We start from the raw sequence: 56,902 nt of genomic DNA on the forward strand, positions 1-56,902 counted from the left end.
CAACCTTGTGCGCAATGACGCTTTGCCTCGCATCGAGGTGGATCCGAATACATTCGAGGTCCGGGCGGACGGGAAACTCCTGACCTGCGAGCCAACCTCGATCGTGCCGCTCAACCGGAGATATATGCTGCGATGAGTATCAGGGGCGCCGCGAGAGTCGGCATCGGCGGGCCGGTCGGCTCGGGCAAGACGGCGCTGCTGGAGCGCCTGGTTCCTACATTGCTCCGGCGTAGGCTCGAGGTGGCCGTGATCACGAACGATCTCGTCACCCAAGAGGATGCCGAGCGCTTGCGTCGCACGGGTATTTTGGCGCGGGAACGGATCCTGGCCGTGGAGGCCGGGGCTTGTCCGCATACCGTGATCCGCGAGGATCCGACGCTGAACATGGAAGCAGCCGATAGTCTCGATCATGCCTTTCCCGGTCTCGATCTCATTTTGATCGAAAGTGGCGGCGACAACCTCGCTTCCACATTTTCACTCGATCTCGTCGATTATTGGCTGTTTGTCATCGACGTCGCCGGGGGCGACGACATCCCGCGCAAACGCGGTCCGGGGGTGGTGCAATCCGACCTTCTGATCGTCAACAAGGTCGATCTCCACCCCTATGTCGGAGTCGATCTGCCGCGCATGATCGCACAGGCGAGCACTGTGCGTGGTAATCGCCCGGTCCTGTGCACCAACTGCCGCACCGGGGAAGGCATAGATGCTGTTGCCGATGCAATCAGCAACGCTGTGCTGAGCCGCGAGCCTTGAACATCTCCGAACCTCGACCGGTTCAACTCAATCTTGCCTTCGTCCGGGCGATCGACGGGCACACGGTCCTCGCATCCCGGGCTGTGTCCTATCCATATTGCGTCACAGCCCCGCTACGCGCCGCGACGACGAAGACGGCGGCTCGCCTCATCCTGCAGGCATCCTCCGGCGGTCTCTATGCCGGGGAGCGCCTAGCCCAGACGATAACAGCTGGCCCACAGGCCCGTGTCGTCATCGAATGCCCGGCCGCGACCGTCGTACATGGGATGAAACCGCCGACATTGGCCAAGCAGGTCCTAAGCATTGCCGTGAGCCGCGATGGTCAATTGCGCTACCTGTCCCGTCCGCTGATCTTTTTTCCCGATGCCGAGCTGGAGCAACGGGTGATGTTGCGTGCGTCAGCCGATGCGACGATCCTCTATCGTGAGGGCTTTTGCCTGCATGATGCCCGCGGGGGTGACCGGGCATTCCGCCAATTCCGAGGCTCTACACAGGTGCTGGATGAAAATGGCGCCTTGCTGGCGCTCGACCGGACCGTGGTTGAGGGAGCGCAGATTATCGCCGGCATTCCTGGTATGGGCGGAGCTTTTCGTGCCTTCGGATCGATATACCTCGTCCGGTCCGTGGACGAAGCCGAGGTTCTGCAATTCAAGGGCGCGCTCATGGCTCGTTTCGCCGGTTCGCCCTTGATCTATGCGTCGGCCGGTGGGCTACGTCGTGGGTGCGGGCTCCTGGTCCGTGTGGCGGCTCGTGACGGCGGTGCACTTGCCGATGCTCTGGAAGAGATCACGGATCGCCTGGCAAGTGTCTTCCTTGAGCAAGGTTGACCGGGCGAAGCCCAGCTTTCAGCTCTGAGCCATGAGTGCGGTGGGGCGATTCACTCAAAGCTCAAGCAGATCCAGAGCAGCCAGTCGCCCTGTATCGTGGCGATGCAAGCATGCGACGCGAGCATTCCTCCGCAACCAAATTGCAGCACGCCGACCACGTTAAATCTACGCTACTCTACGACGCGCTCTATCCTGTTGGATCGATAGGTTCAAATCAGGTTCGGATCGATCCTGACTGGCAACGGCCCATTGTGCCTCTCCAGGGATGCATTGGACAGCTTGGGGGGCAGTCGCAAATCATTCGTCAGGATGTTGGCTCTGGCCTACCATTGACGAGCAATCACCCTGGGCCATCCCGCGGGGGCAGGTCACTTGTTTCGGCGAGGACCTTGTTGGCGATCTGCGCCCAGACGGGGTTCGAGTCAGCGCTGTACTGGACGCATTCAATGATGGCCCACAGTGCGTACCGATAGCGATCCGAGATCTCCAATGCGTTGTTTAAATGTAGTTTCAACTTGTCGACAGTCGCGTCCCGGCGGGCGATGCCGTCTTCCCTCAATAATCGATTTTCCATTGGTGCAGCGACACGCGCAAACTCATGCTTTGTGACGTCGACATTGTATTCGTAGTCGATTTCGAGCCGAGCATGGCACCGTGCTATCTCCGCGTCCTGGGCACGCAGTGCATGGGCGGCTTCGATCATTGTATTGTTGGCGTCATCGATGTCGAACAGTTCCGTCTCGTTGTCGTCATGCATTCCGCAGGAGGGCACGCCTAGCTCAAGCCGTTCGATCAGGTCATCGTTCATCGTGTCCTCCGTCTGCTCGACGCAAACCGACCGGGTCCAAAAGCGTTGATCGCCTCGGCAAGAAGCTTGAAACGTATCTGGGCATAGCCATGCGAAGCATGCTCAACAATGATCCACCATGCGGATGCTTCCCTTGAGGCAGCGATCTCATCGAAATCAAATGGCATGACCAAAGCGCTTCGCAAACTCGGTTGTATCGAGCCTACCCTATTCATAGTCAAATAATATGGGAGTCCGGCATTGCGCGACACTGCCGGGCTGGCCTCGACAAAGGGCAATTGCGGGGGCGTAGCGGCTCAAATCGCCAATTCGCGAAGGCACCCAGTCCGGTGCATCCGCTTCGAGCCCGCATTGGTCGCGACCTATCGTTCCCGTTTCAGGGATATCTGAAAATAACCCTCACGCATGAGGGCCTTGCCGTCCGGCATTTCCATGTCGGCAGGAAATGCGCCCCTCAGTGAGGGGCGCATTTTGTCTTTCTGCGATGTCTTGAGCGCCGCCATCCGTTCGTTTCAAAGCCGGAGCCTAGAATCTCCAGACGAAATTGCCCCGGACGCTCTGGTCGGCGGCTTTGTTGCCGAATTGACCGTTGTAGGAGACACCGAGGCTGACCGCCTCGGAAAAGGCGACGCTGACGCCGGCATCGACGACCAGGGCATCGCGGGCGATCGGGATTCCGGCGGAAGTGAAGACCGTGCCGTTGGCCAATGCGAGGGCGGCTGTAGGCTTGACGTCGCCATAGGCATGGCGCCAGCCCAGGCTCGCCTGCAGGGTTGCGATGGTGCCCTCGGTCAGATCGAAGCTGGTGGCCACCTTGGTGCCCAGGGTGGTGAAGCCGAGATCGGTGCTGCTGCTACCACCGGCGAGGGCGGCATCGCCGCCGGTTTCCCGAAAGCCGTCGGTGTGCAGATTGAGATAGGCGGCATTGGCGAAGGGCTCGAGGCGGAAGGCTCCGGCATCGATGCGATAGCCGAGCTCGCCGAAGAGTTGGGCGGTGGCGGCATCGTAGGAGGTGGTGAGGCGGTTGACATAGCCGGGCACGGCCACGGTGCGGTCGCTGTCGATGTCATGCCAGGTGTAGGTGGCGCCGAGCCTCAGGGCGAGGGCGTTCCACTGGCGTCCGGCATAGAGGCCAATATGATAGTTGTCGGCCTTGCCGGAGGCGGAGCGGGCATCGACGTCGAAGGTGGAATGGCTGTAGCCGGCGAGCGCGCCCAGGCGCCAGTCCTGCAGGAACGAGCCCTGGACCAGGGTATCGAAGCCGATGAGGAAGCCGCCGGTATCATGGTCGATGCGGGCATTGCGCCCACCGCCGCCCAGATGGCCCCAGGAGCCGAAGCCCTGGGCCCAGAAGCCGGAAAGTGGAGCTGGCGCGGCAGCCGCGTCGAAGGGCGAGGGTCCCTTCATGGACGGGGTCTCGGCATAGGATGTCAGGCCGGCGACGGGAGGGGCAGGGGCGAGAGCCGGCGTATCGGCATTGGCGAGGCGGTTGAGCACGACATCGCGAATGAGGCCGCTATCCTGGATCAGGGCGCTCCTGGCTGAGGCATGCACATCGCCCGACAGGGTGGAAAAGGCCTGGCGTGCGCTGGTGTCGTCCGGCGACAGGGCGACGGCATCATAGAGCTTGTTGCCGAGCGCCAGCGCCTCCACGCTTTGAGCCACCGCACGCTGGTTGGTATCCAGGGCGGCGAGCGAAGCGAAGGAGGCACTGTTGCGCGCGACATTCACATAGATGTTGTTGACATTCTTGGACAGGCTGAAGTCGACGAAGGGGGCGTTGTCGGTAACCTTGTCGAACTGTCCGGTGATGCCGCCATTGGCGGTCAGGATCTTGTAGTGCCGGCCGATCTCGTAGGTGCCCTCGACGGGAACGACATAAACCGTGCCGCCATTGACGGTGGCAGTGCCGGTGGCATGGATGAAATCGCTGTGGCCGGCCGCATCGACATTGACCTGGACTGTGCCGCCATTGTTGACGAAAGTACCGACCGTCAGTGTCGACGGCGTGCCAGGCCGGAAGGCGATCCTGCCGGCATTCGTGACGGTGCCGGTGACGGTGGCCGCGCTACCGCCCGGTATCGCCCACAGGGCACCGGGATCGCTGAGCTGGATCGAAGTGGCATTGTTCGCCGTGCCGATCCAGCGCGATCTGTCCGCAAGGGTCACGCTGCCGAGCGATCCCTTCGCCACCGTCAGATTGCCGCGCCAGAGGGTCGTACCTTCGAGGCGGCCATCGAATTCGTTGGCGCCAGCCTTGCCCGGCGCGTCCACCTGCACGTCTCCGGACAGGGCGGAGTCCTGGGCTCTCAGGGTCAGTTTCCCTATATCGAAAGAATTCGTCGGTGCGAAGTCCACGGCTGCGATGCGTGCGAGCAGGCCGCCCTTGCTGCTGGCGACAGGTGTGATTGCCGACCCATGGGTCAAGGTGACGTTGGCAGAAGCACCCTCCACCAGTATGCCCGAACCGGCCGATTTCAGCGTGATCTGACTGTTGTCGAGCATGAAGGAGGAGGAGCCTCCATTGCCGGTGACGTGAATTCCGTTGATGGGGCCGCCCGTATTGGTTCCCTCGAAGGTGCTGTCGATGACGAAGAAGCGGCTGTTGTCCCAGACACTCGCCAGGAAGTCAGTCCCGTCAGAGTCGTGAGAGACATTCGTGTTGGCGCTGGCCGTCACGCCTCGCATCGAAATCAGGCCGCCGCCCGATGAGAACACCCTGTAAGTCGAACCCGTGGCGGTAACGGTGCCGCCGCCGTTGAAATAGATGTCACCGGCGTCGGCATGGGCGAAGTCGAGCCACACCCCGCTTGCTTTGATCGGACCATTCAGGGTGACCGTGCCCAGACGAGCTTCGATGCCATAGCCGCCACCGCCGCGGGCGGTCATGGTCGTCGTGCCGTCGAGCGTGATCGTACTGTTGTAGTTGACGCCGATTCCGAAGGCTCCGGCATCCATGTCGAATGTCAGGTCATGCCCCGTGATCGTGCCGGGCGTGACCTCCTTAAAGGGATGGCCAGCCCAAAGCCCCCAGGTATCCGTGCCAAGGTGGAAGGTTCCGCCGCCGTCGAGATGAATGGTCCCTCCATTCCAGGCCATGGCTCCGAAGTAAAATGGCCCTTCGGTCGGCCAACTGTTCGGGGTCGTCACGTCAATGGGCGTGCCCGCATTGTTATGCAGCAGCGAACCTGCATCAAAGGACTGGAAGCAGTCTTTGCCGCTGCAGGTTGCCTGCCCTGGCGCTATCTCGACCGTCTGGCCGCCGCTGGCGGTCGCCTGTGCCTGGGCGCCTTGGCAGATCAGAACGGCGCTCGATGCCAGGAGGAAACCCAGGAGCGGACCCCTCGGCAGAGTGGGGCGGGTGGAGGCCCTTCCAGTTGATGACGTCACGGACCTTCTCCTTTCGAATGCCAAGGGCGCCCCGAGTTCCGCGCGACCGGCTGAACCGGCGACGATGGGGGTAAGGCGGGTAGGCGTCCTCCAACACCTGCGGAATAGGAGCGAAGATCGATATTTCCGCAGAATATGGCCCGAAATTATCGAGTCATGACGGAACATTCAAGTTTGTAATTTCAAAAATATAAGGAATATTGATATATGAAATGCTATAGTTTGGAGTTGCGTGTCAATTTGAATTTACGGAACTAAAAATTATGTTAAATACACACACAGCGAAATCATTAAGTTAGAATGTTAAAGTTATATTTTTAAAAAATATTTCATCAATTTCACGATGGATCTTTATAATGCTGGCTCGCTTGTGCTCCAGCCAGTCCTTCGCGACTGTGAGCTTTCCGAGGACGGCAGACATCGGCGCTTTTGCGCTCATATAGGTCCCGGCCCGTGACGATCGAAGCGAGCTTCTTGTGAAACCCGCGTGCCCCGTCCCAGGACAGTTCCCGTGTCAGGGCTCATTGCTTTGGGGACCTGATCTCATGGGCGCGGCACTCGCGTACCGCCGCGCGGACTGAATCACCAGAAGATCCGCCTTTGCGGGAGCTGATGGCGAGTTGCGGATCCGATCACGTTTCCGGCCAGCGAATAGTCTTCGTTCCTCGGCGCTGTGCGCAGCGCCGCGAATCTCCGATTGACAGAGTTGCTCACTCGGGCGTAGGGCGAGTTCCGGTGTCGGGGGCCTGCACCGCCTTCAACCAACCAAGCCCTTCCTCGGTTACACCGGCGGGGCGATATTCGCACCCGACATAGCCCTGATAGCCGATGGCGTCGATCTCGATGAACACCAGCCGGTCATTGAGCTCGCCGGTTGTCGGCTCGTTGCGTGTCGGCACGGCGGCGATTTGGATATGTCCGATCTTCGGTGCCATTCGCCGTAGGGCCATGATGACGTCGCCGTGCAGGATCTGGCGATGGTAGACGTCGAACTGCAGGCGGACATTCGCGTGATCGAGGTCGTCGATGAACTCGAGTGCCCGATCGAAGTCGTTCAGGAAGTATGCCGGCATGTCGCGCGTGTTGATCGGCTCGATAACGAGGCCGATGCCTGCGTCAGCTGTCGCATCCGCGGCTCTGCGCAGATTGTCCTTGTAGGCCGCAATCGACGCAGGGGAATCCCAAGCAGCATTGCCCGCCATCATGTGCAGCAAAGGCGTTCCAATCGTCTTGGCGTAGGACACCGCCAGGCCCAGCCCTTTGAGGAACTCCGCGCGCCTGTCCGGCAGGCTGGCCAGGCCGCGATCGCCCGCTGCCCAATCGCCAGGCGGCATATTGAAGAGCGCCTGTTTCAGACCGGCCGTCGCCAGCGCGTCCGCGACGATTTCCGCGGGATGGTCATAGGGAAACAGATATTCGACGGCACCGAAGCCCGCGTCGGAAGCCGCCTGGAATCTCTCCAGGAAGGGACGCTCGTTGAACATCATCGATAGATTGGCGGCAAATTTGGGCATCTCGATCAAACCTCTTCCGACATGCCGGGCAGGCGAAGGCCGGCGATCTTGGCGAGCAGCCGGGCGACGGAGCTGTCGTCATCCCGGCCCATGCCCGCCGCTTCCGTCATGATGAACAGCTGCAATGCTGCAGCTGTGATCGGGAGCGGAAACTTCACCTTCCTCCCGATGTCGGAAACAATGCCAAGGTCCTTGGTGAAAATGGAAACCGCACTATGGGGGGTGTAGTCTCCGGAAAGGACATGTGGAATACGGTTCTCGAACATCCAGCTATTGCCGGCGGATTTGGTGATCACCTCGAAGACACGCGAAATATCGAGGTCGAGGCTCTTGGCGAATGCAATTGCTTCGCAAGCCGCGGCGATATGGACGCCCGCGAGCAACTGGTTGACGACCTTGAAGGACGAGCCGATGCCCGCTTGATCGCCCAGCTCGTAGACCGTTCCGGCCATCGCATCCAGTGCCGGCCGGGCTGCAGCAAAGGCCTGGGCGGAGCCTGATGCCATGAAGGTCAAATCGCCGGAAGTTGCTTTCTTGGCGCCACCGCTAATCGGGCCGTCGAGATAGAGCAGGCCTGCGGCTTCGGCGCGTGATGCAAATCCCTTCGCCTCCGAAGGGGAGATGGTGGCGCACGAGACGATGACCGCTCCAGGCCGCAAGGCAGACACGACGCCGCCCTCGGCGAAAAGCACAGCTTCTGTCTGGGCTGCGTTCACGACGACGATGACGGCAATGTCGGCGTCGGCAGCCGCCTCCTGCAGGCTGGCGGAGGCTAGACCGCCATCCTGGCTGAACGCCTTCAATGCATCTGCGTTGACGTCATATCCTCTTACAGTCCGTCCGGCCCGGAGCGCCGAGCGCGCCATCCCCAATCCCATCGAGCCCAGACCGATTACGGCAATCGTCGATTGGTCGCTCATCCTGGACGGCGCCTCCCACTTTCCAAATCAAATCAGATTCGCCTATCTCAGCGCTAACACTTGCTAATCACATCCTATTGCAAGGATCAAGCGAATGATGTTAGCGCTTACACATAACGCCCTGACCTTCGCCGTCGGGCGCAGATCCTGCGGTGAGGTCGTCCTTTGACAGCGCTTGAAACGCCAACCCTCGCCCATGTGGCGAGACTGGCCAACGTCAGCGAGAACACAGTCTCAAGGGTCATCCGAGACAAGGGGGCGATTGCACCGGAGACGCGCCGGCGGGTCATCGAAGCCATCGACGCGCTCGGCTATGTGCCAAACCGAGCAGCCGGCTCGCTCGCATCTTCCTCCTCGATGATCGTCGGGGTGATCTTGCCCTCGCTCTCGAACATCGTCTTTCCGGAATTGCTTCGTGGCATTCATGCCGGCCTGGCGGGAACATCGTATCAGCCAATGATTGGTGTGACCGACTATGACCTCGAGAAGGAACAGCAACTGATCTCGTCGCTGCTGGCGTGGCAGCCGGCGGCGATCATCACCACGGGCTTCGATCATACCGATGCAGCGAGGCGGATGTTGGAGGCAAGCAAGGTTCGTGTCGGCGAATTGATGGATATCGACCGCAGGCCGATCGACCTTGCCGTCGGCCTCTCCCACCGCGGGGCGGGGCGTGCCATGGCTCGCCATCTCATGCGCCGCGGATACTCGAAGATCGCCTATGTCGGGCATGATTGGGACGCGGATCGCCGGGCCCATGCGCGCTATCTCGGGCTTTGTGAAGGCTTGGGGGACGTCGGGCTGGCATTGGTCGCGGAGCATAGAGTCGACGGACCAAGCTCGACCTTGAGCGGCCGGCAGGCCCTGGCGGCAATTCTCGCCGATGGGGCCGAGATCGAGGCCGTCGCATTTTCCAACGATGACATGGCCGTTGGCGGATACCTGCACTGTTTGGCCGCTGCCGTTCCAGTGCCCGACAGGCTCGCCCTCATGGGATTCAACGGGTTGGAGATTGGCCAGGCGCTTCCGAAGCCGCTCGCGACGGTGCTTTCCAATCGTTTTGCCATCGGCAAGACGGCGGTGGAGACTCTCCTGAAATCCCCCGACCGCGCGTTCGAGCCGGCAATTATCGACACAGGGTTTTCCATCATTGACGGCGCGACCGCGTAGTCGGGCCGCCTTTTCGCAACAGGAGTAGGGGATGTTACTCGGCGCTATCGCTGACGATCTTACCGGAGCAAGCGACCTTGCCCTCATGCTTTCCCGAGAGGGAATGCGAACCATTCAAACGATTGGCGTCCCGTCGGGAAACGTCGATCTCACTCATATCGACGCAGTCGTGGTTGCTCTCAAATCCAGGACCAACCCGGCCACAGAAGCCGTCGCAATGTCGCTTGAGGCCTTGGCGTGGCTTCGCGCGGCAGGCGCTCGGCAAATCATCTTCAAATATTGCTCGACCTTTGATTCAACGGCAAAGGGCAATATCGGGCCGGTGACCGATGCGCTCCTTGCTGCGCTCGACGTGGATCTCACCATTGTTTGCCCGGCTTTTCCGGCAAATGGCCGAACCGTCTACAAAGGCCATCTCTTCCTTGCCGAGAAGCTCCTCTCAGAGAGCCCGATGCGGAATCATCCGCTGACCCCCATGACGGATTCCTCCCTGGTACGGCTCATGGCCGCGCAGTCGTCCCTCAAGGTAGGGCTCGTTGGACAGGAGATCGTGGCACGGGGCGCAGAGGCCCTGCGTGAGGCCTTTAGGGCGGCGCGCGCGCTTGGCGATCGAGTGCTGGTCGTCGATGCGATATCCGACCAAGACTTGCGGACGATCGGGGAGGCCGTTGCCGATTTTCCGTTGATCACCGGAGGGTCCGGCATCGCGATCGGCTTGCCGGAGAACTTTCGCCGTGCCGGATTGTTATCGGGCAATTCCGAACCCGGCTCCTTTACCGCGCCATGCGGCGGCGCTGCAATCTTGGCTGGCTCATGCTCGGAGGCAACGAGGGGCCAAATACAGGCTGCCATTGCCGCCGGCATGCCCTCCATGCGGATCGATCCGATCGACATAGCGCAGGGGCGCGTCACCGTGGGCGGCGCAGCGGATTGGGCATTGGAGCAGGGGGAGAACACCCCCCTCATTTACTCCAGCGCCGACCCCACCGAAGTTCGTGCCGCGCAGGATGCCCTCGGACGGCAGAAGGCCGGTGAAATCATCGAGCACTTCCTGGCAGAAACCGCGATCATGCTGCGTGCGAATGGTGTTCGACGCCTTATCGTCGCCGGTGGCGAAACGTCCGGGGCGGTGGTTGGCGCCCTTGCACCCGCCGCCCTCTATATCGGACCGGAAATCGACCCCGGAGTTCCCTGGACGCTGACGATGGGGGAGGCGGAGCCGATGGCTCTGGCGCTGAAATCGGGAAACTTCGGTACGGCTGACTTTTTCCTGAAGGCCTGGGAGCTGCTGCAATGACAGCCATCATTTCCGAGACAACCCGCGTTCGAGATGAGATCGTGGCGGTCGGCAAGTCCTTGTTCGAGCGAGGCTTCACTTTTGGGTCGACCGGAAACATCAGCGCAAGGCTCTCGAATGGCGATCTTCTGATGACGCCGACCAACGCCTCCCTTGGAGCGCTTGATCCGGGGCGGCTTTCCAGATTCAGCGCGGAAGGTGTCTTCGTCGATGGCGACAAACCCACGAAAGAAGCGTTTCTGCATCAATGCATGTACTGCGCGCGTCAGGGGGTAGGAGCGGTCGTCCACCTCCATTCGACGCACGCGGTGGCCGTCAGCGTGATCGACGGCCTGGATCCGGAAGATCTCCTGCCCCCACTCACCGCATATTATGTCATGCGAGTTGGGAAGCTGCCGCTGGCGCCCTATTTCGCTCCGGGAGATGTCGCTTTGGCAGAGGCGGTTCGCGAGAGGGCACGCACGAGCCATGCGGTGCTGCTCGCCAATCACGGTCCGGTCGTCGCAGGAAAGTCGCTTCGCGAGGCCCAATACGCAAGTGAGGAACTGGAGGAGACCGCGAGGCTGTTTTTGATGCTGAGAGGAGAAAGGATCAGACCGCTTACCACGGATCAACGCAATGAACTCACGAAGCCTTCAGAATAGAAACTGCTTGGATCGTACCAAGCATTGGGCTCACCGCAGTCGATCGGTGCACTGTCGCGGAAATGCTCAGGTTGGTGGCGTGAAGGCCGCGGCAGTTCGGAATCGCCCGCCGCCGGCGAGCGATCCAAGGGTAGCACCCCTCCGGTATGTGCGTTTTAACACGCCGCCCGAACACCATCTGGCCTATTCAAGCATCGTCGTGGTCAAGCTCAACGGCTCTGTCATATCCGACAAGACTGCCCGGCGTGTAGCGTATCGCTGGGCTTTTCTTTGCCTGCTTGCTTTTTTGCATTGAAACTTTAGGTGCGTTCGTTGCAATGCAATCCTTTTTGACGCTCGCAATCCAGCCTCCGGAACATATGATGATGCGGTGATCCTGGCGCGATATGGGGCTACGCCAGAGGATCTGACGCAGAACAATGTCCACTGTGACGCACTACATCATTTTCCCCTTCGTCCGAGACAGCGAGGGCAACCTTGTCGCCGGACAGGGGCAAAGGGCCTATTCGAATACGATGGCGCGTTTCCGTGCTGCTTTCTGTGTGGGAATCAGGCAAGGCGACGAAACGATCGTCGGGGCCGTTGCGTTCATGCGAACCGGCGATAGTCGGCCGGTGATCCTGGCAAAATATGGCGAAACGCCGAAAGGCCTTGCGGAGATGGAATGATCCGGTTTCTGCCGCCCTTGCGCGCCATAGAGGGGATCCGGCGGGATGCACGATGGCGTATGGTAACTGCCTGCATCCAACAGCGAGGAAGTCTGCTTGGCCGGCCCGTCTTCGGTCGATCGCGGCCATGAAACGCAACCGAAGTGCGGTGCTCGAAACGGCGAGTCCATCGATGATGCCCGTGGCGGCTCGACCTTTCCCTTGATGTTCTCCCTGTCGATCCGTTGGTATGGCTGTGTCCTGCCCGGTCGGGGGCAGGCTCTTTCTGCCAGATCTTCACAGAGGTTTTTAAGGTCCCGTTACATATTGCAGGGTAAATTGCACCCGACCTAACGATTATCAGCGCAGGATAATCAGTTGATTGAGGAAGGGTCTGTCATGGCGAAGTCAATTAGCATCGTAGGAATCATTGCATTTGTTCTTGGTTGTATAATGATCCCAACGGCATCGGGGCTTCTACAGGAATTGGAAGGCGCCGTTGCACTGGGGTTTGGTCTGCTGACCTTTGCGTTGGGCCGAATCCTCGACTCCCTCGTCGAGATCAGAAAGGCGCTCGACAAGAATCCGTCTTCCTGATCGAGCGCAGGACCTTGTCCCGCGTGACCTGGTTTGCGCCATCGTTCACCTGACCTGGAATTCGCGCCGCGCTTCCGGTGACGAACGTGGATCATCGGCAAATCAGGCGTGTCGTTTGCGCATCCCATGAACCAATTCGATGCCGGAGAGCATGATCTCGGCCCTTGCCATGACATGGCGCCTTGTGCAGCCTTGCATGGGATGTTGGCACCGCGCTTTGCCGCCTGATCCGGCACTCAGTGAGGCTGGGCGCGTTTTTCGAGTTGCATGGCCGCAAGATCTTCCTCCAGCCGGTTCAACCGATCATGGATGTCCACGGACCGGTAAGCGTGCTCCTCCAGGATAGAATTGATCAGCACGTTCATCGACATGCCTTTGAAACTTGCCTGGCCTTCGAGAAGTTTCCGCAGTTCGGGGGCCAGGCGGATGACCAGCGGCTTGAAGGATCGGGTAAGACCCCTAGTTGCATTCATGATTGGTAACTACCTCTGTTGGGCATATTGTAGACACCTGCGCTATCCTGCCTATCTATTGTTTCGTGTGACATGGATGTGACTCGGAGAGGCAAACAAAAACACCTGCTTGTTCATCGAAGCTTTTGGCTCCGATGTGCTGGATCAAGATTTGGCCAGGGCTGGCCGTCCATGATCTTGGCGGGGGGACTAGCCTGGGTTGCGGACGCGTTTCTCCAGTTCGAGCGTACGCTTGGCGATATCGTCCAGCTCGAAGCTTTGTGAGATCATGAAGGCGCCGGAGCCGGTGTCGGGATCGCTCGCAAGGCGCCTAGTCTCGCCGAGGTGATGGACAAGCCAGGCTTTTTGTTCTGCCTGCAGCTTTGTCCGTTTGCTGCCGTCTTCTCTGTGCAGCAGGGCTCGGTAGGCGATGTTCAGCCTGGCATCCCACTTGGCAATTTCTGTCTTTCCACATTCAAGCATGTTGGTCGAAACACCATCCGCGCGATCGACGCAGGCGGTCATCTCGTCGGTCGATTGTGCGTTCACGGACTGGGCGGCGAGAAACAACACGCCGGCAAGGGCATATTTCGAGATCATGGGTGGCACCTCCTGCTTTGCACGGGTCATTGCACCGAGACGACGAAGTGGCCTTGGTGAAGGGCGAGCTTGCCTTCCAAAGAGATCATGTCGGCTGAGAAATCGCCTTCGATCTTGCCGGCTTCCATCTTCGTGACGGTCAGTGCGGCCTCTGCATTCGGGCTTTCATCGGTCTTGTAGTGGCTGTCATTGGTGCTGAGTTCGATGCAGGGGGCATTCTTCTGGCAGTTGCGGGTGAGCTTCTGGGTGCCGGTGGCGCTTGCGTCGAACTGCAGTCGCAGTGTCGTCGCATCGATCGTCCTGTCCGGCTTGATGATGGGGGCCGTGTTGACGAGAACGGTGCTGCCCAACTTCACGACGATGAGCGAGGAGCCGCCTGCCGACCAGGTCCTATCCCCGATCTCAGCCGAAACCCGATCGCCCTCCTGCGTGCTGGCGACGATCTTGGGCGGTTGATTTTGAGAGGGCGGGCTCGTTGCGGGTTGCGGCCGAGCCGCGTTTTGTTGAGCGATGCCGGGCATCTGGAGGGTAAAATTGAAGACTTGCCACGCGCCTGCAGCGTTCTTGGTCAATTCTACCCTGGCAGGCAGAGACACGTCCCCGTCCAGCAACAGCGTCCCCGATACGCTGCCCCGGCCGTTCTCGATTTCTCGTTCGGGCCATGACGCGCTCTTGAACCGTCTCAGACCCGCTCGGTTGGCGAGTGCGGCGAAACTGCTTTCGCTCATGGCCTGCTGGAATGCCGGGGAGGCGCTGCGATAGGCATTCTCCGGCCCGCTGGAAGCGATGGTTGCAAAAAAGACGGTGGCTGTGTCGGCGACGCCCTTGGTGAAATAGTAGACGCTCGTGCCGACGGCCGCTCCGATCACGACCACGATTCCTAAAGCCAGCAAAATCTTGCGCATTGTCGACATGTCGGATCTCCACGATCCCAAAAAGGATCAATATGGCTCCTTGTTCTCTACGGCCTCCGCGGGGCCGGCCGGGCGACCGGCTGCCACGCAGTCAGGCCATTTGCCGGGGGCTTGGGCTGCCCGGGGGGCGCCCTTTCTGCCAGGAGCGAAATTCCTCTCATAATGCAATGGTTCGGTGACCGATCTGCCGAGAACGATACCCGCTAAAACGGAGCAACAGCTGAAACGACGGTAACACAAGATGATATCGAATTCGTGCTATCGAAATGCCGATCGATGAGCCATTCCGGCGCCTTCTTCGTGGGGTGGCGGCGTTCCATGTTTTGCCCGATGCCGATATGGGCATCGTCGTTCTCACCAATGGTGCTCAGGTGGGGGCCGCAGAAGCCATCGTCACGGAGTTCATGGACATCGTCCAGTTCGGCGACGTCACGCGCAACACCTGGTACGAGATCGCGCACGATCATTTCATGAATTTCTATAAGGCGTCCGGCGATCTGGCTGGCAATCTTCCGCCTCAAAACCCCAATTTTCCGCATCCGCTCGCCATCTATGAAGGCGTCTACAGCTCGGCCTATTTCGGCGAGGTCGAGGTCTGGGCGAATGGCGATCATCTGATCCTGCAGCTCGGCCCCCGCAAGCTGCAGTTCGTGCTCAAGCGCTGGAACGCAGACATCTTCCAGATGGATCCTGGCCGTGAGTTCACCGCCAAGGGATCCCTTTACTCCGTCAGGTTCGCATTGTCGGGAGGAAGGGTGACGTCGATGACTGCCGCCTATTTCAACGACAATCTCCTCGGCACCTTTCCGTTTGCGAGACCCAGGGGAGGCTGAGGCAAGGTGACGGGAAACTGGAGTCACAGTCGATGCTTGATGCGTCGTCCACCGGTCAACGGTTCCCGGTGGACGCGCGTTGACGCCTCCCCGGATGGCGTCAGAACGACAATTGCACCTTCATCGCGCGGCGGCGGTCATTGGCCAGGGCGAAGGCCGAGACGGCATCGTCGAGCGCGAAGCTGCCGGTGAGCAGGGGACGCAGGTCGATCTTGCCGGTATCGATCAACTGCGTCGCCAGGGCGAATTCGGCGTGGAAACGGAAGGAACCGACGACCGAGAGTTCCTTGGCAACCACGAGGTTCTGGGGGAAGGCGACATCGCCGCCCAGGCCGAGCTGGACGACGATGCCGCGCGGGCGCATCGCCTCCAGGCCCGCGCGCAGCGCCTTCTCGTTGCCGGAGCACTCGAACATCACGTCGACCTGGCCCTTGTCCACCGCCAAGGCGGCGAGGGCCTCGGGTGCCTGCGCCGCATTGATGGTGCGATCGGCGCCGAGCCTGGCCGCAATGGCGAGCGGCTCGTCGACGATATCGGTGACGATGATTTCGGCGGCGCCATGAAACCTGGCCGCAGCCACGACGAGCGCGCCGATCGGCCCGCATCCCGTCACCAGGATACGGCGCCCGAGCAGCGAACCGGCGCGGGAGACGGCGTGCAGGGCAACCGAGAAGGGCTCGACCAAAGCGAGTTCGTCCGCGCCGGCATTGTGCCCGATCTCGCACTGCACGGCATCGCAGACGAGGAGCTGGCGAAAGGCGCCCTGGACGTGCGGCATGCGCATGGCGCTGCCGTAGAAATGCATGTCCATGCAGTGATTGGGCAGGCCCTGCAGGCAATAGCGGCAATGGCCGCAGGGTCGACTCGGATTGACGGCGACCCGGTCGCCGCGTCGCAGCGGGCCGACATCCGCCGCGACCTCGACGATCTCGCCCGAGACCTCATGGCCGAGGATCATCGGCTCCTTGAGCCTGACGACCCCGAAGCCGCCATGGTTGTAATAATGCAGGTCCGAACCGCAGATGCCGCCGGCCTGGACGCGGACCATGACCTGCCCGTTCTGGAGCGGACCGGGGTCGCGTTCCTCCAGGCGCAGGTCCTTGGGGCCGTGGATGACGAGAGCACGCATGGCTACCTCTCAAATGACCGGTGTCAGAAGCGGAAGGCCGGCGAAGTGCGCGGCGAGATTGTCGCGCACCAGCTGGCCCATCGCCCGCCGGGTCTCGATCGTCGCGCTGCCGAGATGGGGCTGCAGCACGACGTTGTCGAGCCTGGCAAAGCGGGGATCGATGCGCGGTTCGTTCCAGAAGACGTCGAGGCCGGCTCCCGCAATCGTCCGGGCCTCCAGCGCCTGCAGCAGGGCTTCCTCGTCGACGGTGGTTCCGCGCGAGACGTTGACGAGATATCCCTCGGGGCCGAGCGCCTGCAGGACCTCCGTGCCGACGATCTTCTGGGTCGCGGCGCCGCCGGGAAGGGTGAGAACGAGCAGGTCCGCCCAGGCCGCGAGCGCCGTCAGATCGTCAAAGAAGCGGTAGGGTGCATCCTCGTGCGGGGAACGGCCGAAATAGCCGATATCCATGTCGAAACCCGAAAAGCGGCGGGCGACGGTCGAGCCGATGCGGCCGAGCCCGGCGATGCCGAGCTTCTTGCCATGAAGCCGCGGCGTCAGCGGCGGATTCCCCTTCGCCCAAGCGCCCGAGCGAACATGGGCGTCCCCGGTTGGAATCCGCCGCATCGCGGCCAAGGCGAGGCCGATCGCGAGGTCGGCGACGTCGCCATTGAGGACCTCGGGGGTGTTGGTGACGCGAATGCCCCTTGCGCGCGCCATGTCGAGATCGATGGCATCGACGCCGACGCCATAGCAGGCGATGATCTCGAGATGAGGGAGGATCTCCAGTGTCCGGGCGTCCACGCCCAGGTCACCGCGCGTGGCGATGGCCCGGATGAGCGGGCGGATCGAGACGGCAGGCCCGTCGGAGCCCTGTTCCCAGAGCTTGTGCAGCCGATAGGCGCTCGACAGGGCCTCCATGTCCCCGTCGGGATAGGAACCCATCATCAGCAGGTCAGGTTTCATCATCCTCGCCTCGGCATATTTTTGTTATCGATATCACAACTGCATAGGGGAGCAAGCCTCTTTCCACGGCCCATCACTTACGAACGAAATGCCGGTCGCGGTCGTCTTCAAGCGCGTTGACAAATTTTGTTATCGATATCAATTTGTCGAGGAAGAGCGCCGATAGCGAACAGGCGCCGGCAAGACAAGGGAGACCGACGTGACGCTGTTCGACCTGACCGGGCGCAGGGCCCTGATAACCGGGGCCAGCAAAGGCATCGGCTATGCGATTGCAGAGGCTCTGGCCGGCGCCGGTGCCAGCGTGGTGCTCAATGCCCGCAATCTCGACCGTCTGGAGGACGCCAGGATGGCGCTCGCGGCCAAGTCGCATACCGTCGATATCGCGCCCTTCGATGCCGCCGATCCCGATGCCGTAGAGGCCGGCATCGCCGAGATCGAGCAAAGGCTCGGGCCGATCGACATTCTCGTCAACAATGCCGGCATGCAGCATCGGGCGCCGCTGGAGACTTTCCCGCTCGACGCCTGGAAGCGCCTGTGCGCCACCAATATCGACAGTGCCTTCCTGGTGGGGCAGGCCGTGGCCCGCCGCATGATTCCGCGCGGCCGGGGCAAGATCATCAACATCTGCTCGGTCCAGAGCGAACTGGCGCGCCCAGGCATCGCGCCCTACACCGCGACCAAGGGCGCCCTGAAGATGCTGACCAAGGGCATGGCCACCGACTGGGCCCGCCATGGACTGCAGGTCAATGCCATCGGTCCGGGCTATTTCAAGACCGAGCTCAATGCCGCCCTGGTCGCCGATGCCGACTTCTCAGCCTGGCTGGAGAAGCGCACGCCGGCGGGCCGCTGGGGCGAGGTGAAGGAACTCGCCGGCGCTGCGATCTTCCTGGCCTCGGACGCCTCCAGCTTCGTCAACGGGCATGTCCTCTATGTCGATGGCGGGATCACCTCGAGCCTGTAGGTTTTCCCGAGGCCGGCGAGAGGAGGGGTGCTGCGCCCTCCTCAGCCTCTTGCGATGGGACGAAGGGGAGAACGGCCGATGACAGAGAGCCAGAAAGCCGCCGTTTCCGTGGTCGGGACCGGCATCATGGGATCGGCGATCGCGACGCGCCTGCTGGCGACGGGACATGCCGTGACCGTCTTCGACCTGGACACGGCCAAGGTCGCGACGCTTGTCGAGAAAGGGGCCAGGGCAGCCGCCAGCGCACGGGAGGCAGCGCAGGCGAGCCGCTTCGTCATCACCAGCCTCAACAGCGCCGCGATTGTGCGGAGCGCCGTGTTCGGCCCAGGCGGCATTGCGGAAGGAGCGGATGCTTCCGGACTCCTGATCGACATGTCCTCGATCGATCCGGCCTCGACACGGGAGCTTGCCGGGCAGTTGGCGGAGACGACGGGCATGCGGTGGGTCGATGCCCCGCTTTCCGGCGGCGCGCCGGGAGCATTGGCCGGCCGCCTTACCGTGATGGCCGGCGGGGCCGCCGAGGATGTGGACCGGGCGCTCGCCATCATGGACAGCCTCTGCGCCAACTACACGCATATGGGTCCGAGCGGCGCGGGGCAGACGACCAAGCTGGTGAACCAGGTGCTCTGCGCGCTGGGCTTCCAGGCGGTCGCAGAGGCGGTCAGGCTGGCGGAGGCGGGGGGCGTCGATGCGGCCCGCCTGGCGGAAGCCCTCAAAGGCGGTCGCGCCGACAGCGCCATCCTGCAGGAATTCGGGCCGAAAATGGCAAGACGCGATTATACGCCGACCGGCCGCATCGACAACATGATGAAGGATCTGGAGGCCGTGCAGGCTTTCTCCGGCAGCCAGCGCCTGCCGCTGCCCGTGACCGGGCTGGTTACCGACCTGCACCGGTCCCTGCTGGCCGCGGGCCTCGGACCCCGCGATACGGCGGCGATCATGCTGCAGTTCACCGGGTTTCGCGAGCAGTCCGATGAAGGCTGATGTCGGGGTCGGTCACCGACGGGTATCTTGACAGGATCATGTTTGTTATCGATAACATATGAAAACCGGCCGTAGAGCCGGGCGGGCTTTGCGGGGCTGGAAGGCCCTCGAAGTTGTGGAGGACGAACGCGATGGCAGGGCAGGAAGCTCTCCGGTTCGAGAATGTCGTCAAGGCCTTCGGTGGCACCCGTGCGCTCAAGGGCGTCAGCCTGGAGGTCGGGCGCGGCGAGGTCGTGGCCCTGCTGGGCGAGAACGGTGCCGGCAAGTCCACCCTCATCAAGATCCTCGGCGGTATCTTCAAGGCCGATGACGGCCAGATCACCATCGGTGGCGAGGTCTATCGCCACCGTGCCAATGCGCGGGGCCAGCGCCAGAGCGTGGCCTTCATCCACCAGGACCTCGGCCTGGTCGAATGGATGACGGTGGCCGAGAATATGGGACTGTCGCAGGGCTTCTCCCGGCGCTGGCTGGGGGGCATCGACTGGCGCGAGGCGGAGCGCAAGGCCGAGACGGCCCTGAAGCTGGTCGGCTGCGACATCGATCCCACCCTGCGCGTGCACAGCCTCAGCCGGACCGAGAAGTCGCTGGTCGCCATTGCCCGGGCCCTGGTGGTGGACTGCGATTTCCTGGTGCTCGACGAGCCGACGGCCAGCCTGCCGGCCGACGAGGTCGAGCGCCTGTTCGAGGCAGTGCGGCGCCTGCGCGAGCGGGGCGTGGGCATGATCTATGTCTCCCATCGCCTCGACGAGATCTTCCGTATCGCCGATCGGGTGGTGGTGATGCGTGACGGCCTCAAGGTCGACGAGAAGCCGGTGGCGGAGACCACGCCCGACGAACTCGTCAGCATGATCGTCGGCCGCTCCACCCTCGAACTCTTCCGCAAGGCCGAATTCCATTCGGGCAAGGCCCGCGTGGTCCTGCGCGATGTGGTGACCCCGGCGGCCGGCCCCGTCAGCTTCGAGGTTCGCCAGGGCGAATTGCTCGGCCTCGTCGGCCTGCGTGGCGCGGGTCAGGAAGATATCGGGCGCAGCCTGTTCGGGGCGGTGCCGCATCGCGGATCGATCACCATCGATGGCCAGGTGCCCGATCTCTCCTCACCGCGGGCGGCTCTGAAGGCCGGTGTGGGGCTGGTTGCCAGGGACCGCATGGAAGAGTCCCTCGCGCCTTCGCTCAGCATCCGCGAAAACGCCTTCCTTAACCCGGAAGCCGCCGGACGGCCGTGGTATGTGCCGCGTTCGCCCGCGATCGAGGCCAGGCTGGCGAGTGAGCTGGGCGAGGCCGTGGGGCTCAGGCCCAACGATCCGGATCTGCCGATCGAGGGGCTGTCAGGCGGCAACCAGCAGAAGGTGGTCGTGGGGCGCTGGCTCGCGACCGGCCGCCGGCTCCTGGTGGCGGAGGATCCGACCGCCGGCGTCGATGTCGGCGCCAAGGCCGAGATCTACCGCCTCATCGCGCGAGCCCTGGAATCCGGCCTCGCCGTGATCGTGGTGTCCACGGATTTCGAGGAAATCGCCCATATCTGCCACCGTGCCCTGGTGTTCAACCGCGGCCGGATCATTGCCGAGCTGGCCGGCCCAGCCCTGACCACGGAGGCGGTGATCTCGGCCGCCTCGGCCTCCGAAGCCGCGTGAGCGCAGACAGGAAAGCTCCATGTCCACCAACTCCATCAAGTCCGACGCCCTCGAGCCGACACGCGGCGAACTCAAGCAGGCCTCGGCGGGCGAACGACTGCTGCGGCGCCTGCCGGTCTACGGCCTACCGATCCTCACGGTCCTCTTGATCGTCCTGTTCTCGCTGATGCTGCCGCAGACCTTTCCGACCATGCTCAACGTCCGCTCCATCATCGCGGACAAGGCGATCATCGCCATGCTCTCGCTGGCGGCCATGATCCCGATGGCGGCCGGCAAGATCGACCTCACTGTCGGCTATGGCATCGTGCTCTGGCACATCCTCGCCATCAGCCTGCAGACGATGTTCGGGCTGCCCTGGCCGGTGGCCGTGGTGGTGGTCGTCCTGTTCGGCGCCCTGATCGGCCTGCTCAACGGCCTGCTGGTCGAAGTGGCGCGCATCGACAGCTTCATCGCTACGCTCGGCACCGGTACCGTGCTCTATGCCGTCGCGCTCTGGCATACGGGGGGACGCCAGGTCGTGGCGAGCCTGCCCCAGGGCTTCCTCTCGCTCAACGGCACCATGGTCTTCGGCCTGCCGATCACAGGCTTCTACGTGCTGGCTCTCGCCCTCGCCCTGTGGTTCATCCTCGAGCACCTGCCTGTTGGCCGCTATCTCTATACGATCGGCGCCAATCCCAAGGCGGCTGCGCTCAACGGCATCCCGGTCCAGCGCTACACCATGGGCGCCTTCGTGGCTTCCGGCGCCCTGACGGCGGTGGCCGGCGTCCTGCTCGCCTCGAAACTGCGTATCGGCCAGGCTAGCGTCGGTCTCGAATATCTGCTGCCGGCCCTCGTCGGCGCCTTTCTGGGCTCGACGACAATCAAGCCCGGCCGCGTCAATGTCTGGGGCACGGTGGTCGGTGTTGCCATCCTCGCGGTCGGCATCGCCGGCATCCAGCAATTCGGCGGCTCGTTCTGGGTCGAGCCCATGTTCAACGGCGTGACCCTGCTGATCGCGATCGGCATCGCCGGTTATGCCCAGCGCCGACGCGGCTCGGCCACCCGAAATTTCAAGAAGACGGGCAACTGACGACCCGTCGCATTCAGGAGGAGATCATGTTGAGACGAAATGTGTTGATGGCGGCTGCCGGCCTGGCGGCCCTGGCCCTGGCGCCCGCTTTGGCGCGGGCGGATGCCTTTGTCGACGAGGCGAAGGCGGTCGTCGCCAAGGCTGCGGCCCGCGCCGACAAATGGGACGGGCCAACCTCCGGTCCCAAGGCCGTGGCCAAGAAGACCGTGGTCTATGTGGCGGGTGACATGCGCAATGGCGGCATCCTGGGCGTGGCCCAGGGCGTCAAGGAAGCGGCCGGCGTGATCGGCTGGACCTATCGCGAGATCGACGGGCAGGGCACGGTATCCGGCCAGGCCGCAGGGCTGAGCCAGGCCGTTGCGCTCAAGCCGGATGCGATCATCGTCGGCGGCAGCGATGCGGTCGAGCAGAAGGCGGCGCTGGAGGAAGCGGCCAAACAGGGCATCACCATTGTCGGCTGGCACTCGGGCCCCAAGCCCGGCCCCCTCGACGGCACGCCTGTCTTCGCCAATGTCACCACCGATGCCATGGAAGTCGCCAAGGTCGCGGCCATGAAGGCGATCGCCGATTCCGACGGCAAGGCCGGCGTGGTGATCTTCGCCGATTCGACCTATGCCATCGCCATCGCCAAGGGACGGGCGATGGAGGAAGTCATCAAGAAATGCCAGGGCTGTGCCGTGTTGTCCTTCCAGGACACGCCGCTTTCGGATGTTTCGACCCGCATCCCCCAGCTGACCACCACACTCCTGCAGCAGCAAGGTGCCAAGTGGACCCATTCCCTGGCGATCAACGATCTCTATTACGATTTCATGCCGCCGTCGCTGGCCGCGGCCGGCATTGCCGGGGATGGCGATCCCCAGAACATCTCGGCCGGTGACGGCTCCGAGGCCGCCTATCAGCGCATCCGCGCCAAGGACCATCAGGCCGCGACGGTGCCGGAGCCCCTGGCCATGCAGGGCTGGCAGCTGGTCGACGAACTGAACCGCGCCTTCGCCGGCGAGAAATGGTCGGGCTACGTTCCCGGCGTGCACCTGGTCACGCCCGACAATATCGGCTTCGACGGCGGCCCCAAGAACGTCTTCGATCCCGACAATGGCTACAGGGATGCCTACAAGAAGATCTGGGGTGTCAACTGACCCGGAGACGTGGCGGGGGCGCGTAGGCGTCCCCGCAATTGTACAGTTAGAACAACAGTTTACAGCGTCCGGTTCGCGCGTTGAAACGGATGCCTCGACTTTCGCTTCACCTCAATGGTAGCTCCGTCATGTATATACGCTGCGCCTTTTTTCGGGGCCAAGTCCGGCCAGGGTCGGAAGAGGCCTTCACGCAATTCGTGCGCGACAGGCTCGTTCCGCTCTGGACCCGCTTCCCGGGGGCCGAAGAGGTGCGTGTGCTGCGCCAGGAAGAGGCCGATGTGCAGGAGCCGCATTACGCCATGGTGCTGGCCATCCGCTACCCCTCGCGTGCCGCCATCGAGGAGGCTCTCGCCTCGGAGGTCAGGACGAAGAGCCGGGCCGTCACCGCCGAACTGATGCCCCTGTTCGACGGCGACATCTTCCACACGATCTTCCGCGCCGACGAGTTCCCGATGTCGCCGGAACGAGGATGAGGGATGAGCGACTACGAGATCCTCGACGAGCGCTTCGCCGCCCTGATCATCGGCCACGCCCGGCTCGAAAAACTCTGGACCGGATGCCGGTGGGCCGAAGGGCCGGTCTATGTGCCGGCCGCAAAATCCGTGTTGTGGTCGGATATCCCCAATGACCGCGTGATGCGCTTCGACGAGACGGATGGATCGGTCAGCGTCTTCGAGAGCCCCTGCGGCTACCATAATGGCCACACGCTGGATCAGGCCGGCCGGGTGATCGCCTGCGAGCATGGCGGACGGCGCTTGACGCGCCTGGAGCCGGACGGGCGCTGGAGCGTGCTGGCCGACAGCCATGGCGGCAGGCGCCTCAACTCCCCCAATGACGTGGTGGTGAAGAGCGATGGCTCGATCTGGTTCACCGACCCGACCTACGGCATAGACAGCAATTACGAGGGCCATGCCGCCGTCTCCGAGATCGGGGCTTCGCATGTCTACCGGGTCGACGCCGCCACCGGCGCGGTCCAGCCCGTCATCACCGATCGCATCAAGCCGAACGGCCTGGCCTTCTCGCCGGACGAAAGCCTGCTCTATGTCGCCGATACCGGCGCCAGCCACGTTCCAGGGTTGCCCCGGGCCATCCACGCCTACGATCTGTCCGCCTCGGGTGAGGCCATCGGTCCGGCACGCACCTTCGCCGTGTGCGAAGCTGGTTTCTTCGATGGGTTTCGGGTTGACCGCGACGGCAATGTCTGGGCTTCCAGCGCCGATTCAGTCCGCATTTATGCCCGGGATGGCAGTCTGATCGGGCGCATCCCGATTCCGGAGATCGTCTCCAATCTGTGCTTCGGAGGCCCGAAGCGCAACCGCCTCTACATCACGGCGCAGAGCTCCCTCTATGCCATCTACGTTAACAATCACCCGCCGGGCTGGTAACGCTCCGGCTATGGCGATTGCGCCAGAACTGCCCTAACGGATTGCTTGATGCCTCGCGACAACGACAGACCGCTCAAAAGCCAGCCGACCATGGCCGATGTCGCCGAGCGGGCGGGGGTGTCGACCATGACGGTTTCGCGCGCCCTGAAGAAGGGGGGCTCGATCTCCGAGAAGACCCGCGGCAAGATCATGGCTGCGGTGGACGAGCTGGGCTATGTGCTCGACCAGATGGCGGGCACGCTTTCCTCCAAGCGCTCCGGTTTCGTGGCTGCACTGGTGCCCTCGATCAACAGCTCCAACTTTGCCGACACCGCCCGCGGCATCACCGAAGCCATCGAGGGCAGCGGCCTGCAACTGCTTCTCGGCTATACCGACTATCAAATCGAGAAGGAGGAACGGCTGGTCGAATCGATGCTGATGCGGCGTCCCGAAGGCATCATCGTCACCGGCGGCCGCCACACCGATCGCACCCGCAAGCTGCTCGAGGCCGCCGGCATCCCGGTGATCGAGACCTGGGACGTGCCAGATAAGCCGATCGAGCACGTCGTCGGTTTCTCCAACGCTGCCGCCATGAATGCGCTCGTGCATCATCTCCATGGCCGTGGCTATCGCAATATCGGTTTCATCGGCGGCACCAGCAATCGCGACACTCGCGGCGCCGATCGTCGCCAGGGCTACATCCAGGCGATCGAGCAACTCGCCCTCCCACGCGGTCGGGTCATTTCCTTCGGCAAGCCGCCGATCTCGATGGAGCAGGGCGCCCAGGCCATCGTGCATCTGGTGTCCCAATGGCCTGACGTCGATGCGGCGGTCTGCGTTTCCGATCTGTCGGCCTTCGGGGCCCTGATGGAGTGCCATCGCCGCGGCTGGGCGGTGCCGGGGCGTATCGCGATCGCCGGCTTCGGCGATTTCGAGGTTGCGCGCTGCGCCTACCCGAGCATCACCACGGTTTCCGTCGATGCCAAGGAGATCGGTCGGGCAGCGGGAAACCTTCTGCTCCGGGCAATAGAAGCCCAGCGGTCGCAGCAGCAAATTCCGCCGGAGATGATGCTGATGCCGTTCGTCGTGATACCGCGTGAAAGCAGCTGACGGATCTTCGCAGTTTCCGTCCGCCGGCACGGCTCAGCTGCAAACCCTGCGCTCCCTGGCTTGGCGCCACGGGACCCACCTCACGGCTTGATCGCCAGTGGCAGGAAAACCAGGCTCGTACTTCCTAAGATTCCGGTCGCTCGGCGAAGGCTTCCTGCATTGCCCGTAGAATGATGAGGGCGGACGCTGCGCCGGGGTCCATATGGCCCAGGGAACGTTCTCCAAGCCGGGCGGCACGCCCTCGGGTTGCGACCATGGACCTTGTCGATTGCGCGCCTTCCGCGCCGGCCTCCACGATATGGCGCCACATCTGCCCGATGGTCAGGCCGTTTGCCTTGGCGTGAACGGCGACCTCCATTGCCGGTATCCATGTGTCGAGCATCGTCTTGTCTCCGCGCTGCCCTTTGCCGCGTAGTTGGATACCCTTGGTAATGGCTTCGACGATGGCGACCTGTTCCGGCAGCTCGAGGGACAGCTGGTTCTTCAAGGCCTTGGCTGCGTTTTGAAAGCCTGTTGCATAAAGGGGACCGGTGGAGGCGCCGACGGCATCGAGAAAGGCGGATGCTGCTGCCGCGAAGACGTCGGAGGGTGATGCCTCATCAAGGTCGAGTTTTGCAAGCGCGCTGGTGACGGCCGAAAACCCCAGCGCCATGCTGATCCCGTGATCGGCGTCGCCGATGGCGCCGTCGAGATCGGACAGATATTCCTTCTCCGCCTTTATCGACAGGGCAATCAGCTGGAACATCCAGCTGAGGCGTCGCGCTGCGGTTTGCGGCATTGCATTGATCTCCCGAACAGCGTGGAATTCTCATTGGGCCGCAGGTAGCGGCCCTTTTTCGGTGATCCGAAGAAAGGCCGTATCGCAGGGATGCGACAGGAGATCGGATAGTTCCTGATCCAGGTGCAGGATGGATATGGATGCACCGTTCATGTCGAGCGACGTGCAGTAATGGCCGACCCAGTTTGCCACGATGACAATCCGCTTGGCGCTGAGGCGCTCTTCCACGCGCTTGAACAGAATGTAGAGCTCCATCAGGGGGGTCGAGCCGAACGAATTGACAAGAACCGCCACCTGGTCGCCCGGGCCGGCCGTCATCTCGGAAAAGACCCTGTCCATGATGCGGTCGACGATTTCATCGGCTTGCATCATCTTCTCGCGGATGACGCCTCGTTCGCCATGAATGCCCATGCCGATTTCCATCTCGTCAGGGCCGATCTCGAAGTTGTGCCGGCGGGTTTGCGGCAAGGAACAGGGTTCCAGTGCGACGCCCATCGTATAGGTGCGCCTGTTGGCCTTGCGTGCAATGGCCTCGCATTCGTCGAGCGACAGCCCGCGATCGCAGGCGGCGCCGGCGATCTTGAAGACAAAGAAATTGCCCGCCACGCCGCGCCGTCCGTCGCGATCCTCTACCGGTGAGGAGGAGATATCGTCAGTCGTCAGCACCGTGCGCGTGGGGATGTTCGCCTCCTGCGCCAGCTCGGCCGCCATTTCGAAGTTCATCACGTCGCCGACATAATTGCCGTAGACGAAAAGGACGCCGGCTCCGCCTGAGGCAGCCTTTGCGCATTCGAAGATTGGAACAGGGGGAGGCGAGGAGAAGATGTTGCCGATCGCTACCGCGTCGGCCAGCCCCTTGCCGACATAACCGAGAAAGCAGGGTTCGTGGCCGGAGCCACCGCCGATGACCAGGCCGACCTTGCCCTTACGCGGACCATTGCGTGCAACCAAGGCACGCTTCGAGCCGTTGATCGGTGCGATATGAGCGGCATGCGCCTTGACCACCCCGTCAAGCATTTCATCGACAACGTCATCGGGGTTGTTGAGAAATTTCTTGATGTGGGTGCGATTGTAGCTGGGCGGGGCAGCCTCGGATTCCTGCCGCAAGCGTTGGGCCGGCTTGTTGTGGATCTGCGCTACGCCATCGGCGTTGAGGATGCCACGCCCGGTCGCCGCATCGGTGATCAACACGCTGACATAGCCGCCTCTCAGCGCCGCCAGAATTGCCGGCACCTTGTCGAAACCGCCGGCAACCGCAACGCGCATGTCGCTATCCCGCAGCCGATCGAGCGAAATGCCGATGGTTCTGTCGTCCAGGGGACCGGAAACGGGGTGGCCATGGGAGTCGATGAAACGGCCTGCAATCACGCCGACTGCATTTCTGGCCAGATAATCCTGTATCGAGACGTCCTCGAAGAATCCGCTGGTATGGATCGTCGAATTCGGCCGAAGGGACGAAATGCCGAAAAGTGCCTTGTTGGCCCGGGTCAGCGCTTGGAATTGCTCGGCAATGACCGGTTCGTCCAAGAAAGCCGATTTGACCTGCGCATTCGACACGATGGCCGGCGCGGTGATGTTGATGAGATGGGCATTCGTGGCTTTGGCGAGCGCTGCCGCGCATAGCTCCGGCGTGTAGGCGAAACCGGCCCGAGTGCCGCCGGTGGCCTGGACGACCGTCACATCCTGCAGATTGGCGATATGCAGGTTTTGGGCAATGGACAGGACGGTGCGCCCCCATGCGACGGCAACCGTATCGCCGGATTTCAGCAGCTTCGCAACGGCTTGCGCGCCGGCGGCTCCAAGGCGGTCGATCAGGGTTCGCGATCCATCATCGTTGGGCACGACGAGGCAGTCGGTCAATCCGAAATGCTGTTTCAGCTCCTGTGCGATTATCAGCGAGCCCAGCCGCGAAGGTTCGATGGAAATGCTGACAATTCCACGGCTGCGCGCTTCGGCAAGGTAGCTGTTGACCGTTGCGCGCGAGATTCCCATTATCTCGGCGATATCGCCCTGTGTGCGCCCGTCCTCGTAATAGAGCCAGCAGGCCCACACATAGGGATCGTCGCCATAACGCAGCGGTATGACATCGGCCAATTCCGCCTGACCGGGCTTGGCCAGAGCGGTTTTATTACTCGGCGCCATCTTGTTTGCCATCGCTCCTGCGTCGGTCGGGAAGGCTTGCAGGACAATGCCTTTGTCTCGTCTTGCGAAAATTCACAACAAAAGGCGGCCCAACTTTCCAAGCATAAAGTGGGGCCGCCATGTTGCGCAAATCGGCTGTCCCTTATTGCAGCTGCTCGCGGGCGCGGAGTGACAATTCCTTGAGAATGATGGCACAGGAGGTTGCCCCGGCGTCCAAGACCCCGCGGGAACGTTCGCCCAGACGGCTGGCGCGTCCGATCCTGGCGACCAGATCTATTGTGGAATCTCGCCCCTTTTCCGCGGCTTCGACGAGCGCATCCAGAGCTTCGGCAAAGGATCTGCCGGCCGTGTTCGCATCGTCGAACGCGGCAAGGGCAGGAACGAACGTGTCGAGAAGCGTCTTGTCGCCTACCTTGGCGGAGCCGATGGATTGAATGCCTTCGAGGCCCGCATGCAGCATGCGGCTGAAGGCGGTGGCATCGATGGCGTCGACACCGTCGATCTTTTCGGCGAATTCCGTAAACATGACGCCATAGAGCGGCCCCATCGAGCCGCCGATTTCGGTCATCAGGACGGTGCCGAGCGTATCGAGCGAGCCTGAAAGGGACGCGTTCTTGCCCTTGAGCCGTTCGGCAGCCAGGTTGAAGCCTTTGGCCATGTTGACGCCGTGATCGCCGTCGCCGATCTTGCCGTCGATTTCGCTGAGATAGGCCCGATTTTCGATAATGCGTTCTGCCATGGCCAAAACGATATTGCCGGCTTCCGCATTGTTCAGGGTTTGCATGGGGCGTTCTCTCTACAAGATTGCAGTGCAGCGCACGTCCGTATCGAGCAGTTCCTTCAGTTCGTCGTCAAGAGCCATGACCGTCAGGGTTGCGCCGATCATTTCCAGAGAGGTGAAGTAATTGCCGATATAGGTGCGATGGATTTTCAGGCCGCGTTTGACGATCTCGGATTCGATCGTATCGTTCAGGATGTAGAGTTCGTTGAGCGGTGTCGCGCCGAGGCCGGAAACCAGTACGGCGACTTCGGTACCTTCGGAAAGATCATGGTCGTCGAGAACGATCCCGCACATGTCGCGGGCGATCTCGGCCGCGGATTTAAGCGGCTCCACGCGGACGCCCGGCTCGCCGTGATGGCCAATGCCGACCTCCATCGTGCCCGGAGCGATCTCGAAATTCGGATGGCCGACAGCAGGCAAGGTACATGGACCGAGGCCCACGCCGATCGAGCGGCAATTGTCGATCGCCCTTTGCGCGGTGGCACGGACGTCTTCGAGCGAGGCGCCCTTTGCCGCCTTGGCGCCGCCAACCTTCCACATGAAGATTTCGCCAGCAACGCCCCGGCGTTTTTCGCGCTCGTCTTGGGGCGCCGAGCAGACATCGTCGTTGGCGACCACGGTCGCCACTTCGATGCCATCCTTGGCGGCAAGCTTGATCGCCATCTTCACGTTCATGTTGTCGCCGGCGTAATTGCCGTAGAGCACGACGACACCTTTACCGCCATCGGCTTCGCGGATGGCGTCATGGAAGCTTTTGGCCGTGGGGGAGGAGAACAGCTCGCCGACAGCCACGGCATCGAGCATGTTCTTGCCGGTATAGCCGATGAAGGCCGGCTCGTGGCCGGAACCGCCACCCGTGATGACACCCACCTTGCCGGCCTGAGGGGCATCCCTGGCGGCGATGACACGGGGATTGTCGGCGAGGCGAACAATATCGGAATGGGCCTTGACGAAACCCTTCACCGTGTCTTCGACGACTTCGTCGGGATTGTTGACGAAACGCTGCATGATTTCTCCTATGGGTTCCTGGAGCGCTTCGGCTCAAAGGATGGTGTAGCCGCCATCGATCAGCAGATCGGCGCCGTTGATCATGTCCGCACCGGCGGAAGCGAGGAAGACGGCAGCGGCCGCGATTTCCTCGGGAAAGGCGAACCGGCCGGCGGGAATGCGTTTTTTGGCGGCGTCGCCCTTTTCTCCCGCCCAGGCCTTCTTGCCCAGTTCGGTGAGTACGATGGTGGGAGAAAGCGTGTTGACGGTGATGCCGTATTTGCCCCATTCGGCCGCAAAGGTCTTGGACATGCCGATCACGCCGAATTTCGAGGCGCAATAGGCCACATGCTCCTCGATGGCGACAGTGCCGGCCTGCGAAGCGAGGTTGATGATCCTGCCGCCCTTGCCGGCGCCGATCATTTCCCGGCCGACAGCCTGCGTGACCAGGAAGCTGCCCTTGAGATTGATGTCGATCGTCCTGGTCCAGTGGTCCAGCGACAGATCCTCGGCCGGAGCCAAGAACACGACCCCGGCGCTGTTGACCGAAATGTCGATGCCGCCAAAAGCAGCCTTCGTACCCGCGATCGCGGCGTTGACGGATGCAGGATCGGTGACATCACACGCGAATGCGTGCGCGCCATTCCCAAGCTCGGCCGCCTTCGCGGCGGCAAGTTCGGCGTTGATGTCGAGAACGGCGACCCGGGCACCCTTGGTGACGAAGGCGGTTGCAACGGCAGCACCGATGCCGGAGGCGGCTCCGGTGACGAGGGCGACCTTGCCGGAGAGGGGGAAGGTCAGGTCGATCTGAGGCGCGATATCGGTCATGTCGATGGGTCCTGGCGGTAGGAGGCGCGGGGTGAAACGCTACCCCGCGCGGAAGAATCACTTGCTGCGGGCAGCGAGCAGCTTGTCGACATTGTCGGCGGTGACGGGAGTCCACGGCACGTTGTATTCCTTGGCCTTACCGTCGTTGAACGGCATGCTGGGATACTGGGCCCAGATATCGGATTGCGGCTTGTAGTTGCCCTTCCTAGCCTGGAAGATGGCAAGGTCCAACGCTCCCTGCGCCTGAGCGCGGGCGTCCTGCAGGATCGAGGTCATCGTGCCCTGCTTGACCGCATGGAGCGCATCGGTGACACCGTCGATGCCGGCAATGGCAAAATCCTTGACGTTCAGCTTGGCCGCCTTGATGGCTTCGATCGCGCCGAGCGCCATCTCGTCATTCTGGCCGATGACGCCGTTGATCTGGCCCGGGTGTGCCGTCAGCCAGTTTTCCATCAGCGTCTGCGCTTCGGCGCGTGACCAGTTGGCCGTCTGGTCTTCGATGACCTTCACATTCGGGCATTCCGCAAGAGCCTTCTTGTTGCCCTCGAGACGGGAGATCTGCGCCGACTGGCCGATCGGGCCTTCGATGATCACGACATTGCCCTTGCAGCCGATCTTGTCGAGCACGCTCTTGGCCTCCAGATAGCCCGAGACCGTGTCGTCGGAGCCGACATAGGACGCCAGCAGGTCGGAGTGGACGCGTGTGTTCGAGCCGACGACGGGAATGCCGGCGTCATGCGCGGCCTGGACGGCAGTGGCGCCGGCCTCGATGTCGATGGGCACGAAGATGATCGCGTCGAATTTCTGCGTGATCATCGTGTTGAACTGTTCCTGCTGCACGAGCGCATCGTAGCGCCCGTCGAACACGGTCAGCTCCACCTCCCCATTCTTGACGGCAGGATGTTCCTTCAGCGCCGCTGTCCAGATCTGCATGAACTCGGCGTTGAGGCCGTAGGGGGCCGCCCCGATCTTGATCTTCTTGTCCTGCGCCAGGGCAGGCGTCACCAGCAACGCCGTGGCCGCGGCCAGGGCGACAAGCAGTTTCCTCATGGTCGTTCTCCTCCGAAAATTGCCGCAGCCATGACGGCACGCGGTTCTGGATCGCGGGCGCGAGCGTCCGGATGGCACGGGCTTACTCGCCCTGGTTTCTCTTCTGATCCAGCATCACGGCACCGACGATCAGGGCGCCCTTGAGGACCTGCTGGTAGTAGGATTGGATGCCCATCAGATCGAGGCCGTTGTTCATCACGCCGATGATCAGGGCGCCGATCAGTGTGCCGGTGATACGGCCGACACCGCCGGACAGGCTGGTGCCGCCGATCACCACGGCGGCGATGGCATCGAGCTCGTAGGCGATGCCGGCTTGCGGCAAGGCGGAACCGGTGCGGGCCGCCAGCATCATGCCCGCCAGGCCTGAAAGTCCGCCGGAGATGACGTAGACGCTGAAACGGATGCGGGCAACGTTGATGCCCGACGTCTTGGCGGCATGCGGGTTGCCGCCCACGGCATAGATGTAGCGGCCGAAGCGCGTACGGTTCAGCACCCACCAGGACAGGGCGAACACCACGGCGAGCAGGACGACCGGCGCAGGAATGCCGAACAGGCTGCCGGTGCCGATCCAGCGGAATTCAGGCGTGAGAGCGGGCACGGGCCGGCCCCCACCATAGATGAGCGTCAGGCCCCGCGCTGCCGAAAGCATGCCGAGCGTGGCCACGAAGGCGGGGACGGCAAAGCGCGAGACGATGATACCGGCCACGGCGCCGCAGGCGATACCGACGAGAAGGCCCGCCGCCAATGCGAGATAGAACGGATAAGGCGCGCCCGGCAGGCCCGCCGTCGACGAGGTGGTGGCGAAGCTGGCGGCAATGATGCCCGTAAGCGCCGCCACCGATCCGACGGACAGATCGATCCCTCGCGTCAGGATGACGAACGTCATACCCACCGCCAGCACGCCGTTGATGGCCGTCTGCAGCAATACGTTGGAGATGTTGCCCGCGGTGAGAAAGTACTGGTTGGAGACCGAAAGGACCAAGGCAAGCAGCAAGAAGGCGATGAAGATGCCGTATTCCTGGATGATGAGCCGACGATGCTCCCTGCCGGGCCAGATGCTGGTGGAAGGATTCTGGTTAGCGGACACGTGGATTTCCTTTTTGTGCCGGGCATATGCCAGGGCGCCGGTCTCAGGTGGACAGATGCACGAGTGACTGCGCGTCGGTTTCTTCACGCCGTTGGATCCCGGCGGACCGTCCCTGCCGCATCACCAGGATGCGGTCGGACATGCCGAGCACCTCGTCTATTTCGGATGAGATCATCACGACCGTGCCGCCTGCTGCCGCGAAGTCGCAGATGATGCGGTAGATCTCGCGCTTGGCGCCGACATCGACGCCGCGCGTGGGTTCGTCCAGCAGGAGAAGCTTGGGCTGGCGCAAGAACCACTTGCCGAGCACGACTTTTTGCTGGTTGCCACCCGACAGGCCGGAAACCGGCATGGTATCGCGCGCAGCCTTGATGCCGAAACGCGCGATCATGTCTGCCGAGGCGGCCCGTTCCTGCCGGCGCTGCATGGTGAAACCCGGACTCAGCTCCGGCAGGCTCGCCAGACAGATGTTGTTGCGCACGCTGTCGGAGAGATTGAGGCCGGTGAGCTTGCGGTCTTCGGTGACGAGCGCGATGCCTGCGCGCATGGCATCGGCGGGACGGGAAATGGCCAGTGGCTGGCCGTCCAAAGTGATGCTGCCGGCCGTCGGCTTGTCCAGGCCAAACAGGCAGTCGAAGATCTCCGTACGCCCCGACCCCATCAGACCGTAAATGCCGAAGATCTCACCCCGTCGCACGGAAAATGAAATGTCGTCGATCTTGCCGGGAGCCGAGAGGCCGTTGACCTCGAAGCTTACCGTCTCCGCGGGGATGTTGGTCTTGACATATTCCTCCCCGAGCTCCCGGCCGACGATCATGCGGATCAGCTCGGGACGGTTGATATCGGCCAAGGCGCCGCTGCCGACATAACTGCCGTCCCGGAAGACGGTGTAGGAGTCGGCGATCTGGAAGATTTCCGACAATCGGTGGGAGACATAGACGACCCCCTTGCCGGCGGCCTTGAGTCGCTCGATGGCCGAGAACAGATGCTGAGCTTCCTTCTCGCCGATGGCGGAGGTCGGCTCGTCCATGAAGATGACCTCGGCATCGTGACTGAGTGCCTTGGCGATCTCCACGAGCTGCATCTGCGCCACCGAGAGATTCATCATGTATTGGCTGGCACGGATGTTGAAGCCGAGCTGGTCGAACAGCGCCTGGGCCTCCCGGTTCATCTTGCGGAAATCGATGCCGCCGAAGCGTGCCGACGGTTCGCGCCCCAGGAAGATGTTCTCGGCCGCCGTCATGTGGGGAACCGGGCTGAGCTCCTGTTCGATGATGGCAATGCCGGAGGCAAGCGCTTCGGCCGGACTGGAGAACTCCACGGCCTTGCCGCGGCGGCGGATCGAGCCGGCGTCTCTGCGATGCAGCCCCATCAGGATCTTCAGGAAGGTGGACTTGCCCGCGCCGTTGCCGCCGCACAAGGCATGGACGGAACCCGCATGGAGCTTGAAGGCGCCATTTCGCAAAGCAGCAACGCCGCCGAAGGACTTTTTGAGCCCTTCCACCTCAAGCAAGAGATCCACGCTTCCTCTCCTCCTATGCGCACGCCGCCTGGCCGGCGGGCACGTCGACGTCACGAGAGCCAAGCTCGAGCGTCGATATTGACAATTGTCAAATAAGGATCGACAAATGTCAAGAACTGCAAAAACGAACAAGAACCATGGCCGTCGGGCAGCCGGCTTGCCTTGGGAGGGAACCACAATGAAGATTGCTCTTGGCGCGGACGGCGCAGGAAAGCCCCTGCTTGATGTCATCGCGCATCATCTGGCCGGTAGGGGTGACATCACGGTTACCGATCTGAGCCGGCCGGGCTACTACGCCGACATCTCGAAGGTCCTCGCCGAAAGCGTGGTCAACGGCGAATATGATCGGGGGCTGTTGTTCTGCGGCACCGGAATCGGCGTGTCGATTTCGGCGAACAAAGTGCCAGGTATCCGCGCCGCCCTGACCCATGACACCTATTCAGCGGAAAGAGCCGCAAGGTCCAACAATGCTCAGATCATTGCCATGGGCGCCCGTGTGATCGGTCCGGAACTGGCTAAAGCCATCGTCGACGTTTTCCTCGCATCCAGCTTCGATCCAAACGGGCCGTCGGCGGACAACGTCAAAGCGATCGATCGTTTGGATGCAGGCAAGGCAAATGCATCCGATGCTTGAGGCTGAACGATGGAGCGCGGCAATGAACTCTTGCGCAACCGACAAAGAAGCTGCCCCGCCGGCGGACCTGGCCGGCCTCGCCGGAAAAACGCAGCCTTCGGAAACGGGAGGAAAAAGTGTCGTCATATAGCCTGAACCGGCAGGCGCCTTTTCTGCTGTTGATCAATTGCGCGGTGCTCGCCGCCGGAGCTCTGTTGGCGGGCTCCAGTTTCATCGACAGCTACAATCTGCAATCCATGGCGTCGCAGGTTCCCGAACTCGGCCTTCTGGCACTCGGCGTCATGCTGGCCATGATCTCGGGCAATGGTGGTATCGATCTGTCGGGTATCGCTTTGGCGAACCTTGCCGGTATCGCCGCCTTTCTGGTGACGAGCCACTTCATCGTCGCCGATGACGCGCCGACCCTGTTTTTCTGGAGTTTCACCGGTCTGGCGCTTCTCGTGGGCCTGGTCGGCGGCTTCGTAAACGGAAGCGTGATCGCCTATGCGCGGCTGACGCCCCTGATCGCGACACTGGGGACGCAGCTCCTGTTTACCGGCATTGCGGTGTTCCTGACCAATGGCTCCGCGATCACCATGGGCTTTATCGAACCGCTGGATGACTTCGGCAACATGCCGGTATTCGGTATTCCCGTGTGCTTTGCGCTGTTTCTGGCGATCGCAGCCGGACTGGCATTTCTTTTGAAATACACGCCCTTCGGCATGAAACTCATGATGCTGGGAAGTAATTCCAAGGCAGCACGGTATGGCGGCATCAATGAAAAGCGTATGCTGCTTGTTACCTATACTCTATGCGGTGTGTTGTCTTCCGTTGCCGGGGTCATTATCGCGGCCCGCAATTCCTCGGTGAAATGGGATTATGGTGGCTCTTATGTGCTGATCGCCATTCTGATTGCCGTTCTGGCCGGCGTTAAGCCCGAAGGCGGATACGGCAAGGTGGTCTGTGTGCTGCTGGCTGCGACGGCGCTGCAGATTCTCTCGAGCCTGTTCAACTTCATGAACATTTCGAATTTCTTCCGCGACCTTGCCTGGGGCGTCCTGCTGTTGGCCCTCCTGGCCTTTTCGCGGGTGCACCTGGGCGTCTGGCTCAAGCCGAAGCGACGATAGCCCGGTTCGCGATCGGCTCGGCACCATCAAGATCCCATAGAACCGGCAATGCCGATCCTAGAAGACGATTTTGCTTAAAATGGAGGAAACTATGAGCAAAATTACCAAACTGGCAGCTTGTACGATGCTGGCAGGCGTGTTGATGGCTGGGGCTTCGTTCGCCCAGGACAAGCCATCCATCGTGACGGTGGTCAAGGTCACCGGCGAAAACTGGTTCATCCGCATGAATGAAGGCGTGGATGCGTTCGGCAAGGACAACCCAAGCTTAAGCGCCAGCCAGATCGGCCCCGCCAAGGCAGACGCGGCGCAGCAGGCCCGCATCATCGAAGATCTCGTCGCCAAGAAAGTATCGGCGATCGCGGTTGTTCCGATGGACCCGTCGGCACTCGAAGGCGTGCTTCGCCGAGCCTCTCAGCGTGGGATCAAGGTCATCACCCATGAGGGGGACAGCCTCAAGAATACCGATGTCGACATCGAAGCCTTCGACAACAAGGCCTTCGGTGCGCGTATCAACGAAAAGCTCTCCGCCTGCATGGGCAAGTCGGGCAAATGGACGTCGTTCGTCGGCTCGCTGGGCAGCTTGACGCATAACCAGTGGGTCGATGCCGGCGCGGAAAACGCCAAGAAATATCCGGGCATGGAACTGGTTGCCGCCAAGAACGAATCCTTCAACGACGCCAATCGCGCCTATGAAAAGGCCAAGGAGATCCTGCGCAAATATCCGGACATCAAGGGCTTCCAGGGCTCCTCTGCCATTGACGTGATCGGTATCGGCCGCGCCGTGGAAGAAGCTGGGCTTCAGGGCAAGGTCTGCGTCTACGGCCTCGGCCTTCCCAAGGATACCGGACCTTATCTGGAAAGCGGCGCCGTCAACCAGATCTTCTTCTGGGATCCCAAGGATGCCGGCTACGTCATGAACAAGGTCTCCGAGATGGTCTTGAAGGGCGAAGAGATCAAGGACGGGGTCAATCTCGGCGTGCCGGGCTACGAAAAGATGACCGTCATCAAGGGACCGGGCAAGGGCATCATCATGCAGGGCCAGGCTTGGGTGGATGTCGACAAGTCCAACTACAAGAAGTTCCCGTTCTGACAACGAGCATCGCTCGCCGATGCGTCTTCCGCCGGGCATCGATCCCGCGCCGGAAGGCGCGTCGGGGAGTTCTAGAGCAAGGCGCGTTCAGGTGTGAACGCTTGTTTGCTCTAACTCTTTGGTTCGACGCGTCTTTGCGATTTGAAGCGATTCAATCAAATCGCAAAACGCTATAGGAATTTGCCATGCACGCGACCGATCCCACGCCGCACTCTGTGCCGCCGTTTCTCGAGGTCAGAAACGTCCGGAAGTCCTTCGGCGGCGTCGTGGCGCTGAAGGATGTCAGCCTCACGATCCACGCGGGGCAGATCTATCACCTGATGGGGGAGAATGGCTGCGGCAAGAGCACGCTGATCAAGATCCTTTCCGGCGCCCAGCCTGCCGATGAGGGGCAAATTCTGATCGACGGCCAGTCGACCGGAAGCCGGGCCGGCGATCTGGGCGCGATCGGGGCGCTGCGGGCCGGCATCGAGACGGTCTATCAGGACCTGTCGCTCCTCCCCAACCTTTCTGTTGCCGAGAACGTCGCGTTTACCGAGCAGCTCGTCGAGGCGTCGGGGCGTCTGGTCCGCAGGCTGAATGTCACGGCGCTGCATGAAACGGCGCGCCGGGCCCTGGCGGAAGTGCATCTTCCGACCAACAGCGATTTTCTCACCCGCCGCACGGACACGCTGCCGCTTGCGACGCGCCAGTTGATCGCCATTGCCCGCGCCGTCGCCTCCGAAGCGCGCCTGGTCATCATGGACGAGCCGACGACATCCCTTACGCGCCAGGAAGTCGAAAATCTGCTGGGCGTTGTCGAGCGGCTGCGCGCCAAGGGCGTCGCGGTTTTGTTCGTCACGCATAAGCTCGACGAGTGCAAATTGCTCGGGGGCCGCGCAATCATCATGCGCGACGGGCTGAAGGTCGCCGAACTCGATGTCGCCGATCACAGCAAGGCTGAATTCAGCCGGTGGATGACGGGCCGCGAGATCGGCGAGACACGCTATCGCACCGACCCGAAACTTGGCGATGTCCTGCTCCAAGTCGAGAATCTCGAGGATGGCCGGGCTTTTCGAAACATCTCGCTGAGCGTGAGAAAGGGCGAGATATTGGGCGTCACGGGGTTGCTGGATTCCGGCCGCAACGAGCTGGCTCTGGCGCTGGCCGGCGTGAAGCCGGCGATTGGCGGCAAGATACGCCTGGCCGGCAAGACGATCGCGCCTCAATCGACGCTGCAAGCCATACAAAACGGCATTGGCTATGTGCCCGAGGATCGCCTTACCGAGGGCTTGTTCCTTGAAAAGTCGATCCAGGACAACATAACGCTGCCGATCCTGGATCGTCTGCGCAATGCGCTCGGCATCGTCAGTTCCCGCAGTGCTCGTCGCACCGCGGAAGCCAGCGTCGCCGACCTGCAGATCGTCGCGCCGGACGTGGCGGTTCCGGTTCAGTCCCTTTCCGGCGGCAACCAGCAAAGGGTGCTCATCGGGCGGTGGCTCACCATCAACCCGAAACTGCTCATCCTGCACGGGCCGACCGTCGGCGTGGATGTGGGGTCGAAAGACACGATCTTCCGGATCATCCAGCGCCTGGCCGATGAAGGCATGGCAGTCATCATCAGCGATGATTTGCCGGAGCTTCTGCAGAACTGCGACCGCATTCTCGTCATGCGCCACGGCGGCATCGTGGCCGCGCACAAGGCCGAAGGGCTGACGGAAGACGCGATCTATCAATCCATGGCCGGCACGTCGAAGGAGATCGCGCAATGACCGAGATGGCATCGCCGACCGCTGCCGACCCCCGGCGCCGCGGCTTCCTGCTCCGCGGGTGGGACTTGATGGGGCGCCGGCCCGAGCTCTTCACCTTGGCGCTGACGATTGCGACCTGCTTGGTCGTGATCGCCGCCAATCCCGACTTCCTCCAGATGAGCAATATCGTCGACATATTGCGTGCGTCGGTGGTGCGCGGGCTGTTTGCGATGGGGGTGCTGGTCGTGCTGGCGTCCGGGGGCATCGACGTGTCGTTCACGGCGATTGCCGCCTTCGTGATGTATGTCCTGACCATGGTCGTCACGAACTGGTTCCCGGGCATGCCGATGATGGTCATCCTGATCCTTGCGGCCCTCGGCGGCGCGGCCTTTGGAATCGTAAACGGGCTGCTCGTGCAAAAACTCCAGGCCCCGTCGCTGATCGTCACGATCGGCACGCAATATGTCATCCGCAGTTTCCTGCTGACCTTCATCGGGACCGCCCTGTTCATGAACATCCCGGCCGCGATGGATGCTTTCGGCAAGGCCTCGCTGTTCACCCATCGCGCCTCGAATGGCGTTGTGTCCGTGTTGCCCGCGACCGTTCTGGTGCTGGCCGTAGCCGCTCTCGTCACATGGTACATCCTGGAGCGCACGCTGATGGGCCGCGCCATCTTCGCCATCGGCGGCAATTCTGCGATTGCCGAACGTCTTGGCATCAATCTGTTTCGCGTGCGGGTGTTCGTGTTTGCCTATGCCGGGCTGCTCGCCGGCATTGCCGGTGTGATCCACGTTTCGAGCAATCGCCTCGCCAATCCGTTCGATCTGGCCGGCATGGAGCTTGAAATCATCGCGGCCGTCGTTCTGGGTGGCGCCCGCATCACGGGCGGCTCCGGATCGGTGATCGGGACGCTGCTTGGCGTGCTCCTGATAACGCTGGTCAGCAACGTGCTGATCTTCGTGGGTATTCCAAGCACGCTACAACTGGCCATCGTCGGCATCTTCATCCTGATCGCGGGCACCATTTTCGCCTTGCGCAATCGTAGCTAGCAGGCGCCTGCAGCGCCGCCAGCCAATCATGTGTCTTATTTGATGAGGTTTCCATGTCTCACGACGTGTCGGTCATTGGGCTTTATATTCTCGACGTGCTCGGACGCCCGGTCGATGCCATTCCAGCCGGCGGCAATGTGGAGTTCATCGACGAAATCAGGCTGACCGTTGCAGGCACCGCCGGTGGAACGGTGGTGGATCTTGCAAAACTTGGGCTGAATTGCCTTGCAGTCGGTGCCGTGGGCGACGACGAGAAGGCAGATTTCGTTCTTGCAACTCTTCAGCGCTTCGGCGTCGATACGGCTCAGATGCAGCGCCTGACAGGTGTGCCGACATCGTCGACCATCTTGAATATCCGGCGCAATGGCGACCGGCCGGCGCTCCATGCCCGAGGGGCCTCCGATCACTTCGAGGTTGCCGAAAGCGCCCTAGATGCGGTGCTGGCTCCGGCGATCATCCACCTGGGTGGTACCGGATTGTTGGCCAGACTCGACGGAGAGCCGAGCCGCAAATTGCTGGCCGAGGCAAAGGCGCGTGGGCGGACGACAACGTTCGACCTGCTCGGGGCCAATGACGGCACGCTCGATCTTATTGCGCCCCTGTTTCCCTATATCGACTATTTCATGCCCTCCATCGAGGAAGCGCGGCAGATCTCCGGCACGTCCGATATCGAGAGTGCGGGCCGGTTCTTCCTCGATCGCGGCGTGAAACATTGCGTATTCACGCTCGGCGGCGATGGCGTGTGCTTCATGGACGCTCACGGCGAGATCGTTCGCCAGCCGGCCTTCCAGATCGAGGTGGTGGACACGACCGGATGCGGCGATGCTTTCGATGCGGGTTTCATCACGGCCCTGCATCGCAGGATGGATCTGAAGACCGCTTTGAATTTTGCCCAGGCATCGGCGGCACTGGTGGCGACGGGTCTCGGCTCCGACGCAGGCATTCGCTCGTTCGATGATACGTTGGCCTTCATGAATACCGTGCCGATCAAGCACTGAACCGGAAGCGTCCCGCAAATCCGGCCCTCATGACCCAAAGGCGGGCGGCAGCCTCGGGCAACGACGCGCTTCGTTCGGCAGAGGAGGCACGTTTGCCGAAAGGCTGGCCGCGAGGCTTGGATCTCTGCGATCCAGGATCTGCAGACCGTCGGCCTCGCGCCTGCTGCGCAGGCGAGGGGATATAGTTCCGCGCCGCTCTGGTCAGCGGCCTGCGTGATCGAAACGGCTTCGCCCCATCCTGCGTTCGACTTGATCAGGGGCCGTTGCCCGGCGCTTCGTGCCCGCCCCACGGCATGCCAGTGCGGCCAGGGAGACGTCAAACGCCGCCGCAAGGCCGCCGATCGAGCCAGACGATCCTTCTCCAGATCCTGCAATTCAAAGACCCGGCCCCCGGCCGTGAGGCGCCCGATGGCTCCCGCGGATGCCTCTATCCATGCGCTCCTATAACTCTTGTAAAAATGAAAATACATGTGTATCGATTGCCGAAGGCGGCCGGAACTGACTGCAGTCAGCCGGTACGCTGCAGGCGGACTTGTTCTGCCTGTCGACCATAGAGGGAGGACTCCATGAATAAGCTCGCGACGCTGATCGCATGTGCCGCTTTTGCTCTGCCCGCTACAGCCCTGGCTCAAAGCGCGCCCGGTACCGTCAAGAAGGACAGCTATCGCTTTGTCATCGTGCCGAAGGTCGTCCATCCCTGGTTCGACAAGGTAAATCAGGGTGCCCAGCAGGCTGCGGCGGCACTGAAGGCGCAAACGGGCGCCAATGTCGAAATCGTCTATTCCGCTCCCCAGTCCGCGGATGTCGTGCAACAGAACCAGATCCTGGACAGCGCGCTCGCCACGCATCCCGATGGCCTGGCGATCGATCTTCTGGATCCTTCGGGCAACCGCGCTTCGCTGGAAGAAGCCCAGGGCCAGAAGATCCCGCTCGTCCTGTTCGATTCCGTGCCGCCCGAGGGCATGTCGATCACCCATATCGGATCGGATTTCTGCGAACAGGCCAAGATTGCTTCGCGCCGCCTCGTCGAACTTCTCGGCGGCAAGGGCGAAGTCGCCATCATGATGGGCGTGCCGACCGCGCCCAACCATGCGATCCGGGCTGATTGCCATCGCAAGGTGTTTGCCGAAAATCCCGGCATCAAGGTTGTGGCCGAAGGGATCGACAACGACAGCATCCAGACCGCTCAGCAGCAGGCCGCCGCCATCATGCAGGCGCATCCCGATCTCAAGGGCTGGGTTGCCTCCGATGCCGCGGGGCCGATCGGCATCGGCCAGGCCATCGTCGAAGCTGGCAAGCAGGGCAAGGTCACGCTTGTCGGCCTCGATAACCTGCCGGAAATGCTCGATATGATCCGCAATGGCGTCGCGGAGAGTTCATCGGCGTCCCAGCCTGAACTGCAGGGTTACTGGTCTGTGATGATGTTGTGGGCAAAGGCGACCGGAGCGCCCGTTCCCGATTTCATCGACACCGGCAACGCCTTCCTGACCAAGCAGAATGTGGGCGGCTGAGCATCTTTCGCAAGTAGTAAACAGGCGCGGGTTCCTTGGCCCGCGCCTTATTCGTCCACAGTGAAAGACTTGGTCCATGGCCTATCTTGAAACCACCGGACTGGGCAGGGACTTTCCCGGCGTGACTGCGCTCAATGGGGTCGATCTCAAGGTCGAGCTCGGGCGCACTCATATCCTGGCCGGCGAGAACGGGGCCGGCAAGTCGACCCTGGTCAAGATTCTCACCGGCACGGAGCTTCCCTCGCGGGGGACCATCAGGATCGATGGCGGCGATCCCACCGAAGAGCCCTCCCTTTATCGAAATATCGCCTATGTGCCTCAGGAACTCACGCTGTTTCCCCAGATGAGCGTTGCTGAGAACCTCTTCATGCCCCTGAACCGCACGGGCCACGGTGGCATGCTGTTCAACCGTCGCGCCCTGATGGCGGAGGCGCAGGCCTATCTCGACCGTTTCGGCATCGAGGCCCGCCCCCAGGATCTCGTGGCCAATATTTCGGTCTCGGATCAGCAACTGCTCCAGATCGCACGCGCTTCCACGAACAAGAATATGAAGGTGCTCATCCTCGATGAGCCGACCTCCGCGCTTACCGGCGTCGAAGTCGAGCGTGTCTTCAAGGTCATGCGCGGCTTCCTCGATCGCAACCACGCGATTATCTTCATCAGCCACAAGATGGATGAGGTTTTTGCCATCGGCGACGACTATACGGTTCTGCGCAATGGCGAGAAGATCGAGAGCGGACAGATCGCCGATATTTCGGAGCCGGATCTCATACGCGCCATGTCCGGTCGTCATGTGGCGCTGGACGAGCATTTCCATCCTGCGGGCAACGCGACCGCTACGATCATGGAAGTCAGGGGCCTGACCGGTCCGCGCTTCAGCGATATTTCATTCGATCTTCGCCGCGGCGAAATCCTTGGGTTCGCCGGCCTTGTCGGGGCAGGGCGCTCCGAAATCATGCAAACCATCTTCGGCTATCGCAAGGCGACCGCCGGCAAGGTCATGGTTGCGGGTAAGGACTGGCAGCTCAACGATACGTCCCGCTCGGTCGAGGCCGGCATGCTCTATCTGTCCGAGGAGCGCAAGCTTCACGGCATATTCCCGCAACTTTCGCTGCGCGAGAATATCGGCATCTCCATCCTGCCGCTCACCGTCGGCCCCTTGGGCATCAGCCAGAAGCGAGAGCGCAGCGCGGTCCAGACCATCATCGACGAGTACGGCATCCGCACCGCCGGCATGGGCAAGCGTATCTCGCATCTGTCGGGCGGCAATCAGCAAAAGGCGATCATCGGTCGCGCTTTGGCCACGCGGCCGCAGATCCTGATTTTCGATGAGCCGACCAAGGGCATCGACATTCGCACCAAGACGGAAATCTACCGGATCATGAAGAGGCTGGCCGAGGAAGGCGTCGGCGTCATCCTCATTTCGTCCGAGATCGCCGAACTGCGCAAATGTGCCAGCCGCATCATAACCATGCATAACGGGCGCCTGACCGGCCAATACGTCACGGCCGACACGGCCACGGAAACGCTGGTGGGCGCCATATTTGGAACCGAGATGAACGCCGATGTCGCCTAAATCACTTGCCACGGTCCTGCGCGATCCGCTCGCGGGAGTCCTTGCGGCCCTTGCGGTCATCTTCGCCTTGTCGGCGATCGTTTCACCTTATTTCCTGACCTCCTACAACATGTCCGTCGTAGCACGCGGCATCGCCTTCGTCGGGCTCATCACCATCGCGCAGTCCATGCTGATGGTGCTGGGCGAACTCGACCTGTCGCTGGGCGTGATAGGCGGCCTCTGCGGGATCGCCTCCGGTGTCCTGATGATGAAGTTCGGCATCGAGCCCTATACGGCAATGCTGCTCGCCATCGCCCTCGGCGCGACCCTGGGGTTTGCCAACGGGCTGCTTGTCACCGGCTTGCGGCTGCACTCGCTCGTCCTGACGATCGGCACAGCAGGCATTTATGGCGGCGCGAATCTGGTCCTGACGCGCGGCGTGGCCATCACCGGTATTCCGCAGCAGATCCAATATCTGGGCCGCGGCGACCTGTTCGGTGTGCCTGTTCCCTTCGTGGCGATGATCGGCGCCCTCCTCGTCGCCACCTTCGTCATGGTGAAAACACCGTTCGGCCGCTACATGTATGCGATCGGCAACAACCGGGGCGCCGCGCGCATGCTCGGGATCCGTGTCGACCTCGTCCGTCTGATCGTGTTCGTGGCGGCCGGCGCTCTCGCGGCGCTGGCGGGTGTCCTCATGGTGGCGCGCCTGGGAACGGCCCAGCCATCCATCGGCGATACCTGGGTGCTGGCCCCCATCGCGGCGTGCGTGATCGGCGGCGTCGCCACCACGGGCGGCGTGGGCAGCCCGATCGGAGCCATTCTCGGCGCCGGTATCATTGCCATCATCGAAAATATCATCGTCCTGTTTGGCGTATCGCCCTACTGGCAGGGCATTGTCTCGGGTGCGATCGTCGTGCTGGCAATCTCCTTTGATGCCATCTCTCGTCGCTATCTGCGCGGCGAAGCAGCTTGAACGGACATGATTGAAGAATTCGCGGAACAAGAAACGATGAACGAACAAGTCTCCACCAAGAAGCTGATCAATGCGCCCGAACAGATCATCCAGGAAATGATCGAGGGCATGACGGGCGCACATCCCGACCTGCTGCGCGTGGAAGGGCAAACAGGCCGCGCCATCGTCGCCGTGGACGGACCGCGCGCCGGCAAGGTCGGCATCGTGATCGGCGGGGGATCCGGCCATGAGCCTGCCTTTGCGGGCTATGTGGGGCGCGGCCTTGCGGATGCCGCTGCGGTAGGCAATGTCTTCGCTTCTCCGTCCCCGGCGCACATCGTCGAAGCGGCGCACGCCGCCGATGGAGGCGCCGGCGTGCTGCTGCTCTATGGCAACTATACCGGCGACGTGCTGAACTTCACCATGGCGGCGGAGGAACTGGCCGGAGAAGGCGTGAATGTGCGCCAGGTCGCCGTGGCAGACGACGTTGCCTCCGCGCCGCCCGAACGCAAGAACGAGCGTCGCGGCATTGCCGGCGATTTCTTCGTTTTCAAGATCGCCGGCGCTGCCGCCGATCTCGGCGAGCCCCTCGCACGGGTGGAAGCGCTGGCCCGCGCGGCGAATGAAGCAACTTGCTCCATGGGCGTGGCGCTCAGTCCCTGCTCCCTGCCGCAAACAGCCAAGCCCAATTTCACCATCGGTGCCGAAGACATGGAAATCGGCATGGGCTTGCATGGCGAGCCGGGCATTCGGCGCCAGAAACTGGCGACGGCCGACGTCGTCACCGACGAACTGATGGACAATCTGGCCAGGGAGCTCGCACTCAAGCAAGGCGACCGGGTCGGCGTCCTGGTCAATGGCCTCGGCGCCACATCGCAAATCGAACTCTATGTGATGTTCCGGCGCGTCAAGCAGCGCCTCGATGCCCTCGATGTGAAGATCCACGCGTCCTGGGTGGGCGAATACGCGACGTCGCTGGAAATGGCAGGCGCTTCGGTGACGCTGATGAAGCTCGATGACAGACTCCAGGCTCTGCTTGACCATCCCTGCCGGACTTTGGCCCTGACCGTCGGCGCAATGGAACCGGTCGTGGAGAAGGGCACGGTGCGGCGCCAGCCGGAACGGACGCCCGATCGTGGCTCGACGACAATGGAAGCCGCTCGTGAACTCATCGCCGATGGCGACATCACGCCCGCCCTGTTCCGGGCCATGATGCAGAATGTCGGCGACCAGATCATCGCGGAGAAGGATTGGCTCTCCGAGCTCGACGGGGTCATTGGCGACGGTGACCACGGCGTCACCATGGAAGTCGGCTGGCGGGCGGTGCAGAAGGCTCTTGACGATGGGCCGGACAATGAGGCGATCGAGGGCATATGCAAGCGCATGGCCAAGGCCTTTCTCGATGCCGTCGGCGCTTCTTCGGGGCCGCTTTACGCGACCGCTTTCCTGCGGGCAGGCACGGCGGTCGGTAATCGTCTCAATCTCGATTCCGAAGCCTTGGCGGCCTGGCTTTCCGCGGCCTGCCAGGGGATCCGCGACCGTGGACGCGCCGAGCCCGGTGACAAGACCATGATCGATGCCTGGGTGCCGGCCGTCTCCGCGGCTCTGGAGCGCGCGCAGGAAAAAGGCTCGACACTCGATATCCTGATTGCCGCAAGGGATGGTGCCAAGGATGGCATGGAGGCTACGGCGGCAATGGAGGCGCGGCGCGGCCGCGCCGCCAAACTCGGGAAGCGCTCCATGGGGCATATCGATCCGGGTGCGGCTTCGACCTATGTCATGTTGAGGGCGATGTCCGAAGCGCGCGAGCGCGCCGTCGGCTGAGCCCGACAAGGCGGCGTGCACGTCCTGGTCAGCTTGGCCGAGGTGTTGAAAGAAACGGGACATTTGTCGCCGCCGGGCCTGCCCCGGCGGCCACGATGTTTGGCCCGCTCGCAAGGACGATGCTTGGTCGGTCAAGCATCGATGCTGTAGGTTATCGTTGTCGCATCGCTTTTGCCGAAAACCGGCATCCACTTTTCGGCACGATGCTCTAGCGTGGCCCCTGCAGAAGGGCTCTGGCAACCGATTCATTGGTTACGAGGCGGTTGACATATCCTGCCCGCAGGATCGCCCGGATAATCGGGATCTTGTCGGTGCCTCCCGAAACCAGCACCGAGATCGGCTTTATCTTGAGCTTGTCAGGCGGCAGGGCGATGGTCGACTCGTTGAGAAAGTGGTCGACGGGGCGGCCCTGGTAATCCAGGAAGCACCCCATGAATTCGCCGACGGCGCCCAGATTGAGAATGGCGTCGAGATGATCCTTCACGACCCGGATCTGCGTGAGCGAAGTGTCATGCGATAGCGGGCCGCAGGAAACGAGGCCGATGTCGGCAATTTCCGTGCGCGCCAGGACATCAGTCAACTCCTCGTTCAGAAGCACCGCGTTGCGGCTTTCTGGATTGGCGCAATAGATCGGCGCCGTCAAATAGTGGCATTCCACGCCGAGGGAGCGGGCGAAGGCCGTCGCCACCTCGAAGGTATTCGTCGAGGAACCGCTGGTGACACCGCCCGTCAGTCCGACCACCCAGCTGGTCGGTCGCAGCTTCGCCGTCAACGCGCGCACGGCGTAGCTGAGCGTGCGGCCCGAACCGATGCCCACGCCCATGTCCTGACCATTGATCAGGGAACTGGCGAGCATGCCGGCCGCCTCGCCGATGACGCGCTTCTGCTCGAGATAGTCCGTCACGTCCGGCACCACGACCGACTCGACCAGGCCGTATCGTGCCGAAACCCTCTCCGCGAGATCGATGCAGTCACTCAGCGGCAAGCTGACCCGGATCTGCACCTTGCCTGTATCCCGGACCTGGCCGATGATCTTGTTCACCTTCAGCCGGGTGATGTTCATGCGCTCGGCGATTTCCTGCTGGGTCTGGCCTCCCACGAAATAGAGCCAGGCCACGCGGGCGCGCTCGAGTTCCTCGGCAAGATTCGCCCCGGCTGGCATGGTATCTTCTAACTCGCTGCTGGGCACGGGGTGATCCTGTAGAATGGGGCATCCGGTATAGCCGTGCGGCGTAAGCCGTTGCAAACCTTGTCACAGGTGATCCGGTGCCGAAACAGGGTTTTCCTCCCTTTCTGCCGAGAGTTGCGCCCGGCTCGGCGCATCGTTTTCCGTCAGCTCATGCTGCCCTGCGCAACGCGTTCGGCGCGGAACGCCGCGTCCCGGGGAAAGACCGCCGATCGGGCCGCGAGTGCGGGATCCGCGATCTTTGCGTCAGAGCTGCAGCACATTCGCGCCGATCGACGGATCGAGCGCCCGCTCCAGTCGCGTCGGAAAGACCGACACATGGATCTCCAGCGAGCCACGACCGACCTCGAGCGCAAGCAGGTGGCCGCCGAAGGTTTGGAAGGTGCTGTCCGCCGCCACGCCGTGGGCGTGAATCGCGGGCTCGCCATCCTTCCAGGCCAGGGTGCCGGTCATGTTGGCGAGCTCCAGATTCTCGATGGTTTTCGGGCGATAGGCCTTGTTGTCGAAATCGAAGAACCCGAAGGTCGCTTGCCGTAGAAATCCGAAGCCGACAAAGCCGGCAGCCGGCACCGCTTCCTCCTTCATCAGGGCTTCAAGCCGCGCGAAGACGTCGTCGCCCTGCCGCAGGACCATGAAATAGCCGTCCGGCGTTTGAATGTAGCGCCTGTGCTCGAGCATTCCAGGCCTCCTGGACCGTTGCTGCAGGCCTGGTTGCGCCGTCGGCACCAGGCCTGCCACCCTTATGATGCAGCGAGCGGCCGCAGGCTGCCTTCCAGGCGGAAGAACGTGCCATCCGGCGTCGTGAAAAAGGCGAGCGAGCGCCCGGCCTCGAAGTCGTCGATATGGACGACCGTGGAGCCGTCGGCCTCCTGCCAGGAGATGGCATAGGACTGTCCGGCCAGATGCCGCCATTCGAAGCCGACAGTCGCCTTGTTGCCGGTCAGCGGTCCCTTGGTGATCTCATAGCGGAGTGAGGGGCCATCCGATGCATAGGCATTGGTGGCGACGAGGTCGCCGTAGTCGACCTCGAACTGCTGTCCGGCCAGAGGAAATGCGATAGGATTCATGTTCGTTTCACCTTTGCGATCGTTGGCTCAGGCCTGGCAGGCGAGGGCAGTCCGTGTCCGGCCGAGCCACACCAGCGCCAGGCCGGCTGCGGCAAGCGCACCGCCGGCCACGGGAACCGCCGCGTAGCCCCAGCCAAGGCTGATGACCCCGCCGCCGACAGCCGCACCGACCGCATTGCCGAGATTGAAGGCGCCGACATTGATCGAGGAGGCCAGGCCGGGTGCTTCCGCCGCCGCCTGCATCACCCGCATCTGTACCGGCGGGACGATGGCGAAGGTTGCAGCACCCCAGGCGAGCAGCCCGATCGCCGCCCCGACATGGCTCGTCAACACCAAGGGCAACAGCACCATGATAAGCGCGAGGGCGGCGAGGAAGATCTTGGTGGCGCCGTCGAGAGACCAGTCGGCGAGGCGGCCTCCCAGGCCGTTGCCGAGGGTGAAGCCGACGCCGATCAGCACCAGCGCGAGCGTGACGAAGGTGTCCGAGGCGCCGGTGAGGTCCGCCAGCACCGGAGCGACATAGGTGTAGAGCGTGAACATGGCGCCGGCACCCATCACGGTCGTCGCCATTGCCAGCAGGACGGCCGGGCGGATGAGGACGCCGAGCTCGCGCTTGACGTTCGGCACCTTGCCGGGCTCTCCCTTCGGCAGCGCCAGCCACAGCGAGGCGATGGCGAGGAGGCCGAGCACGGCCGTACCGGCGAAGGCCATGCGCCAACCGATCTGCTGGCCGATCCAGGTGGCTGCGGGTACGCCGCCGATATTGGCGATCGTCAAGCCCATGAACATGGTCGCGACCGCGCTGGCCTGCTTCTCCTTGGGCACGACACTGGCGGCAACCACGGCGCCGAGACCGAAGAAGGCGCCGTGGTTGAGGCTGGTGACCAGCCGCGCGAGCAGCAGGGTGGCATATCCCGGCGCGAGCGCCGACAGGATGTTGCCGACGGTGAAAATGCCCATCAGCAGCATCAGGGCGGCGCGCTTGCCGAAACGACTGAAGGCGAGCGTCATGATCGGGGCGCCCAGCATCACGCCGATCGCATAGGCACTGACGAGCATGCCGGCCGTCGGGATCGTGACACCCACGCCGTCGGCGATGACCGGCAGCAGGCCCATGGGCGTGAATTCGGTCGTCCCGATGCCGAAGGCGCCGATGGCCAAGGCGAGCAGGGGCCAGTTGAACCCCTGCCGAAGCTCGTCGCCGGAAGCGACACCGTTCGTGCTCATCATCGATCCTCCTCAGGCGTCCCAGGCCGGGGCGAGACCCGGAGGGTTGACGAGGCGTCCATCCGGACGGGCGAGCGCGCCGATCACCGCCATGTCGTCCTCACTCAGGACGAAGTCGAAGATCGCGACATTCTCGGCTACGCGCTCGGGCCTGGCGGTCTTGGACAGTGCCACGAAGCCCTGCTGGACCAGCCAGCGTAGCGCAACCTGCGCGGCGCTCTTGCCGTATTTCGCGCCGATGCGCTGGAGCAGCGGATCGCGGGGCACAGCGCCGTCGGCCATGCCGTAATAGGCGCTGACGACCAGGCCCATGGACTTGGCGGCCGCGGCGAGGGCGCGTTGATCGAGATAGGGGTGAAGCTCGACCTGGTTGGTGACGATGGGCGCCTGGCTCAGTGCTACCGTCTCCTTCATCTGGGCGATATTCTGGTTGCTCACGCCGATGAAGCGGGTCTTGCCGGCGGCCTGGACGGCGTTCAGCATTTCGACCTGATCGGCGATGGCGACCTTGTCGCCCGGCCAATGCAGCAGCAGGAGGTCGACCTGGTCGACCTTCAGCCTGTCGAGGCTTTCATCGACCGAGGCCGCGAACCTGGCCCGGCTGTAGTTGTCGACCCAGACCTTGGTGGTCAGGAACAGCTCCTCGCGCCGGGCGCCGGCGGCCTGGAGGGCGCGGCCGAGCGCGGCCTCGTTCTGATAGATCTGGGCTGTATCGAAATGGCGGAAGCCGGCTTCGAGGGCAGCGGGAACGACGCGCTCCACTTCGGCATCCGACATGCGGAACACGCCGAAACCGAGGGTGGGGATTACAGCGCCATGGACACTGATGGTCTGCATTTTCGTCTCCTGGGATCGTCAGGCGGCCAGCGCCGCGGGTTTCCTGGTCAGCATCGGCATGACGTCCGATGCGAGTTCATCGAGGACTTCGGCAGGCGGGCGGGCCGACTGCCGTAGATTGATGGCGACGTGATCGACACCCGCCGCCGCCAAAGCGCGGAAATGCGCGACAAGGCCCTTGCGGCCGACACGGGCGCCGAAGCGGATCGGCGTCGCCGGTGCGTCGGCCTGGTCGAGCAGATCGAGGTGGAAAGCGCTGATGAAAGCGCCGTGCCCGGCCGTCGCATCGGTCCAGCCGCGCGCCTGCCGGGCGGTCTTGTCGAGGCTGCCCGGATAGACGAAGCGACCGTCCATATGGGCGGCGAGCCAGGCGTCGTCCTGCCGGGCCTGGCCGGCCACCACCAGGGGAATCGTCGGCTGCACCGGCCTCGGCAGCAGGTCCAGCGCCGGCGCACGCTCGCCATTCACCGGCAGGCCGCCGGGCTGCCAGGCCGCACGCAGATAGGTGACCGCCTCCCGGAAGGCCTCGCCGCGGGCCTCGAAATCAAGGCCGAGCAGTGGATATTCGACCGGCCGGTCGCCCGAGGCCACGCCGAGGATCAGGCGGCCGCCGGAGAGGGCGTCCACCGAGGCCGCCGCCTTGGCCGTCATCAGGGGATGGCGGATCGGCAGGACGACCGCGGCGGTACCGAGGGCCACCCTGCGGGTCACGCCGGCGAGAAAACCGAGCAGGGTGAAGACATCGTAGACCGAGCCGGCATCGCCCATGTTCACCTGGTCGAAGACAGGCACGTCGCGCATCCAGATCGCCGAGAAACCGAGGTCGTCGGCCCTGCGGACAAGATCGGTCTGCGCGCTGAGATCGGGAACGCCGCGCGGGCGCCCTTGCGCCGCTCGCCGGGCCTCGCCGGCGGGCGACCAGTCATTGTCGAGCGGCAATTCGATGCCGAGGGTCATGTGATCCGGCTTGCGGATCAGTTCCAATGCGGAATTCTTTTTCATGAATGGCTAGATATATGTTTGGATCCGGCTTGATAATCGGCTCACTTTCCACATTATCTGTGAAGTCAGTTCACAGATTGGGCGTCGCATGGACAATCGCGTCGGCGAAATGCAGGTCTTCCTGCGCGTGGTGGAGAGCGGGAGCTTCTCCGAGGCGGCCCGGTTGCTGTTGATGACGCCCTCCACGGTCAGCAAGCTGATCGGTCGTATCGAGGAGCGCCTGGGCGTGCGCCTGCTCGAGCGCTCTACGCGCCGGCTGTCGCTGACGGCCGAGGGCCAGATCTTCTATGAGAAGAGCCTCGCCTTGCTGGCGGAACTGGACGAGATCGAGCGCGGCCTGTCCCAGGGCGCGGCCAGTGCCGGCGGCACCGTCCGGGTCAACGCCTCGGTCGCTTTCGGCGTGCTGGGCCTGGAGCCCTTGCTGCCGGCGTTCTGGGAGGCTCATCCCAACATCGTCGTCGATGTCTCCCTCTCCGACGAGATCGTCGACCTCTATCTCGACCGTACCGATGTCGCCCTCCGGGTGGGCGCGCTGCAGGATTCCGCCATGATCGCACGCCGCATCGGCGTGGCCAGGCGCAAGATCGTCGCTGCTCCGCGCTATATCGAGCGCCGGGGGGAGCCAAGGACCGTGGAGGACCTCGCCGGGCACAATTGCCTCGGCTTCAATTTCCGGCGGGCCGCGCCGGTCTGGCCGCTGAGGGAAGGGGGACGCATCGTCGATCGCGTTGTCGGCGGGCCTCTGCTTGCCAATAATGGCGAGACCGTCCGGCGGATGGCGGTGGCGGGAGCCGGGTTGGCGCGGCTCGGCGAATACCATGTCCGGGCCGATATCGCAGCGGGCCGCCTGGTCGAGGTGCTGTCGGAGGCGGTCGAGGGGGACGAGGAACAGATCCATGCCCTCTATCTGGGCGGCCCGCATCTGCCCTATCGCGTCAGGGCCTTCCTCGATTTCGTCTGTCCTCGCCTGACGGCTTTCATCATGGGCAGACAGACGGCCGTGGCATGACGAAGAGGCGGCTAGGGATGCGCAAATACCCTTGATCGCCAGGCGCGGGATGAAGCTTCATCTCGGCGGGGGCTAAAGGCGCGTTACCCGACCAAGCCGAATGTAGCGATCCACGAGGGTCTTTTCGGCAGAAAAAGGGTGCCACTCCCACCCCTGATGGGTAAAGCCGACGAGAATGATGGGAAGGTGGGCGAAACGCTGGAGAACATAGTGGAGCGCCAGCATTCCGCTGCTTGGTACCACATAGGGCGGAGCCGCAAGATCAGCGAGGTTACGATCGACTTCGTCGTGGAGCTTGCGATCGAAAACCAGAAAGTCCTTGCCGACGACAGCGCAATAGGTGGCGAATCTCGACGTGTGATCATCGCAAAAATCGGTGAGGTCGGGCCACATATCGATGATGGCCGCCCTCAGGTCCAGAAACTTGGCTGGGTTGCGTACGCACCATAGTTCGCCGGCTTCGCGGATCGCCGAATGAGATCGCCACTTGGTGGAGGTCGCCATCGCATAGCCAGGCCGACCCGTGTTGCAGATGGCCACGGCATGCGTAGGGCCCGGCAGGTCGGCATAGGACCGGCAGTCGTTGAAGCGGACAACGAAGCTGGCCTGATCGGCAAGGGACACTGCGTCAGGAGAGATGGGACCGTTGCCAACCAGCAGGATCATGCAGCAGCCAATCGAGACTGGAGAGTCCAACGGTCGGGAACACGACAATGCAAATTCACAGCTTCCCGAAATTACGCATTTGAGGGAGCTTTTAGCATGGGCATGGACCTATGGAACAGCGGGTTGCCGTTTGGCACGATGGGCCATCTGCGAGACGATCGGGGCTGTCGCCAAGTGGATTTCGGCCTTGGCCACGTCGGTCCAGCCTGGCTGCCTGGATGCGAAACCTCCTTTGCTGCTGCAATGCGCTGGCGTGCCGGCAGCCCGGACGACGGAGCGCTGACGACCGGCTGTGATCAAATCTGATCAAGACTCCTCGTTCAATCCGATGAATTTTCTCGCACATTTCGCGACGGAACGGAGACGCCATTGCGTCGCCGGTGAAGACGGAATGGAAACCATGAGCGAGCATATGGTCATAATCGGTGCGGGCGAGGCCGGGAGCAGGGCTGCCTTTGCATTGCGCGAGCTTGGCTTTGCGGGCTCGGTGACACTCATCGGCGAGGAGATGCATCTTCCCTATGAACGGCCGCCCTTGTCCAAGGACGCGCTGACCACTGAGGATGCGCCCGGTCCGAAGACCATCGCCACCGTCGCACGCTTCGAGGCTTCTGCAATCACATGCCTGACCGGTATCAAGGTGCACGGCATCGACCGCGTGGCAAAGCGGGTGCATCTGTCCGATGGCCGGACGCTTGCCTATCACAGGCTCCTGCTCGCTACAGGTGCGAGTGCGCGGCGCATAATCCTTCCCGGGGACGGCGACGATCGCCACTGCGTAACATTGCGTCGTTTCGAGGACGTGGCGCGCCTGCGCAGCCATTTTCGTCCTGGCGCCAGGATCGCCATCATCGGCGGCGGTTTCATCGGGCTGGAGGTTGCAGCCAGTGCAATCCAGCGCGGCGCGGGCGTAACGCTGATCGAGGTCCAGCAACACATCCTGAGCCGGGGCGTGCCCGAAGAGATTGCTCGTATGGTGGAGGCACGCCATCTGGCGTCCGGCGTCGAACTGGTGTGCGGGATCCCCATCCTGTCCTTGCAGGACAGGGGAGGGCAGGCCGTGCTGCATTTGGCGAATGGACAGGAAATCGCCGCCGATCTCGTGGTGGCCGGTGTCGGCGCGGTGCCGTCGACGGCGCTTGCCGAAGCAGCCGGGCTGGCGATCGAAAACGGGATAGCCGTCGATGCCCAGCTTCGCACCAGCGACCCGTCGATCTTCGCCGCCGGCGATTGCTGTTCGTTCCCCCTGCCGGTCTACGACAACAGGCGGGTGAGACTGGAATCCTGGCGCAACGCGCAGGATCACGGCGCGCTGGCGGCCCGCAACATGCTCGGCGCCAATGACATGATTTCCGCCGTGCCCTGGTTCTGGTCGGATCAATACGATCTCAGCCTCCAGGTTGCCGGATTGGTCGATCAGGGATGCTCGATTGTGCGGCGAGACCTCGGACCGCATGCCGTTCTGCAGTTTCATCTGGATGGCACGGGCCGCCTGGTCGCAGCGAGCGGCATCGGGCCTGGCAATGCGGTGGCCCGCGATATCCGCCTGGCGGAGATGTTGATCGCCAGGCGTACCAGGCCCTCGGCGGCCGCCTTGTCGGCACCGAACGTCAATCTCAAGAGCTTGCTTGCGGCGTGAACACACCGGTCAGCCTGCCGGGCCGAGGCGGTGACTTGCGAGCGGGCAGGTCGCCAGCGCTTGATCAATTCTGATCAAGTAATCCGGCGACGGACTCTGGCACGCCGGCTATCATCGATGCAAGAAAAAGGGAGAAAAGGCGATGGACCGTCGGCCGTCGGTTTATGATCTGCGGAGCCAGAAAGGCTTGCGAAAGTGGCTCCAGCTGCATGTCGATACCCCGGCCGAGGCTGCCGCCGCGCAGGCCGCTGGCATCGTGATCCTCTCCTGCGAGCCCGATCATCAGCTCGAAGCCCTGCGCAAGGCCGCGCCCGGAGCCTTCCTGTCGGCAGGGATGCCGCATGGCTCTGTCTCGTCGCCCCAGGAAGCCATCCGGCTCGGCTTCGAGATCCTTCGCCGTGGCGCCGATGCCGTCTATTGTTCGCATTCTCCGTTTTTCATCGAAGCCATGGCGCGCGAAGGCATCCCGGTCACCGGCCATGTCGGCCTCGTGCCAAATCGAGCGACCTGGACGAATTTTCGCGCCATCGGAAAGAAGGCCGAAGAGGCGGTCCAGGTGATGCGCGCCGTCAAGGATATCGAGAATGCAGGAGCGGCTTTCATCGAGGTCGAAGTGGTCCCCGTGCGCCTCGCCGACTTCATCACGCGCTCGACCCCGATGATCACGATGGGCATGGGATGCGGATCGGCCTGCGACACGCAATATCTGTTTTCATCCGATGTGCTGGGGACGAATAGAGGGCATTACCCCCGTCACGCCAAGAAATATGCCGATTTCGCTGTCCTCGAGGCGGAACTGCAGCAAAAGCGCGTGACCGCGTTCCAGGCCTTCGCAGCTGATGTCGAGAATGGCGCCTATCCGCAGGCCGTGCACCAGGTCGACATGGACGACGACGCCTTCGAACGTTTCCTGACCCTTTCCAACAAGCTCTGAAAGGAGGCCGTCA

At 62.6% G+C, this 56,902-nt stretch carries 55 protein-coding genes (2 of these 55 cut by a window edge); 31 read left to right on the forward strand and 24 right to left on the reverse strand.

Translation table 11 applies throughout. The features are described from left to right. The 3 genes in view from ureC to QM672_RS04600 are tightly spaced (each overlapping or abutting the next) and all read left to right on the forward strand, a layout consistent with a single transcriptional unit that may run on beyond the window. Positions 1-136: the end of an urease subunit alpha gene (gene ureC / locus QM672_RS04590; protein WP_415080913.1), read on the forward strand. Its footprint begins 1,571 nt before the window's first position; the window shows 136 of its 1,707 coding nt (coding positions 1,572-1,707); its start codon lies beyond the left edge, outside the window; the stop codon is at positions 134-136. Beyond that, positions 133-753 (forward strand): urease accessory protein UreG, encoded by a 621-nt coding sequence (gene ureG, locus QM672_RS04595; protein WP_415080915.1) that lies wholly within the window; start codon positions 133-135, stop codon positions 751-753. Before ureC ends, ureG begins: the two co-directional genes overlap by 4 nt. Further along, positions 750-1,580, forward strand: a complete 831-nt coding sequence (locus QM672_RS04600; protein WP_415080917.1) for an urease accessory protein UreD — start codon at positions 750-752, stop codon at positions 1,578-1,580. The genes ureG and QM672_RS04600 overlap by 4 nt, the downstream gene beginning before the upstream one ends. Positions 1,581-1,920: 340 nt before the next feature. Here the strand turns inward: QM672_RS04600 and QM672_RS04605 are convergent, their stop codons facing one another. The 4 genes from QM672_RS04605 to ltnD form a co-directional block, all read right to left on the reverse strand. Continuing rightward, positions 1,921-2,388 carry a hypothetical protein gene (locus QM672_RS04605; RefSeq protein ID WP_311937098.1) on the reverse strand — a complete coding sequence of 156 codons (468 nt, stop codon included), beginning with the start codon at positions 2,386-2,388 and terminating at the stop codon, positions 1,921-1,923. A 525-nt stretch (positions 2,389-2,913) separates the two neighbouring features. Continuing rightward, complete coding sequence (locus QM672_RS04610) at positions 2,914-5,487, reverse strand: autotransporter domain-containing protein (RefSeq protein ID WP_415080920.1); 2,574 nt, start codon at positions 5,485-5,487, stop codon at positions 2,914-2,916. Positions 5,488-6,488: 1,001 nt separating this feature from the next. Next, positions 6,489-7,292, reverse strand: coding sequence for a 2-oxo-tetronate isomerase (otnI, locus tag QM672_RS04615; RefSeq protein WP_415080922.1), 804 nt, complete (start codon positions 7,290-7,292; stop codon positions 6,489-6,491). Between the two features lie 5 nt (positions 7,293-7,297). Continuing rightward, a complete protein-coding gene (gene ltnD, locus QM672_RS04620; RefSeq protein WP_415080923.1) occupies positions 7,298-8,212 on the reverse strand; it encodes an L-threonate dehydrogenase in 915 nt (304 codons plus the stop codon). 165 nt (positions 8,213-8,377) lie between these two features. Here ltnD and QM672_RS04625 point away from each other — a divergent pair, with 165 nt between their 5' ends. From QM672_RS04625 to QM672_RS04645, 5 genes are all read left to right on the forward strand, one after another. Further along, positions 8,378-9,382 carry a LacI family DNA-binding transcriptional regulator gene (locus tag QM672_RS04625; protein WP_415080925.1) on the forward strand — a complete coding sequence of 335 codons (1,005 nt, stop codon included), beginning with the start codon at positions 8,378-8,380 and terminating at the stop codon, positions 9,380-9,382. A gap of 31 nt (positions 9,383-9,413) precedes the next feature. Beyond that, complete coding sequence (gene otnK, locus QM672_RS04630; protein WP_415080927.1) at positions 9,414-10,679, forward strand: 3-oxo-tetronate kinase; 1,266 nt, start codon at positions 9,414-9,416, stop codon at positions 10,677-10,679. Next, entirely contained in the window at positions 10,676-11,323 is a 648-nt protein-coding gene (gene otnC, locus QM672_RS04635; RefSeq protein WP_415080929.1) for a 3-oxo-tetronate 4-phosphate decarboxylase, read from the forward strand. Before otnK ends, otnC begins: the two co-directional genes overlap by 4 nt. A 419-nt stretch (positions 11,324-11,742) precedes the next feature. Then, the gene (locus tag QM672_RS04640; protein WP_311937078.1) at positions 11,743-11,991 is read left to right on the forward strand and encodes a hypothetical protein; all 249 of its coding nucleotides are present in this window, start codon (positions 11,743-11,745) and stop codon (positions 11,989-11,991) included. A gap of 378 nt (positions 11,992-12,369) precedes the next feature. Further along, entirely contained in the window at positions 12,370-12,567 is a 198-nt protein-coding gene (locus QM672_RS04645) for a hypothetical protein (RefSeq protein WP_311937075.1), read from the forward strand. A 236-nt stretch (positions 12,568-12,803) separates the two neighbouring features. Here the strand turns inward: QM672_RS04645 and QM672_RS04650 are convergent, their stop codons facing one another. From QM672_RS04650 to QM672_RS04660, 3 genes are all read right to left on the reverse strand, one after another. Beyond that, a complete protein-coding gene (locus QM672_RS04650; RefSeq protein WP_311937071.1) occupies positions 12,804-13,040 on the reverse strand; it encodes a hypothetical protein in 237 nt (78 codons plus the stop codon). Between the two features lie 189 nt (positions 13,041-13,229). After that, complete coding sequence (locus QM672_RS04655; protein ID WP_394311563.1) at positions 13,230-13,619, reverse strand: lysozyme inhibitor LprI family protein; 390 nt, start codon at positions 13,617-13,619, stop codon at positions 13,230-13,232. A gap of 26 nt (positions 13,620-13,645) precedes the next feature. Beyond that, complete coding sequence (locus QM672_RS04660; RefSeq protein ID WP_415080932.1) at positions 13,646-14,533, reverse strand: hypothetical protein; 888 nt, start codon at positions 14,531-14,533, stop codon at positions 13,646-13,648. Between the two features lie 338 nt (positions 14,534-14,871). On the opposite strand from QM672_RS04660, the gene QM672_RS04665 reads away from it, so the two are divergent. After that, the gene (locus QM672_RS04665; protein ID WP_415080934.1) at positions 14,872-15,366 is read left to right on the forward strand and encodes a DUF3471 domain-containing protein; all 495 of its coding nucleotides are present in this window, start codon (positions 14,872-14,874) and stop codon (positions 15,364-15,366) included. Positions 15,367-15,466: 100 nt separating this feature from the next. Here the strand turns inward: QM672_RS04665 and QM672_RS04670 are convergent, their stop codons facing one another. Together QM672_RS04670 and QM672_RS04675 are read right to left on the reverse strand one after the other, a co-directional pair. Continuing rightward, positions 15,467-16,495: an L-idonate 5-dehydrogenase gene (locus tag QM672_RS04670; RefSeq protein WP_415080936.1), complete on the reverse strand. Its 1,029-nt coding sequence runs from the start codon at positions 16,493-16,495 to the stop codon at positions 15,467-15,469. Between the two features lie 9 nt (positions 16,496-16,504). Next, positions 16,505-17,443 (reverse strand): 2-hydroxyacid dehydrogenase, encoded by a 939-nt coding sequence (locus tag QM672_RS04675; protein ID WP_311937057.1) that lies wholly within the window; start codon positions 17,441-17,443, stop codon positions 16,505-16,507. Positions 17,444-17,639: 196 nt separating this feature from the next. Here QM672_RS04675 and QM672_RS04680 point away from each other — a divergent pair, with 196 nt between their 5' ends. The 8 genes from QM672_RS04680 to QM672_RS04715 all read left to right on the forward strand — a co-directional run bounded on the left by QM672_RS04680 (position 17,640) and on the right by QM672_RS04715 (position 25,695). Further along, entirely contained in the window at positions 17,640-18,401 is a 762-nt protein-coding gene (locus QM672_RS04680) for an SDR family oxidoreductase (protein ID WP_311937054.1), read from the forward strand. A 78-nt stretch (positions 18,402-18,479) separates the two neighbouring features. Next, entirely contained in the window at positions 18,480-19,385 is a 906-nt protein-coding gene (locus QM672_RS04685) for an NAD(P)-dependent oxidoreductase (protein ID WP_311937051.1), read from the forward strand. A 131-nt stretch (positions 19,386-19,516) separates the two neighbouring features. After that, positions 19,517-21,016 carry a sugar ABC transporter ATP-binding protein gene (locus QM672_RS04690; RefSeq protein WP_415080939.1) on the forward strand — a complete coding sequence of 500 codons (1,500 nt, stop codon included), beginning with the start codon at positions 19,517-19,519 and terminating at the stop codon, positions 21,014-21,016. Positions 21,017-21,035: 19 nt separating this feature from the next. Further along, entirely contained in the window at positions 21,036-22,085 is a 1,050-nt protein-coding gene (locus tag QM672_RS04695) for an ABC transporter permease (RefSeq protein WP_311937047.1), read from the forward strand. A 26-nt stretch (positions 22,086-22,111) separates the two neighbouring features. Next, the gene (locus tag QM672_RS04700) at positions 22,112-23,221 is read left to right on the forward strand and encodes a substrate-binding domain-containing protein (RefSeq protein ID WP_311937044.1); all 1,110 of its coding nucleotides are present in this window, start codon (positions 22,112-22,114) and stop codon (positions 23,219-23,221) included. 128 nt (positions 23,222-23,349) lie between these two features. Further along, complete coding sequence (locus QM672_RS04705; RefSeq protein WP_311937042.1) at positions 23,350-23,694, forward strand: hypothetical protein; 345 nt, start codon at positions 23,350-23,352, stop codon at positions 23,692-23,694. 3 nt (positions 23,695-23,697) lie between these two features. Next, a complete protein-coding gene (locus QM672_RS04710; RefSeq protein WP_311937039.1) occupies positions 23,698-24,606 on the forward strand; it encodes an SMP-30/gluconolactonase/LRE family protein in 909 nt (302 codons plus the stop codon). Between the two features lie 90 nt (positions 24,607-24,696). After that, positions 24,697-25,695, forward strand: coding sequence for a LacI family DNA-binding transcriptional regulator (locus tag QM672_RS04715; protein ID WP_311937511.1), 999 nt, complete (start codon positions 24,697-24,699; stop codon positions 25,693-25,695). A gap of 124 nt (positions 25,696-25,819) precedes the next feature. Here the strand turns inward: QM672_RS04715 and dhaL (QM672_RS04720) are convergent, their stop codons facing one another. The 8 genes from dhaL (QM672_RS04720) to QM672_RS04755 form a co-directional block, all read right to left on the reverse strand. Beyond that, positions 25,820-26,473, reverse strand: a complete 654-nt coding sequence (gene dhaL / locus QM672_RS04720) for a dihydroxyacetone kinase subunit DhaL (RefSeq protein WP_311937036.1) — start codon at positions 26,471-26,473, stop codon at positions 25,820-25,822. 30 nt (positions 26,474-26,503) lie between these two features. Then, a complete protein-coding gene (locus tag QM672_RS04725; protein ID WP_415080943.1) occupies positions 26,504-28,615 on the reverse strand; it encodes a bifunctional sugar-binding transcriptional regulator/dihydroxyacetone kinase subunit DhaK in 2,112 nt (703 codons plus the stop codon). A gap of 142 nt (positions 28,616-28,757) precedes the next feature. After that, complete coding sequence (gene dhaL / locus QM672_RS04730; protein WP_415080945.1) at positions 28,758-29,399, reverse strand: dihydroxyacetone kinase subunit DhaL; 642 nt, start codon at positions 29,397-29,399, stop codon at positions 28,758-28,760. Between the two features lie 12 nt (positions 29,400-29,411). Further along, a complete protein-coding gene (locus QM672_RS04735; protein WP_415080947.1) occupies positions 29,412-30,404 on the reverse strand; it encodes a dihydroxyacetone kinase subunit DhaK in 993 nt (330 codons plus the stop codon). 33 nt (positions 30,405-30,437) lie between these two features. Next, the gene (locus QM672_RS04740) at positions 30,438-31,211 is read right to left on the reverse strand and encodes an SDR family oxidoreductase (protein WP_415080949.1); all 774 of its coding nucleotides are present in this window, start codon (positions 31,209-31,211) and stop codon (positions 30,438-30,440) included. 57 nt (positions 31,212-31,268) lie between these two features. Beyond that, positions 31,269-32,261, reverse strand: a complete 993-nt coding sequence (locus QM672_RS04745; protein WP_415080951.1) for a substrate-binding domain-containing protein — start codon at positions 32,259-32,261, stop codon at positions 31,269-31,271. Positions 32,262-32,343: 82 nt separating this feature from the next. Next, the gene (locus QM672_RS04750; RefSeq protein ID WP_394311538.1) at positions 32,344-33,348 is read right to left on the reverse strand and encodes an ABC transporter permease; all 1,005 of its coding nucleotides are present in this window, start codon (positions 33,346-33,348) and stop codon (positions 32,344-32,346) included. 43 nt (positions 33,349-33,391) lie between these two features. Continuing rightward, positions 33,392-34,870, reverse strand: coding sequence for a sugar ABC transporter ATP-binding protein (locus tag QM672_RS04755; RefSeq protein WP_149250113.1), 1,479 nt, complete (start codon positions 34,868-34,870; stop codon positions 33,392-33,394). A 178-nt stretch (positions 34,871-35,048) separates the two neighbouring features. Between QM672_RS04755 and QM672_RS04760 the strand changes: the two genes are divergently transcribed. The 10 genes from QM672_RS04760 to dhaL (QM672_RS04805) all read left to right on the forward strand — a co-directional run bounded on the left by QM672_RS04760 (position 35,049) and on the right by dhaL (QM672_RS04805) (position 47,322). Then, positions 35,049-35,504: an RpiB/LacA/LacB family sugar-phosphate isomerase gene (locus tag QM672_RS04760; protein ID WP_149250112.1), complete on the forward strand. Its 456-nt coding sequence runs from the start codon at positions 35,049-35,051 to the stop codon at positions 35,502-35,504. Between the two features lie 116 nt (positions 35,505-35,620). Further along, a complete protein-coding gene (locus QM672_RS04765; RefSeq protein ID WP_415080954.1) occupies positions 35,621-36,610 on the forward strand; it encodes an ABC transporter permease in 990 nt (329 codons plus the stop codon). Positions 36,611-36,701: 91 nt separating this feature from the next. After that, a complete protein-coding gene (locus QM672_RS04770) occupies positions 36,702-37,700 on the forward strand; it encodes an autoinducer 2 ABC transporter substrate-binding protein (RefSeq protein WP_311937013.1) in 999 nt (332 codons plus the stop codon). 185 nt (positions 37,701-37,885) lie between these two features. After that, a complete protein-coding gene (locus QM672_RS04775; RefSeq protein WP_415080956.1) occupies positions 37,886-39,451 on the forward strand; it encodes a sugar ABC transporter ATP-binding protein in 1,566 nt (521 codons plus the stop codon). A 5-nt stretch (positions 39,452-39,456) separates the two neighbouring features. Continuing rightward, positions 39,457-40,479 carry an ABC transporter permease gene (locus QM672_RS04780; protein ID WP_415081144.1) on the forward strand — a complete coding sequence of 341 codons (1,023 nt, stop codon included), beginning with the start codon at positions 39,457-39,459 and terminating at the stop codon, positions 40,477-40,479. Between the two features lie 53 nt (positions 40,480-40,532). Beyond that, complete coding sequence (locus QM672_RS04785; protein WP_415080958.1) at positions 40,533-41,477, forward strand: carbohydrate kinase family protein; 945 nt, start codon at positions 40,533-40,535, stop codon at positions 41,475-41,477. Between the two features lie 566 nt (positions 41,478-42,043). After that, positions 42,044-42,988 carry a substrate-binding domain-containing protein gene (locus QM672_RS04790; RefSeq protein WP_367624756.1) on the forward strand — a complete coding sequence of 315 codons (945 nt, stop codon included), beginning with the start codon at positions 42,044-42,046 and terminating at the stop codon, positions 42,986-42,988. A gap of 76 nt (positions 42,989-43,064) precedes the next feature. Continuing rightward, entirely contained in the window at positions 43,065-44,564 is a 1,500-nt protein-coding gene (locus QM672_RS04795; protein WP_415080961.1) for a sugar ABC transporter ATP-binding protein, read from the forward strand. 67 nt (positions 44,565-44,631) lie between these two features. Beyond that, on the forward strand, positions 44,632-45,519 hold the full coding sequence (locus tag QM672_RS04800) for an ABC transporter permease (protein ID WP_415080963.1): 888 nt from the start codon (positions 44,632-44,634) through the stop codon (positions 45,517-45,519). A gap of 36 nt (positions 45,520-45,555) precedes the next feature. Further along, positions 45,556-47,322: a dihydroxyacetone kinase subunit DhaL gene (gene dhaL / locus QM672_RS04805; protein ID WP_415080965.1), complete on the forward strand. Its 1,767-nt coding sequence runs from the start codon at positions 45,556-45,558 to the stop codon at positions 47,320-47,322. Positions 47,323-47,530: 208 nt separating this feature from the next. On the opposite strand, the gene QM672_RS04810 is transcribed toward dhaL (QM672_RS04805), so the two are convergent. The 6 genes from QM672_RS04810 to QM672_RS04835 form a co-directional block, all read right to left on the reverse strand. After that, positions 47,531-48,484 carry a sugar-binding transcriptional regulator gene (locus QM672_RS04810; RefSeq protein WP_415080967.1) on the reverse strand — a complete coding sequence of 318 codons (954 nt, stop codon included), beginning with the start codon at positions 48,482-48,484 and terminating at the stop codon, positions 47,531-47,533. Positions 48,485-48,754: 270 nt separating this feature from the next. Next, positions 48,755-49,186 carry a DNA-binding protein gene (locus QM672_RS04815; RefSeq protein ID WP_311936983.1) on the reverse strand — a complete coding sequence of 144 codons (432 nt, stop codon included), beginning with the start codon at positions 49,184-49,186 and terminating at the stop codon, positions 48,755-48,757. A gap of 62 nt (positions 49,187-49,248) precedes the next feature. Next, positions 49,249-49,575, reverse strand: a complete 327-nt coding sequence (locus QM672_RS04820; RefSeq protein WP_394311527.1) for a MoaF-related domain-containing protein — start codon at positions 49,573-49,575, stop codon at positions 49,249-49,251. A 27-nt stretch (positions 49,576-49,602) separates the two neighbouring features. Then, complete coding sequence (locus tag QM672_RS04825; RefSeq protein ID WP_415081146.1) at positions 49,603-50,802, reverse strand: MFS transporter; 1,200 nt, start codon at positions 50,800-50,802, stop codon at positions 49,603-49,605. A 12-nt stretch (positions 50,803-50,814) separates the two neighbouring features. After that, positions 50,815-51,639 (reverse strand): aldo/keto reductase, encoded by an 825-nt coding sequence (locus tag QM672_RS04830; RefSeq protein WP_367624751.1) that lies wholly within the window; start codon positions 51,637-51,639, stop codon positions 50,815-50,817. 18 nt (positions 51,640-51,657) lie between these two features. Continuing rightward, positions 51,658-52,641, reverse strand: coding sequence for a TIGR03571 family LLM class oxidoreductase (locus QM672_RS04835; RefSeq protein WP_394311525.1), 984 nt, complete (start codon positions 52,639-52,641; stop codon positions 51,658-51,660). 88 nt (positions 52,642-52,729) lie between these two features. Between QM672_RS04835 and QM672_RS04840 the strand changes: the two genes are divergently transcribed. Continuing rightward, positions 52,730-53,650, forward strand: a complete 921-nt coding sequence (locus QM672_RS04840) for a LysR family transcriptional regulator (protein WP_415080971.1) — start codon at positions 52,730-52,732, stop codon at positions 53,648-53,650. Between the two features lie 72 nt (positions 53,651-53,722). Here QM672_RS04840 and QM672_RS04845 read toward each other — a convergent pair whose 3' ends face one another. Continuing rightward, entirely contained in the window at positions 53,723-54,316 is a 594-nt protein-coding gene (locus tag QM672_RS04845) for a Urease operon accessory protein (RefSeq protein ID WP_415080973.1), read from the reverse strand. A 391-nt stretch (positions 54,317-54,707) separates the two neighbouring features. On the opposite strand from QM672_RS04845, the gene QM672_RS04850 reads away from it, so the two are divergent. The 3 genes from QM672_RS04850 to QM672_RS04860 form a co-directional block, all read left to right on the forward strand. After that, a complete protein-coding gene (locus QM672_RS04850; protein WP_415080975.1) occupies positions 54,708-55,955 on the forward strand; it encodes an NAD(P)/FAD-dependent oxidoreductase in 1,248 nt (415 codons plus the stop codon). A 187-nt stretch (positions 55,956-56,142) separates the two neighbouring features. Then, positions 56,143-56,889, forward strand: coding sequence for a 3-methyl-2-oxobutanoate hydroxymethyltransferase (locus QM672_RS04855; RefSeq protein ID WP_311936964.1), 747 nt, complete (start codon positions 56,143-56,145; stop codon positions 56,887-56,889). 12 nt (positions 56,890-56,901) lie between these two features. Next, position 56,902: a 1-nt sliver of a sterol desaturase family protein gene (locus QM672_RS04860; RefSeq protein WP_415080977.1), read on the forward strand. It continues 1,043 nt past the right edge of the window; only 1 of the gene's 1,044 nt is visible here; the start codon is cut by the window's right edge — 1 of its three bases falls inside, at position 56,902; its stop codon lies beyond the right edge, outside the window.

This window comes from Labrys sp. (in: a-proteobacteria) (assembly GCF_047605565.1).
GTDB classification, from domain to species: domain Bacteria; phylum Pseudomonadota; class Alphaproteobacteria; order Rhizobiales; family Labraceae; genus Labrys; species Labrys neptuniae.

Bases quoted from the DNA above. Each gene is read 5' to 3' on its own strand.
- QM672_RS04725 (WP_415080943.1), bottom strand. From the start codon at position 28,615: ATGGCGCCGAGTAATAAAACCGCTCTGGCCAAGCCCGGTCAGGCGGAA.
- ureG (WP_415080915.1), top strand. From the start codon at position 133: ATGAGTATCAGGGGCGCCGCGAGAGTCGGCATCGGCGGGCCGGTCGGC.
- QM672_RS04850 (WP_415080975.1), top strand. From the start codon at position 54,708: ATGGAAACCATGAGCGAGCATATGGTCATAATCGGTGCGGGCGAGGCC.
- QM672_RS04670 (WP_415080936.1), bottom strand. From the start codon at position 16,495: ATGCGTGCTCTCGTCATCCACGGCCCCAAGGACCTGCGCCTGGAGGAA.
- QM672_RS04790 (WP_367624756.1), top strand. From the start codon at position 42,044: ATGAATAAGCTCGCGACGCTGATCGCATGTGCCGCTTTTGCTCTGCCC.
- QM672_RS04690 (WP_415080939.1), top strand. From the start codon at position 19,517: ATGGCAGGGCAGGAAGCTCTCCGGTTCGAGAATGTCGTCAAGGCCTTC.
- QM672_RS04695 (WP_311937047.1), top strand. From the start codon at position 21,036: ATGTCCACCAACTCCATCAAGTCCGACGCCCTCGAGCCGACACGCGGC.
- otnI (WP_415080922.1), bottom strand. From the start codon at position 7,292: ATGCCCAAATTTGCCGCCAATCTATCGATGATGTTCAACGAGCGTCCC.
- QM672_RS04650 (WP_311937071.1), bottom strand. From the start codon at position 13,040: ATGAATGCAACTAGGGGTCTTACCCGATCCTTCAAGCCGCTGGTCATC.
- QM672_RS04640 (WP_311937078.1), top strand. From the start codon at position 11,743: ATGTCCACTGTGACGCACTACATCATTTTCCCCTTCGTCCGAGACAGC.
- QM672_RS04845 (WP_415080973.1), bottom strand. From the start codon at position 54,316: ATGATCCTGCTGGTTGGCAACGGTCCCATCTCTCCTGACGCAGTGTCC.
- QM672_RS04760 (WP_149250112.1), top strand. From the start codon at position 35,049: ATGAAGATTGCTCTTGGCGCGGACGGCGCAGGAAAGCCCCTGCTTGAT.
- ltnD (WP_415080923.1), bottom strand. From the start codon at position 8,212: ATGAGCGACCAATCGACGATTGCCGTAATCGGTCTGGGCTCGATGGGA.
- QM672_RS04700 (WP_311937044.1), top strand. From the start codon at position 22,112: ATGTTGAGACGAAATGTGTTGATGGCGGCTGCCGGCCTGGCGGCCCTG.
- QM672_RS04810 (WP_415080967.1), bottom strand. From the start codon at position 48,484: ATGCCAGCCGGGGCGAATCTTGCCGAGGAACTCGAGCGCGCCCGCGTG.
- QM672_RS04685 (WP_311937051.1), top strand. From the start codon at position 18,480: ATGACAGAGAGCCAGAAAGCCGCCGTTTCCGTGGTCGGGACCGGCATC.
- QM672_RS04770 (WP_311937013.1), top strand. From the start codon at position 36,702: ATGAGCAAAATTACCAAACTGGCAGCTTGTACGATGCTGGCAGGCGTG.
- QM672_RS04715 (WP_311937511.1), top strand. From the start codon at position 24,697: ATGGCCGATGTCGCCGAGCGGGCGGGGGTGTCGACCATGACGGTTTCG.
- QM672_RS04825 (WP_415081146.1), bottom strand. From the start codon at position 50,802: ATGAGCACGAACGGTGTCGCTTCCGGCGACGAGCTTCGGCAGGGGTTC.
- QM672_RS04710 (WP_311937039.1), top strand. From the start codon at position 23,698: ATGAGCGACTACGAGATCCTCGACGAGCGCTTCGCCGCCCTGATCATC.
- QM672_RS04665 (WP_415080934.1), top strand. From the start codon at position 14,872: ATGGGCATCGTCGTTCTCACCAATGGTGCTCAGGTGGGGGCCGCAGAA.
- QM672_RS04740 (WP_415080949.1), bottom strand. From the start codon at position 31,211: ATGACCGATATCGCGCCTCAGATCGACCTGACCTTCCCCCTCTCCGGC.
- QM672_RS04775 (WP_415080956.1), top strand. From the start codon at position 37,886: ATGCACGCGACCGATCCCACGCCGCACTCTGTGCCGCCGTTTCTCGAG.
- QM672_RS04735 (WP_415080947.1), bottom strand. From the start codon at position 30,404: ATGCAGCGTTTCGTCAACAATCCCGACGAAGTCGTCGAAGACACGGTG.
- QM672_RS04655 (WP_394311563.1), bottom strand. From the start codon at position 13,619: ATGATCTCGAAATATGCCCTTGCCGGCGTGTTGTTTCTCGCCGCCCAG.
- QM672_RS04840 (WP_415080971.1), top strand. From the start codon at position 52,730: ATGGACAATCGCGTCGGCGAAATGCAGGTCTTCCTGCGCGTGGTGGAG.
- QM672_RS04830 (WP_367624751.1), bottom strand. From the start codon at position 51,639: ATGCAGACCATCAGTGTCCATGGCGCTGTAATCCCCACCCTCGGTTTC.
- QM672_RS04785 (WP_415080958.1), top strand. From the start codon at position 40,533: ATGTCTCACGACGTGTCGGTCATTGGGCTTTATATTCTCGACGTGCTC.
- QM672_RS04835 (WP_394311525.1), bottom strand. From the start codon at position 52,641: ATGAAAAAGAATTCCGCATTGGAACTGATCCGCAAGCCGGATCACATG.
- QM672_RS04610 (WP_415080920.1), bottom strand. From the start codon at position 5,487: ATGGCCTGGAATGGAGGGACCATTCATCTCGACGGCGGCGGAACCTTC.
- QM672_RS04605 (WP_311937098.1), bottom strand. From the start codon at position 2,388: ATGAACGATGACCTGATCGAACGGCTTGAGCTAGGCGTGCCCTCCTGC.
- otnC (WP_415080929.1), top strand. From the start codon at position 10,676: ATGACAGCCATCATTTCCGAGACAACCCGCGTTCGAGATGAGATCGTG.
- QM672_RS04645 (WP_311937075.1), top strand. From the start codon at position 12,370: ATGGCGAAGTCAATTAGCATCGTAGGAATCATTGCATTTGTTCTTGGT.
- QM672_RS04815 (WP_311936983.1), bottom strand. From the start codon at position 49,186: ATGCTCGAGCACAGGCGCTACATTCAAACGCCGGACGGCTATTTCATG.
- QM672_RS04795 (WP_415080961.1), top strand. From the start codon at position 43,065: ATGGCCTATCTTGAAACCACCGGACTGGGCAGGGACTTTCCCGGCGTG.
- QM672_RS04780 (WP_415081144.1), top strand. From the start codon at position 39,457: ATGGCATCGCCGACCGCTGCCGACCCCCGGCGCCGCGGCTTCCTGCTC.
- QM672_RS04705 (WP_311937042.1), top strand. From the start codon at position 23,350: ATGTATATACGCTGCGCCTTTTTTCGGGGCCAAGTCCGGCCAGGGTCG.
- dhaL (WP_415080965.1), top strand. From the start codon at position 45,556: ATGAACGAACAAGTCTCCACCAAGAAGCTGATCAATGCGCCCGAACAG.
- otnK (WP_415080927.1), top strand. From the start codon at position 9,414: ATGTTACTCGGCGCTATCGCTGACGATCTTACCGGAGCAAGCGACCTT.
- QM672_RS04820 (WP_394311527.1), bottom strand. From the start codon at position 49,575: ATGAATCCTATCGCATTTCCTCTGGCCGGACAGCAGTTCGAGGTCGAC.
- dhaL (WP_415080945.1), bottom strand. From the start codon at position 29,399: ATGCAAACCCTGAACAATGCGGAAGCCGGCAATATCGTTTTGGCCATG.
- QM672_RS04660 (WP_415080932.1), bottom strand. From the start codon at position 14,533: ATGTCGACAATGCGCAAGATTTTGCTGGCTTTAGGAATCGTGGTCGTG.
- QM672_RS04675 (WP_311937057.1), bottom strand. From the start codon at position 17,443: ATGATGAAACCTGACCTGCTGATGATGGGTTCCTATCCCGACGGGGAC.
- dhaL (WP_311937036.1), bottom strand. From the start codon at position 26,473: ATGCCGCAAACCGCAGCGCGACGCCTCAGCTGGATGTTCCAGCTGATT.
- QM672_RS04745 (WP_415080951.1), bottom strand. From the start codon at position 32,261: ATGAGGAAACTGCTTGTCGCCCTGGCCGCGGCCACGGCGTTGCTGGTG.